This window comes from Frigoribacterium sp. CFBP 8754, assembly GCF_014841815.1.
GTDB classification, from domain to species: domain Bacteria; phylum Actinomycetota; class Actinomycetes; order Actinomycetales; family Microbacteriaceae; genus Frigoribacterium; species Frigoribacterium endophyticum.
The window spans coordinates 1-56,100 of record NZ_JACYUO010000008.1; the positions used below are offsets into that span (position 1 = coordinate 1).

55 protein-coding genes (1 of these 55 only partly in view) are annotated in these 56,100 nt (G+C 72.9%); 27 read left to right on the top strand and 28 right to left on the bottom strand.

The window, feature by feature from the left end:
* Positions 1-185 precede the first annotated feature (185 nt).
* The 3 genes from IFT72_RS14510 to IFT72_RS16755 all read left to right on the top strand — a co-directional run bounded on the left by IFT72_RS14510 (position 186) and on the right by IFT72_RS16755 (position 2,774).
* The gene (locus IFT72_RS14510) at positions 186-1,166 is read left to right on the top strand and encodes a LacI family DNA-binding transcriptional regulator (protein ID WP_192046859.1); all 981 of its coding nucleotides are present in this window, start codon (positions 186-188) and stop codon (positions 1,164-1,166) included.
* An 87-nt stretch (positions 1,167-1,253) separates the two neighbouring features.
* On the top strand, positions 1,254-2,534 hold the full coding sequence (locus IFT72_RS16750) for an MFS transporter (protein ID WP_185230607.1): 1,281 nt from the start codon (positions 1,254-1,256) through the stop codon (positions 2,532-2,534).
* A gap of 3 nt (positions 2,535-2,537) precedes the next feature.
* Positions 2,538-2,774: a helix-turn-helix domain-containing protein gene (locus IFT72_RS16755; protein WP_185230605.1), complete on the top strand. Its 237-nt coding sequence runs from the start codon at positions 2,538-2,540 to the stop codon at positions 2,772-2,774.
* Positions 2,775-3,000: 226 nt separating this feature from the next.
* On the opposite strand, the gene IFT72_RS14525 is transcribed toward IFT72_RS16755, so the two are convergent.
* From IFT72_RS14525 to IFT72_RS14540, 4 genes are read right to left on the bottom strand one after another with little or no spacing between them, the layout of a single operon-like run.
* Positions 3,001-3,651, bottom strand: a complete 651-nt coding sequence (locus IFT72_RS14525) for a thioredoxin domain-containing protein (RefSeq protein WP_185230604.1) — start codon at positions 3,649-3,651, stop codon at positions 3,001-3,003.
* Positions 3,652-3,707: 56 nt separating this feature from the next.
* Entirely contained in the window at positions 3,708-4,388 is a 681-nt protein-coding gene (locus tag IFT72_RS14530; protein WP_185230603.1) for a cation transporter, read from the bottom strand.
* The gene (locus IFT72_RS14535) at positions 4,385-4,738 is read right to left on the bottom strand and encodes a helix-turn-helix transcriptional regulator (protein ID WP_185230602.1); all 354 of its coding nucleotides are present in this window, start codon (positions 4,736-4,738) and stop codon (positions 4,385-4,387) included. Before IFT72_RS14535 ends, IFT72_RS14530 begins: the two co-directional genes overlap by 4 nt.
* Positions 4,739-4,777: 39 nt before the next feature.
* Positions 4,778-5,779 (bottom strand): bile acid:sodium symporter, encoded by a 1,002-nt coding sequence (locus IFT72_RS14540; RefSeq protein ID WP_192046860.1) that lies wholly within the window; start codon positions 5,777-5,779, stop codon positions 4,778-4,780.
* Positions 5,780-5,874: 95 nt separating this feature from the next.
* Here IFT72_RS14540 and IFT72_RS16225 point away from each other — a divergent pair, with 95 nt between their 5' ends.
* Positions 5,875-6,276 (top strand): MerR family transcriptional regulator, encoded by a 402-nt coding sequence (locus tag IFT72_RS16225; RefSeq protein WP_185230600.1) that lies wholly within the window; start codon positions 5,875-5,877, stop codon positions 6,274-6,276.
* A gap of 146 nt (positions 6,277-6,422) precedes the next feature.
* On the opposite strand, the gene IFT72_RS14550 is transcribed toward IFT72_RS16225, so the two are convergent.
* The 4 genes from IFT72_RS14550 to IFT72_RS14565 form a co-directional block, all read right to left on the bottom strand.
* A complete protein-coding gene (locus tag IFT72_RS14550) occupies positions 6,423-7,130 on the bottom strand; it encodes a DUF2625 family protein (RefSeq protein ID WP_192046861.1) in 708 nt (235 codons plus the stop codon).
* Between the two features lie 93 nt (positions 7,131-7,223).
* On the bottom strand, positions 7,224-7,553 hold the full coding sequence (locus IFT72_RS14555; RefSeq protein ID WP_192046862.1) for a hypothetical protein: 330 nt from the start codon (positions 7,551-7,553) through the stop codon (positions 7,224-7,226).
* 92 nt (positions 7,554-7,645) lie between these two features.
* Complete coding sequence (locus tag IFT72_RS14560; protein WP_192046863.1) at positions 7,646-8,167, bottom strand: hypothetical protein; 522 nt, start codon at positions 8,165-8,167, stop codon at positions 7,646-7,648.
* A 109-nt stretch (positions 8,168-8,276) separates the two neighbouring features.
* Positions 8,277-8,702 carry an ADP-ribosylation/crystallin J1 gene (locus tag IFT72_RS14565; RefSeq protein ID WP_192046864.1) on the bottom strand — a complete coding sequence of 142 codons (426 nt, stop codon included), beginning with the start codon at positions 8,700-8,702 and terminating at the stop codon, positions 8,277-8,279.
* 149 nt (positions 8,703-8,851) lie between these two features.
* Between IFT72_RS14565 and IFT72_RS14570 the strand changes: the two genes are divergently transcribed.
* The 5 genes from IFT72_RS14570 to IFT72_RS14590 all read left to right on the top strand — a co-directional run bounded on the left by IFT72_RS14570 (position 8,852) and on the right by IFT72_RS14590 (position 12,952).
* Entirely contained in the window at positions 8,852-9,094 is a 243-nt protein-coding gene (locus IFT72_RS14570; RefSeq protein WP_192046865.1) for a hypothetical protein, read from the top strand.
* Positions 9,095-9,350: 256 nt separating this feature from the next.
* Positions 9,351-11,183, top strand: a complete 1,833-nt coding sequence (locus IFT72_RS14575) for a S9 family peptidase (protein WP_192046866.1) — start codon at positions 9,351-9,353, stop codon at positions 11,181-11,183.
* 123 nt (positions 11,184-11,306) lie between these two features.
* On the top strand, positions 11,307-11,741 hold the full coding sequence (locus IFT72_RS14580; protein WP_192046867.1) for a cytidine deaminase: 435 nt from the start codon (positions 11,307-11,309) through the stop codon (positions 11,739-11,741).
* Entirely contained in the window at positions 11,738-12,469 is a 732-nt protein-coding gene (locus IFT72_RS14585; RefSeq protein WP_192046868.1) for a WYL domain-containing protein, read from the top strand. Before IFT72_RS14580 ends, IFT72_RS14585 begins: the two co-directional genes overlap by 4 nt.
* Positions 12,470-12,565: 96 nt before the next feature.
* Complete coding sequence (locus IFT72_RS14590) at positions 12,566-12,952, top strand: VOC family protein (protein ID WP_192046869.1); 387 nt, start codon at positions 12,566-12,568, stop codon at positions 12,950-12,952.
* A 3-nt stretch (positions 12,953-12,955) separates the two neighbouring features.
* On the opposite strand, the gene IFT72_RS14595 is transcribed toward IFT72_RS14590, so the two are convergent.
* From IFT72_RS14595 to IFT72_RS14605, 3 genes are all read right to left on the bottom strand, one after another.
* Complete coding sequence (locus tag IFT72_RS14595; RefSeq protein WP_371741309.1) at positions 12,956-13,939, bottom strand: alpha/beta hydrolase; 984 nt, start codon at positions 13,937-13,939, stop codon at positions 12,956-12,958.
* Positions 13,932-15,467 (bottom strand): MFS transporter, encoded by a 1,536-nt coding sequence (locus tag IFT72_RS14600; RefSeq protein ID WP_371741310.1) that lies wholly within the window; start codon positions 15,465-15,467, stop codon positions 13,932-13,934. Before IFT72_RS14600 ends, IFT72_RS14595 begins: the two co-directional genes overlap by 8 nt.
* Positions 15,468-15,637: 170 nt before the next feature.
* Complete coding sequence (locus IFT72_RS14605; RefSeq protein WP_192046870.1) at positions 15,638-16,264, bottom strand: TetR/AcrR family transcriptional regulator; 627 nt, start codon at positions 16,262-16,264, stop codon at positions 15,638-15,640.
* Positions 16,265-16,385: 121 nt separating this feature from the next.
* On the opposite strand from IFT72_RS14605, the gene IFT72_RS14610 reads away from it, so the two are divergent.
* From IFT72_RS14610 to IFT72_RS14620, 3 genes are all read left to right on the top strand, one after another.
* A complete protein-coding gene (locus IFT72_RS14610) occupies positions 16,386-17,330 on the top strand; it encodes a chlorophyllase (protein ID WP_192046871.1) in 945 nt (314 codons plus the stop codon).
* Between the two features lie 77 nt (positions 17,331-17,407).
* Positions 17,408-18,322 (top strand): NmrA family NAD(P)-binding protein, encoded by a 915-nt coding sequence (locus IFT72_RS14615; RefSeq protein WP_192046872.1) that lies wholly within the window; start codon positions 17,408-17,410, stop codon positions 18,320-18,322.
* A 144-nt stretch (positions 18,323-18,466) separates the two neighbouring features.
* Positions 18,467-19,348, top strand: a complete 882-nt coding sequence (locus IFT72_RS14620; RefSeq protein WP_192046873.1) for an NAD(P)-dependent oxidoreductase — start codon at positions 18,467-18,469, stop codon at positions 19,346-19,348.
* 300 nt (positions 19,349-19,648) lie between these two features.
* Here IFT72_RS14620 and IFT72_RS14625 read toward each other — a convergent pair whose 3' ends face one another.
* From IFT72_RS14625 to IFT72_RS14635, 3 genes are all read right to left on the bottom strand, one after another.
* On the bottom strand, positions 19,649-20,350 hold the full coding sequence (locus IFT72_RS14625) for a GrpB family protein (protein ID WP_192046874.1): 702 nt from the start codon (positions 20,348-20,350) through the stop codon (positions 19,649-19,651).
* 238 nt (positions 20,351-20,588) lie between these two features.
* Complete coding sequence (locus IFT72_RS14630) at positions 20,589-21,338, bottom strand: UTRA domain-containing protein (protein WP_192046875.1); 750 nt, start codon at positions 21,336-21,338, stop codon at positions 20,589-20,591.
* Between the two features lie 9 nt (positions 21,339-21,347).
* A complete protein-coding gene (locus tag IFT72_RS14635) occupies positions 21,348-22,121 on the bottom strand; it encodes an NUDIX domain-containing protein (protein WP_192046876.1) in 774 nt (257 codons plus the stop codon).
* Positions 22,122-22,181: 60 nt separating this feature from the next.
* Here IFT72_RS14635 and IFT72_RS14640 point away from each other — a divergent pair, with 60 nt between their 5' ends.
* Positions 22,182-22,919, top strand: a complete 738-nt coding sequence (locus IFT72_RS14640; RefSeq protein ID WP_192046877.1) for an SDR family NAD(P)-dependent oxidoreductase — start codon at positions 22,182-22,184, stop codon at positions 22,917-22,919.
* A gap of 213 nt (positions 22,920-23,132) precedes the next feature.
* On the opposite strand, the gene IFT72_RS14645 is transcribed toward IFT72_RS14640, so the two are convergent.
* From IFT72_RS14645 to IFT72_RS14655, 3 genes are all read right to left on the bottom strand, one after another.
* Complete coding sequence (locus IFT72_RS14645) at positions 23,133-23,618, bottom strand: tetratricopeptide repeat protein (RefSeq protein ID WP_192046878.1); 486 nt, start codon at positions 23,616-23,618, stop codon at positions 23,133-23,135.
* Positions 23,619-23,723: 105 nt separating this feature from the next.
* Positions 23,724-23,957: a hypothetical protein gene (locus IFT72_RS14650; protein ID WP_056057798.1), complete on the bottom strand. Its 234-nt coding sequence runs from the start codon at positions 23,955-23,957 to the stop codon at positions 23,724-23,726.
* Positions 23,958-24,134: 177 nt separating this feature from the next.
* A complete protein-coding gene (locus IFT72_RS14655) occupies positions 24,135-24,404 on the bottom strand; it encodes a hypothetical protein (RefSeq protein WP_192046879.1) in 270 nt (89 codons plus the stop codon).
* Between the two features lie 286 nt (positions 24,405-24,690).
* Between IFT72_RS14655 and IFT72_RS14660 the strand changes: the two genes are divergently transcribed.
* A complete protein-coding gene (locus IFT72_RS14660) occupies positions 24,691-24,921 on the top strand; it encodes a DUF2283 domain-containing protein (RefSeq protein WP_056057792.1) in 231 nt (76 codons plus the stop codon).
* Positions 24,922-24,934: 13 nt separating this feature from the next.
* On the opposite strand, the gene IFT72_RS14665 is transcribed toward IFT72_RS14660, so the two are convergent.
* From IFT72_RS14665 to IFT72_RS14685, 5 genes are all read right to left on the bottom strand, one after another.
* Positions 24,935-25,393, bottom strand: a complete 459-nt coding sequence (locus tag IFT72_RS14665) for an RbsD/FucU domain-containing protein (RefSeq protein ID WP_192046880.1) — start codon at positions 25,391-25,393, stop codon at positions 24,935-24,937.
* A gap of 102 nt (positions 25,394-25,495) precedes the next feature.
* The gene (locus tag IFT72_RS14670) at positions 25,496-26,551 is read right to left on the bottom strand and encodes an ABC transporter permease (protein ID WP_056057786.1); all 1,056 of its coding nucleotides are present in this window, start codon (positions 26,549-26,551) and stop codon (positions 25,496-25,498) included.
* Complete coding sequence (locus tag IFT72_RS14675; protein WP_167260625.1) at positions 26,544-28,151, bottom strand: sugar ABC transporter ATP-binding protein; 1,608 nt, start codon at positions 28,149-28,151, stop codon at positions 26,544-26,546. The genes IFT72_RS14670 and IFT72_RS14675 overlap by 8 nt, the downstream gene beginning before the upstream one ends.
* Positions 28,148-29,152, bottom strand: a complete 1,005-nt coding sequence (locus tag IFT72_RS14680) for an ABC transporter substrate-binding protein (RefSeq protein WP_197981568.1) — start codon at positions 29,150-29,152, stop codon at positions 28,148-28,150. Before IFT72_RS14680 ends, IFT72_RS14675 begins: the two co-directional genes overlap by 4 nt.
* Positions 29,153-29,375: 223 nt before the next feature.
* Positions 29,376-30,344 (bottom strand): sugar phosphate isomerase/epimerase, encoded by a 969-nt coding sequence (locus IFT72_RS14685; protein ID WP_197981569.1) that lies wholly within the window; start codon positions 30,342-30,344, stop codon positions 29,376-29,378.
* Between the two features lie 161 nt (positions 30,345-30,505).
* Between IFT72_RS14685 and IFT72_RS14690 the strand changes: the two genes are divergently transcribed.
* The 5 genes from IFT72_RS14690 (at position 30,506) to IFT72_RS14710 (ending at position 36,473) form a co-directional block, all read left to right on the top strand.
* Entirely contained in the window at positions 30,506-31,414 is a 909-nt protein-coding gene (locus tag IFT72_RS14690) for a ribokinase (RefSeq protein WP_192046881.1), read from the top strand.
* The gene (locus IFT72_RS14695; protein ID WP_056057779.1) at positions 31,411-32,157 is read left to right on the top strand and encodes a DeoR/GlpR family DNA-binding transcription regulator; all 747 of its coding nucleotides are present in this window, start codon (positions 31,411-31,413) and stop codon (positions 32,155-32,157) included. The genes IFT72_RS14690 and IFT72_RS14695 overlap by 4 nt, the downstream gene beginning before the upstream one ends.
* 140 nt (positions 32,158-32,297) lie before the next feature.
* Positions 32,298-32,918 (top strand): TetR/AcrR family transcriptional regulator, encoded by a 621-nt coding sequence (locus tag IFT72_RS14700; RefSeq protein ID WP_371741311.1) that lies wholly within the window; start codon positions 32,298-32,300, stop codon positions 32,916-32,918.
* An 81-nt stretch (positions 32,919-32,999) separates the two neighbouring features.
* Positions 33,000-33,737 (top strand): NADPH-dependent F420 reductase, encoded by a 738-nt coding sequence (locus IFT72_RS14705; protein ID WP_192046883.1) that lies wholly within the window; start codon positions 33,000-33,002, stop codon positions 33,735-33,737.
* Positions 33,738-33,983: 246 nt separating this feature from the next.
* Positions 33,984-36,473 carry a glycoside hydrolase family 2 protein gene (locus tag IFT72_RS14710; protein WP_192046884.1) on the top strand — a complete coding sequence of 830 codons (2,490 nt, stop codon included), beginning with the start codon at positions 33,984-33,986 and terminating at the stop codon, positions 36,471-36,473.
* A 21-nt stretch (positions 36,474-36,494) separates the two neighbouring features.
* Here the strand turns inward: IFT72_RS14710 and IFT72_RS14715 are convergent, their stop codons facing one another.
* Positions 36,495-36,965, bottom strand: coding sequence for a MaoC family dehydratase (locus tag IFT72_RS14715; protein ID WP_192046885.1), 471 nt, complete (start codon positions 36,963-36,965; stop codon positions 36,495-36,497).
* A 109-nt stretch (positions 36,966-37,074) separates the two neighbouring features.
* On the bottom strand, positions 37,075-38,490 hold the full coding sequence (locus IFT72_RS14720; protein WP_192046886.1) for an alpha-amylase family glycosyl hydrolase: 1,416 nt from the start codon (positions 38,488-38,490) through the stop codon (positions 37,075-37,077).
* A 276-nt stretch (positions 38,491-38,766) separates the two neighbouring features.
* Between IFT72_RS14720 and IFT72_RS14725 the strand changes: the two genes are divergently transcribed.
* Both IFT72_RS14725 and IFT72_RS14730 read left to right on the top strand, forming a co-directional pair.
* Positions 38,767-39,378: a hypothetical protein gene (locus IFT72_RS14725; RefSeq protein WP_192046887.1), complete on the top strand. Its 612-nt coding sequence runs from the start codon at positions 38,767-38,769 to the stop codon at positions 39,376-39,378.
* 82 nt (positions 39,379-39,460) lie between these two features.
* The gene (locus tag IFT72_RS14730) at positions 39,461-40,621 is read left to right on the top strand and encodes a hypothetical protein (protein ID WP_192046888.1); all 1,161 of its coding nucleotides are present in this window, start codon (positions 39,461-39,463) and stop codon (positions 40,619-40,621) included.
* A 132-nt stretch (positions 40,622-40,753) separates the two neighbouring features.
* On the opposite strand, the gene IFT72_RS14735 is transcribed toward IFT72_RS14730, so the two are convergent.
* Positions 40,754-41,770, bottom strand: a complete 1,017-nt coding sequence (locus IFT72_RS14735) for a YafY family protein (RefSeq protein WP_192046889.1) — start codon at positions 41,768-41,770, stop codon at positions 40,754-40,756.
* Between the two features lie 104 nt (positions 41,771-41,874).
* On the opposite strand from IFT72_RS14735, the gene IFT72_RS14740 reads away from it, so the two are divergent.
* Both IFT72_RS14740 and IFT72_RS16520 read left to right on the top strand, forming a co-directional pair.
* Entirely contained in the window at positions 41,875-42,342 is a 468-nt protein-coding gene (locus IFT72_RS14740) for a VOC family protein (RefSeq protein ID WP_192046890.1), read from the top strand.
* A gap of 43 nt (positions 42,343-42,385) precedes the next feature.
* Positions 42,386-44,053, top strand: a complete 1,668-nt coding sequence (locus IFT72_RS16520; RefSeq protein ID WP_371741312.1) for an AAA family ATPase — start codon at positions 42,386-42,388, stop codon at positions 44,051-44,053.
* Positions 44,054-44,250: 197 nt separating this feature from the next.
* Here the strand turns inward: IFT72_RS16520 and IFT72_RS14750 are convergent, their stop codons facing one another.
* Complete coding sequence (locus IFT72_RS14750) at positions 44,251-44,979, bottom strand: SDR family oxidoreductase (RefSeq protein WP_192046891.1); 729 nt, start codon at positions 44,977-44,979, stop codon at positions 44,251-44,253.
* Between the two features lie 157 nt (positions 44,980-45,136).
* Between IFT72_RS14750 and IFT72_RS16460 the strand changes: the two genes are divergently transcribed.
* Together IFT72_RS16460 and IFT72_RS14760 are read left to right on the top strand one after the other, a co-directional pair.
* Positions 45,137-45,538, top strand: coding sequence for a MerR family transcriptional regulator (locus IFT72_RS16460; RefSeq protein WP_056057755.1), 402 nt, complete (start codon positions 45,137-45,139; stop codon positions 45,536-45,538).
* Entirely contained in the window at positions 45,535-46,359 is an 825-nt protein-coding gene (locus tag IFT72_RS14760) for an alpha/beta fold hydrolase (protein WP_371741313.1), read from the top strand. Before IFT72_RS16460 ends, IFT72_RS14760 begins: the two co-directional genes overlap by 4 nt.
* Before the next feature lie 132 nt (positions 46,360-46,491).
* Here the strand turns inward: IFT72_RS14760 and IFT72_RS14765 are convergent, their stop codons facing one another.
* On the bottom strand, positions 46,492-46,965 hold the full coding sequence (locus IFT72_RS14765; protein ID WP_156370141.1) for a MarR family winged helix-turn-helix transcriptional regulator: 474 nt from the start codon (positions 46,963-46,965) through the stop codon (positions 46,492-46,494).
* A gap of 324 nt (positions 46,966-47,289) precedes the next feature.
* On the opposite strand from IFT72_RS14765, the gene IFT72_RS14770 reads away from it, so the two are divergent.
* Both IFT72_RS14770 and IFT72_RS14775 read left to right on the top strand, forming a co-directional pair.
* Entirely contained in the window at positions 47,290-52,653 is a 5,364-nt protein-coding gene (locus IFT72_RS14770; protein ID WP_192046892.1) for an S-layer family protein, read from the top strand.
* A gap of 211 nt (positions 52,654-52,864) precedes the next feature.
* Positions 52,865-55,075: an NADP-dependent isocitrate dehydrogenase gene (locus IFT72_RS14775; protein WP_056057745.1), complete on the top strand. Its 2,211-nt coding sequence runs from the start codon at positions 52,865-52,867 to the stop codon at positions 55,073-55,075.
* 944 nt (positions 55,076-56,019) lie between these two features.
* On the opposite strand, the gene IFT72_RS14780 is transcribed toward IFT72_RS14775, so the two are convergent.
* A protein-coding gene (locus IFT72_RS14780; protein WP_371741314.1) for an alpha/beta hydrolase fold domain-containing protein crosses the window boundary here: on the bottom strand, positions 56,020-56,100 show its final stretch. The gene runs 831 nt beyond the window's last position; the window shows 81 of its 912 coding nt (coding positions 832-912); the start codon falls outside the window, past its right edge — the gene reads right to left on this strand; it ends in the stop codon at positions 56,020-56,022.

Here is a 56,100-nt window from a genome sequence, read left to right on the forward strand (position 1 = left end):
GGTGACCACGCAGCCTTCTTGGTCGTGACTGACGCGGGTGCCCGATAGGGGATCAGCTATCGAGACGCTTGACCGGGTCAGGCTGTCGGTCCTGGTCGCTTAGTCTCGGTGACCAGTGATCTGCTGCGATGGGCCACTAACCTCGGTCCATGCCGTCACCGTCGCCCCGCGCCACGATCATCGACGTGGCTGAGCTCGCGAAGGTGTCGCGGCAGACAGTGACCCGGGCGTTGAACGACTTGGCGGACATCAGCCCGGCGACGAAGCAGCGCGTGCTCGATGCCGCCCGCACCCTCAACTACCGCCCGAACCGTGCCGCCCAGAGCCTCGTGCAGGGGCGACGGACGACCGTCGGTCTCATCCTCGACGACCTCGGCAACCCGTATTTCGCCGAGTTGGCCTCAGCGTTGTCCCGGGAGGCTGCTGAACGGGGGTGGAGTCTGCTGCTCTGTGACGTCGGGTCTGACCCGGTTCGTGGGCGCGCGCAGGTCGCCTCCATGATCCAAGGCGTCGACGCGGTGTTCCTGACGGGTTGCCGCAGCGACACGATGTCACTCCTGCCCAGCGAGGTCCTCGAGGGCACCGGAGTCCGCATGCCCGTCATCATGCTCGACGGGCCATCTCATCCGCGTCTCGACGCCCGGGTGGTCCTCGACATCGCACCCGCCATCACGACAGCTCTCCACCACCTCGAGGGACTCGGGCGCGCGAGCATCGCGTTCATCGGCTCGACGGAGGGGCCCGGTGACCGACGAGACCTCTTCCGTTCTCATTTCGCCGGCACAGGCACGGCGGGACCCGAGATCGAGGACATCGCTGACGAGGAGTCCATCGACGGAGGAACACGTGCAGCGCGACGTCTGCTGCAGGAACGGCCTGAGACCGACGCCGTCCTCGTCTACAACGACATCATGGCCATCGGTGTGTTGAAGGCCTTGGCCGGAGCCGGGAAGGCCGTTCCCGACGACATCGCCGTGATGGGGATCGACGGCCTCACGATGGGGAGAGCGGTGACGCCGGAGCTGAGCACGCTGAGCATCGACAAGGCCGAGATCGCACGAGCGGCCGTCGAGCTCCTCGACCGAGCTCTCGGTGCCGGCGGTGGAGGAGATGCTCCCGAGGTCGCCCGGGTGCCGCTGACGCTCACCCTCCGTCGGTCGGCGTAGCGACCTCAGTCGCGCCGTCGGCGCACTCGGTCGGTGCTCTCGATCGGCGACTGGACGCCGTCGACACGATGCTGTTACGGTTCTGCCGTGAACGTTCACGGTCAGACGACAACCAAGCTCACTTCCCATCCTGCAGGGGTCTCCTCGTGGCGCAATGCCGTCATGGTGCTCTTCGCCCTCGGGGGCATCGCGCTGTCCACCTGGGGGCCGCGACTGCTCAGCATCCGCGACGCCTTGGGCATCGGCGACGGCATCGTCGGCCTCGCCCTGGCTGGCGTCACGATCGGATCGATCACCGGCGTCGCACTGGCCTCGTACTCGCTGGCGCGATTCGGGCATCGCGGGGCGATCGGGGGTGCCGTCGTCCTGATCGCCGTCGGCATCACGATCCTCGGAGCAGGAGCCGGGCTCGCCAGCTCCGTCCCGGCCACGGTCGTCGCCTTCCTCGTCATCGGACTCGGCGTGGGCAGCTTCGACGTGATGATCAACGTCCAAGGGGCCGCGGTGGAGAAGGCCGCCGGCAAGACGTTGATGCCTCTCCTCCACGCGGCGTGGTCAGCCGGTGCCGTGGTCGGATCCGGGATCGGTGCCGGCGCGGCGGCCTTGGGGGTCGACTTCGTCTGGCAGTTCATCGGGGAGGCTGCCCTGATCGCCCTCGTGGGGCTCGGAGCCCTCCGATGGCTGCAGCTCCCGGCCCCGGAGGAGGCTGCGGCGTCTACGTCCGGCGAAGTCACACCATGGTGGGAGCGTCTGAGGCTCTCGGTCCGGCGCCTCCTCGACCCGCGCCTCCTGCTGATCGGCATCGTCATGCTCGGTGCGGAGCTCGGCGAAGGGACAGCGAACAGCTGGTTGTCGCTGTCGGCCAGCGACGGTCACGGACAGACCGAGACGGTCGCCGCGCTGTTCTTCACCGTCTTCGCCATCTCCGAGACATTGGCGCGGATCGCTGGTGGGCCTGTCGTCGACCGGATCGGCCGTGTCGCGACCATCCGTCTGACCACGGGCATCGGCGTCGTGGGCGTCGTCGTCTTCGTCCTCGGTGGGCCGCTGTGGCTGGTGTTGCTCGGAGTGGTCCTCTGGGCTGTGGGCGTCTCGATGGGGTTCCCCCTGGGCATGTCCGCGGCGGCAGACAGTGGTCCGAACGCCGCGGCGAGAGTCAGTGCCGTGGCCTCGATCGGTTACCTCGCCAACCTGGCCGGGCCGCCCGTCATCGGTGGCCTCTCGGAGGCCGTCGGCCTGCTGAGCTCGTTCTGGCTGGTTGCGGCGCTCCTCGCCGTGGCGTTCCTCGCCGCGGGCTCGTTCGCCACCCGGAGCAAGCCCCAGCCGGTGACCACTGTCCCTGCCTCGCGCAGGCCTGACCGGGAGTGACCCGTGCCGAGCGCACTGTTCACCGACCCACGTCCTGCGGCGCGTCTGGGGAACCTGATCCGAACAGCTCGAGTCGACAGGGGCATGCGTCAGGAAGACCTCGCCCGGCGGAGTGAGATCGCGACAGCTACCCTTCGGCGCATCGAGAGAGGCGAGGGCACCGGGCCGAGCGTCTTCGTCGTGATCAGGCTCCTGGAAGAACTCGATCTCGGTGTCGAGCACCTGAATGCGGTGACATAGGGCAGGGGGAGCCTTTGTCCTGTTGCCCTGATGACGTAACGGCGACGGAATGAGGGACAGCCAAGCGGGGCCGTCAAAAGCAATTGTTCTCAACTGCCCGGTAGACGAAAGTTCATCGAGATCAGTTTCGGACTGACCTATCGAGACGGCCAACGCCCTATAACTGCGGGGGAGTGGCTAGCCTTGGCCGTTGGTCGGTGACCGATCGTCTATCGGACAGCGCGCATCACCTTTCAGCCTCTACGGCGGACGCCACCGCGGCGCGCAACTCGTCCGGGGTCGACAGCTCGATCGGCTCGTCACCGAGGAAGATTGTCGGCGTCGCCTCCACCCCAAGTGCCATGCCGGCGTCGAAGTCCTGCTGCACCCGCGCCTCCGTCGACGGGTCACCAACGGCGTGGTCGTACTGGTCCATGTCGAGGCCCAGGTCCTCGGCGTAGCCGCGGAAAACGCCTGCCTTCGACTCCTGCTGCTCGCCCCACTCGGCCTGGGTCTCGAACATGCGCTGGTACATCGCCTCGAACTGCCCCTGCTCGGCCGCAGCCTCGACGGCGATCGCGGCGTTCATCGAGTTCTTGTGCCCCGGCAGCGGGAAGTACCGCGTGACGAAAGTGACCTCTCCCGCGTGGATGTCGCGCAGCTCCTCGACGACCGGGTGGACCGCAGCGCAGACCTCGCACTCGAAGTCGAGGAATTCGGTGAACACCACCGACCCGTCCGGGGCGGTGTCGAGACGGTGGCTGTTCTCCGCGACGACGGTCACCTCAGCCGGCTCCGCTTGTGGGGCTGCCGGTCTGACCAGGACGACGGCCGCGACCGTCGCTGCGACCACGAGGCCGCCGATCAGGGCGAGGTTGATCTTGGTGGTGCGCTTCATGGTTCTCCTGGCGGTCGCGGCACGCTTGTCGTGCCGTCAGGGGTGGTTAGAGCAGGTCAGCAGCAGTCGCAGGCCTCGACCTGGCGCTCGCCCGTCAGGGCCGATACGGGCGTCTTGCACACGTCGCCGCGCCACGCCTCGAGTCCTTCCCGGACTGCGAACACGACGATCACGAGGCCCGCCACAGGGTCGGCCCACGTCCACCCAAAGGCGAGATTGAGGACCAGGCCGATGAGGACGGCCGCGGACAGGTACGAGCAGATCAGCGTCTGCTTGGAGTCGGCCACGGCTGACGCGGAGCCCAGCTCGGTGCCGGTGCGACGCTCGGCCAGACTGAGGAACGGCATGATCGCGAGGCTCACTGCGGCGAGAACGATGCCCACGGGGGAGTGGTCGGGCTCGCGGATGCCAGTGAGGGCGAGCACCGCGTCGACGGACACGTAGGCGGCCAGGCCGAAGAACGACACGGCGATGACGCGCAGCGCCACCCGTTCCCGCTTCTCCGGGTCGGGGGCGGCGAACTGCCATGCGATCGCGGCTGCCGACAGGACCTCCACGATCGAGTCGAGGCCGAACCCGATCAGGGCGGTCGAGGACGCGACGGTGCCGGCGGCGATCGCGACGATCGCCTCGATCACGTTGTAGGTGATCGTGACGGCGACGATGATCCGGATGCGACGTTGCAGGAGCACCCGGCGGGCCGGCGCGAGTAGGGCGGGGAGCGTGGTCGTGGTCATGCGCCGGTTCCGCAGCAGAAGGGGACGTCGCAGCTGTCGTCGGTGCAGGGCTCTCCGTCGTCGACTGCGAGCACGACGTCGACGAGAGCGGTGAGCGCCTTAGTCAGGTGGGCGTCAGCAATCTCGTAGCGGGTCGACCGGCCCTCGGGGACTGCGACGACGATGCCGCAACCGCGGAGGCACGAGAGGTGGTTCGACACGTTGGACCGCGTGAGTTCGAGCTGCTCAGCCAGGGTTCCGGGGTAGTCGGGCTGGTCGAGAAGGTGGAGCAGGATGCGCGATCGGGTGGGATCGGCCATGGCGCGCCCGAGGCGGTTCATGACGTCGACGCGCGACGAAAGAGTCAGCATGCGCTGACTATACAGTCGTCGCTGACGCGACGCGACTGGCTAATGAGACGCTGGCCTCGCTGTCGCCGCTTCGATTCGCCCATTTGGGCTCGGGGCAAAACGAGGAATGAGACGGACGAAGATCACCATGCCGATGAGCTCGACGAGGGTCTGGGTGACGACGACGACCGGAGCGAGAGACAGCGACGCCGGCAGGGCCAGCGCGAGCGGCAAGACCACGAGCGAATTCCTGGTCGCACCGCTGAACACCAGGGCACGGGTTGCGGGCACGTCGAGTCGGAAGATGCGGCCGGCGCCGATGCCGAGCGCTGCCATGGCGACGAGGAACGCGGCATAGATCGGCACCAGCACGAGCAGCTGCCCCAGGGAGTCTCCGACAGCTCCGGCTTGTGAGGCTACGACGGTGAACAGGGTCGCCATCATCAGCGGCACCATCAGGCCCAGCATCGTCCGCTCGATGACGACACCGGTTCGCTGTCGCCGGGCGAGTGCCTGCACGAGCGCGGCCGCGGTGAGCGGGACGACGATCAGGAGCAGGAACGCCCGGGCGAAGGGGCCGACCTCGACCACGGCGACGCCCTCGGGGCCGATGAACAGCAGCAGGTACAGCGGCAGGAGAAGGATCTGCGCCAGCATCAGCAGCGGTGCCGCAGCGAGGAGCCGTTCTGACGCGCCGCCGGCAAGGCCGGCGAACACGATGACGTAGTCGATGCACGGGGTCAACAGCACCAGCAGCACCCCGAACAGCAGTGCCGGCTCGTCCGCGACGAACCGGGACAGCCCGTACGCGACGAGGGGGACGACGATGAAGTTCAGCACCCCGACCGCGGCGAGGAACCGCCCGTCTCGGAGGGACCTCCCGATCGCCGCGAACGGCACCCCGAGGAACGTCGCGAACAGCAGCAGCGCGAGCACAGGCTCGATCGCTCCCTCTAGGTGATGTGCCCCTGGCACGGTGAGGCCGACCAGGCCGGCAGCCAGGATAGCGACCAGGTAGAGGCCGATCTGCCGGTGTTCGAGCCAGGAGACGACCGCGTTCACGGCTGGACCGGTGTGGAGGAGAAGGGCACGTCAGCGACCGTAGAGGTTCAAGCCGCTTGAAGGTCAAGCGGCAGCGGCGGCTCTAGGGTCGCGGTGTGCGAATCTCCGAGGTCAGTAAACGCAGCGGCGTCTCCGCCACGGCGCTCCGGTACTACGAGTCCATCGGGCTCCTGACCCCTGCCAGGACCTCGAACGGGTACCGGGACTACACCCCGGACGTTCTCAGCCGGCTCGACCTGATTGAAGCCAGCAAGGAACTCGGGTTACCTCTTGATCAGGTCGGCGCGCACCTCAGCGCCATGGAGTCGACGTCCTGCACCGATGTCCGGGAGGCCTTGCGGCCGCTCTTGGCAGAGCAGGTGCGTCAGATCGAGGAGAAGCAGGCCCGGCTCGACCGGCTCCGGTCGCGCCTTGGTCGTGCCGAGCACGACCTGGCCGAGTGTCCTGACGGGTCTGAGCGGTGTTCGACCGAGTGCGTCTTCCGTCGCAGCGCCTAGGTGGCTGCCTGCGCCCGGAGAAGGATCGTTTACTGGCCACCTCAGGCCTTGGGTCGAATTCGTCTGCTCACACGCGCGAGCATGTTCGTCAGCTACGCAGGGGGAAGTAGCTAGCGCAACGCGAACGGCAGCATCCCTCGACCAGTTCAGGCCGCCGCTGTCTCGATAGCCCATCGGCCTCCGGAACGGTACGGACCACTCAGGACCACGGAGCAGGCGGGCCCGTCATCAATTCCGAGCTGGATGGCGACGTCGTTGTGCATGGCGAGTAACTCCGCCATGGGCACGGCCCGCTTGCTGGCGCTGCCGACGTCCTTGCCCTCTGCCGTGAACGGATGAGGGTAGAGCGACAAGCCCCGCCTCGGTTGCAGAGTGGCGATGTCGTCCTGCCACCCCGGCCACCGGAGGGATTCGTAGAAGCTCGCGGTCGCACCAGCGAGCATCCTGGTCACGAAGGCGGCGTGGCCCAGCTCTAGGTCCTCCCAACACAGGGAGTCGACCGAGAAATGGTGGACGGAGCCGTCGCCTGTGCCGAGGGCACCTCCGTCCAGGGCGAAGACGCCGCCCAGTACGTCGTATGCGATGACGAGCAACCCGGTGGTGCCAGAACTGGCCTGGTCGAGACCAGGCAGGCCTTCGGGGGTGGAGCTACCACCGAGGAGGCGCAGCCACCCGTCGTCCATGATGACGCCGGAGGTGTTGCGCGCGACCGCGCCGAGGTACGAACCCGTGCCGAGTCCCAGCGTCGCCGCGGTGGATGAGTCTTCGTGTGGTGGGCACGCCACGACATTCAGAGACGAGGCTGCGATGAGTTCCGTCAACTCTGACCATGCGTCACGTTGAGCGTCGACCATGCGTTGATTCTGGCCCACAGTCGTGTCTAGCTGCGAACGAAGAGCAAGCGCCTGTCCGATGGGGGCTCGGCTAGCGGCTCCGGGGCTGCCTGGCTAGGAAGTAGCGAGGTCGAGGCGTCGGCCCTCGCCCATGTCGCCGTCAGGTGTGTTCAGCGTTACGTAGACCCCCGAAGGGACCCCGGGAAGGTGCGAGACATGACGTGCCACTGAGATGAGGTCCTGCTCCGAGGTGTTGCTGAGGAAGAAGAGGTATTCGGGCTGGCCTTCTTTAGTGTGCCATTCCTCGCTGTCGTCGAGTGCTTCGGCGGGGCCGGCCAGGCTCGCGAGGTGATCGTCCACAGTGTCGATCCACGACAGGTCCTCCGGATCGTCCTGCGGTGACGCCGAGAGGGGAACATGGATCTCCAAGATGATGTCGCTCACGACGGCAACTCTGTCGTGTGCGCTGTCCTCGAGCAAGCCTCCCGCTCGAGAGCCCATTCACGCCCGACAGGGGAGCCTGGCACGGGCTTTGGCTAGTCGGCCGCCTTCGTGCGGTACGGCTCGTACTGCCTCGTGCGTCCCCACGTCGTCCAGCCGGGAAGCGGGATGAGGATAGTCAGGCAGCCGTCGTACCCGGCCTCGGTGACGATGGTCCCGTCCGTCAACGTCACGTCGACCTTGGACCTCCCCAGTGCCGTGGTCTCCGTGACGCGGCCGGCGACAGCAGCGCCGAGGAGTGCCTTGGCGCGGCCCAGGTCGCCGCTGTCGTAGCCCAGTTCCCATCGACCGCCGATCCGGCCCAGCTCGATGACGATCCATTGTTCGCATGTGACGTCCATGGGCAGGGCTGCTGCGTTGTGGGTCCTGATGTAGACGGAGCGGATGGACGGCGGCTCGTCGTAGTCCACGCTGCCGTCGCGCTCGGATGACCAGTAGTCCTCGGTCGTGATCTCTGCGGTACCGCCGACGAGGTCGTACAGGTACGGCAGGAGTTCCTGCATGGCTCGTGTCTGTTCCGAGGGGTCCGGGGCGAAGGCCTCTTCCTCAGAGCTCATGCATCACCTTCTCACTGCTGCGTTCGGGGTTGTGGCGCGGCCGACGGCACCTCGGTGCAGAAGGGTGTGATCAGGAGCCTCAGTAGGAGATCGACTACCGGCCCCAGCCTCACGGGGCACTAGGGGCGGGCCGCTCCTCGCGGAACTGCGTGATCCGGCCGCTGGCGTCGTCGCGACGGAACGTGCTGACGAGCGTGATGGGCCCCACGAGATTGGCGTTGAGTTCGTCGAGGCGTTCCGCTGGGATCCAGTACTCCAGGATGCTCCGACCACCCACCTGTTGGACATCGAAGCGCTCGAGGAAGCTCCGCCGCACCGAGAACCGGGTGACATGGCCAACGCCCGATGCCTTCACGTTCCAGTCGCGGGCGATGCGCACGGCGTAGTCCTCGTTCAGTACCGGGTAGAAGATCGGCTGGTCCGGCAGTCTCGGCGGCCATGCTGACCAGCCACTCGCCTCTACGAGCTCGAGCTCCTCCGGGCCGGTGGGCCGCCAGAGCACGACGCTGCTGTCAGCGTCCGGTGTTGTGGTCATGGGACCAGGATGCTGGGTGCAGCGCTCGTTTCCAATCTTTTCCATCCGTCGAAAAAGGCGAGCGTCGACCAGGTCCCTCCGGGGCGTCCGGTAGCCGCTCGACCAGCGGGCATCGGCCACTGTTCCCCCTGGTCTGAGACGCTGGAAGCATGACCGAAGATGGCGCCGGAGACAGGCGAGTCCCGAAGCGATTCCAGAAGCTGAAGTTCAACCCGCTGCGAGACGTCCTGCCCATCGTCGCTGTCATCGTCGGGGTGTTCCTGGCCGTACGTGCCGTCGCGGGGCTCGCGGGTGGTGGCGATCCCCTGCTCATCTACGTTGGTTCGGGTCTTGCTGTTCTCGGGGTGGCCGTGTTCTTCATCAATCGCTGGCAGCGCAGACGCGGTCTCTAGGTCTCGACGAGCAACGCCCCGGGGGGTGATCGCTTCCCGACCGAGGAGGCACCGCGCGACGACAGGCGCTACTGGATGTCCATGCAAGACGGGCAATGCACATCTGCGCGCCGCTACCGCATTTCATCGGCGACATTAACGCCTGCCTCTGCACATGTGTGCATACGTGCACTGACTGCAGTTCAGCGCTATCGCTGTGCTTACGCTCTTAGATCGACCGCAGTAACTGGGCTTGCGTTCTCACGAAGGAGTGAAGATGAAACCGACACTGATCAGGCGCAATGGCTTCTGGCTAGCTTTGTCGCTCGTACTGATGGCGATGTCGTCGATCGTGTCGTCTGCGGTGCAGACGTCCGGCTACGCCGTGTCCGTCAAGGACATGAACTGGGAGACGGCGTCCGGCCAGTCGATGAGCGCCCTGTTGTACAAGCCGAACGGCGTCTCCGCGGACGACCAGGCGCCGGCCATCGTCGTCTCCCACGGCTGGTGGAACAACAAGGAGATGCAGGACGCCAACTACGTCGAACTGGCCCGTCGCGGCTACGTCGTTGTGTCGATCGACATGTACGGTCACGGCGACTCCGACTACCTGCCGGCTACGAACCTCGAGCTCGGCGGCACCGGCATGTACGACGCCGTGAAGCTCGTCGCCGACCTGCCCTACGTCGACCCCGACAAGATCGGCGTCTCGGGCCACTCCAACGGTGCACGCGCGGCCAACTTCTCGGTCGCCCTCGACAACGAGGCCGACGAGCAGCTCATCGACGCCGTCTTCCTCGTCGACAACGACCCCGTCTACGCCGACGCGGACGGCGCGTACACGAACATCTACGGCGACCGCGACACCGGCCTCGTGGCCGACCAGTACGACGAGTTCTTCTTCCGCAGCTACGACGCGGACGGTGTCGCCCTGACGGCGCCTCGCGACTACATCGGCACGCCCAACGCTCAGTCGTTCCTCAACCACGGGGTCGACCCCGCCGAGGACGGCGACGTGCGGGAGGCGAACACCCTCTACGACGACGACTCCCTCCGCGTGGTCTACACCCCCGCGCAGACCCACCCGTGGGGCACGATCTCGAAGCAGACGGTGTCTGACCAGCTCGAGTTCTGGGAGGCGTCGTTCGGTGCTCCTGAGCCCACCGACTCCGGCTCGCAGATCTGGCAGGTCAAGGAGGCCTTCACCGCTCTCGGCCTGATCGGGTTCATGATCTTCCTGCTCGCGTTCGCGCGAGCACTGCTCACCACGCGGGCGTTCGCGGAGCTGCGCACCGACGCCGTGCCCGTCGCCGCGAACACCCGCAGGGGCCTCGGATGGTTCTGGGGCGGCATGATCGTCTCCGCCGTCGTCTCGGGCGTCAGCTACGTCGCCCTCAGCCAGGCGCCGTGGATCAACAGCATCGCGTTCAACGCCGCACCCACCCCGTTCACGCAAGGCGCCACCTTCTTCATCGCCTTCTGGGCGGCGGTCAACGGTGTCGCGGCGATCGTGATCATGGTGATCTCCTACCTGCTCTTCGGTCGGAAGAACGGGGTGAAGGTGCGCGAGCTCGGGCTGCTCCCCGGCGGGAAGAAGCTCCTGAAGAGCGTCGGCCTCGCCGCGGTCACTGTCGCCGCGGCGTTCGGGCTGGTCTTCCTGTCCGACTGGCTGCTGCACACCGACTACCGCTTCTGGGTGGTCGCGGTGAAGGACTTCGAGCCCGACAAGCTGTGGGTGGCTCTGCTCTACCTGCCCTTCTTCCTGGTGTACTTCGTCGCGAACTCGGTGGCGATCAACGTCTTCAACCGGTTCACGTTCCGAGGTCGGGAGTGGGTCAACACGGCGGTGCTGGCACTCGTGAACGCGTCGGCACCGATCGTGCTGGTCGTGGCTCAGTACACGACGTTCTTCATCACGGGCGAGACGATCCCCGGTTTCGGCGGCATCTTCAGCATCTGGCTGTTCCCGGTCATCGTCATCCTCGCGGCCACGGCCGTCCTGTCGCGCAAGCTCTACCGCGTGACGGGGAACCCGTACGTCGGCGGCTTCATCAGCGCCGCGGTGGTGACGCTCGTGTCCGTGACCAACACCCTCACCGTCACCTACTGACGCGGACGCCGTCGTCACAGCCGGAGCCCCGGGCCGATCGGTCCGGGGCTCCGGCCGTCTCCGCGCTGACGGCGAACTGCGTCCGCGGACGACGGCGCGCGCGCGTCTGCCTATCCTTGGCCGATGAGCGAACACGCCGATCTCATCGAGGCCGCCCGAGCTGTCGTCAACCCGCACCGCGTGGGCGATCGTCTCTTCGGTGACGTCGGCGCTGCTCTCGAGACGACCACCGGAACGATCCACACGGGTGTCTGCATCGACACCGGTTCCGGGACCGGTTTCTGCGCCGAGCACGCTGCCATCGCCTCCATGGTGACCAGCGGCCAGTACGAGATCGCACGCATCGTGGCTGTCTGGCTGGACGACGACGACCGCGTGACCGTCCTCCCACCGTGCGGTCGCTGCCGCGAGTTCATCAGGCAGATCGACGACTCCAACCTCGGGGCGACCGTCGTGCTCGGCCACGGCCGGGCCGCGCCGCTCCGCGATCTGCTGCCGGAGTGGGGATGGCCCCGACCGGAAGAGCCGACCTCGCCCCGGGGCATGATGGGTCGGTGAACCGGACCGATCGTCTCTACGGTCTCGTGGAGGAGCTGCGAGCTGCGTCACCGCGTCCACGGAGCGCGCGCCGCCTCGCCGCGCGCTTCGAGGTGTCGATGCGGACCATCGAGCGGGATCTCGCAGCGCTGCAGCAGTCGGGGCTGCCGATCTGGGCGGAGCCCGGCCGGGCCGGCGGGTACGTCATCGACGCGTCGGCGACGCTCGGCCCGGCGGGGTTCACCCTCGACGAGGCCCTCGCGGTGCTGATCGGGCTCGGCGGGCTCCGCCGCAGCCCGTTCCGGCAGCCAGCCCAGACCGCCGAGCGGAAGCTGCTCGCGGTCATGCCCGAGCGGGACGCCGCCCGGGCCAGCGCCTTCGCGTCCCGCGTGCACTTCCTCGAGAGCGACGAGAGCGAGGGAGGCGCGAAGGGCGACGAGAGCACCGCTCGCGTGCCCGCCCCGGTCGACTTCGCCGAGGCCCTGCGGGCGGACCGCGTCGTGCAGCTGCGCTACCAGGACGCCGGCGGCGCGGAGTCCGTGCGGGACGTCGAGCCGCTGGGGTCGATCGAGAACGGAGGCCAGTGGTACCTGATCGCGTGGTGCCGCCTCCGACAGGGGGTGCGGGCGTTCCGCGCCGACCGGATGCTCGCGGTCAGGGTCACCGACGAACGGCCCCCGCGACGCGTGCTCCGCGCCGAGGACCTCGCGATCCCGTACGGGCGACTCCGGTCCGTCGTCGATGACTGATCGGCGGCGACGTCTTCGTCGAACACCGACAGGACGTCGTCGCGACGACCAGCGACGCTGGTGCTCCAGCCTCACCAGCGCCCCTGAAGGAGCCCCATGTCGTTCGCATCCGTCCGCATCGTCACCGACGACCTCGAAGGCCTCGTCGCGTTCTACGAGCAGGTCACCGGCCAGCAGGCCGAGCGCCCCGCCCCGGTCTTCGCGCAGTTCACCGGCCCCGGCGCGACCCTCGCGATCGCCAGCACCGCGACCGTCGCGATGCTCGGCGGCGCCCTCGCCCCCGCGACGAACCGCTCCGTGGTGATCGAGTTCGAGGTCGCCGACGTCGACCACGAGTTCGCCGAGCTCGTGCGCACGCTCGCGCTCCGCGGCGAGGACGTCGTCCTCGAGCCGACCACGATGCCCTGGGGCAACCGCTCCGCACTCGTCCGTGACCCCGACGGCAACGTCGTCAACCTCTTCAGCACACCGATCACCGACTAGCCGTCAGGGCGTGGAGCCGAGGAGGCGCCCGGTCCAGTCCCGCAGGGCGGTGACGGCCCGCCGCGACAGCGTCGCCCCCGGCACCATGCTCGTCGACCCGTGGAACGCCCCCGGCCACACGTGCAGCTCCGCCTGCACGCCCGCCGCCCAGAGCGCGCTCGCGTAGGCGACGGTCTCGTCGCGGAACACCTCGGTGCTGCCACAGTCGACGTAGGCCGGCGGCAGGCCGGTCAGGTCGGTCGCCCGGCCGGGGGCCGCGTAGATCGACACGTCGTCGCCGCCGCGACGGTCGCCGAGGTAGGCGTCCCAGCCGAACCGGGTCATCTCGCGGTCGGCGACGCCCACCCCGTCGAACTGCCGCGCGGAGTGCGTCGCGTCACGGTCGTCGAGCATGGGGCTGACGAGCACCTGCCCGATGACGGCCGGCCCCTGCCGGTCCCGGGCGAGGAGCGCCGTGCCCGCCGCGAGCCCGGCCCCGGCGCTCTGGCCGACGAGCACGATGCGCCCGGGGTCGACGCCGAGCTCGTCGGCGTGCTCCGCGACCCAGGCCAGGCCGGCCCAGCAGTCCTCGACCGGGTACGGGTCGGGGTGCTCGGGGGCGAGACGGTAGTCGGGGCTGACCAGGACGACGTCGTGCACGAGCAGCCAGTCGTCGTACGCGTCGAGGTTGCCGAGGTGGTGGCCGAACATCATCCCGCCGCCATGGATCGCGTACGCGCAGGCCGCCGTCCCGGTGCGGCCGACGCGCTGCACGACCGCGAGCGTGATCGGGTCGCCGAGGTGCCCGGGGACGGTGATGCTGCGCCTCTCGAGGCCGCGGGCGCGCAGCCCTTCGTCGAGCCGCGCCTCCGTCGTGTCCAGCTGTCGCATCTGCGGCAGCATCGCGGTCTCGAGGCGGAAGCGGCCGCGGGCGTCCATCGCCTCCAGGAAGGGCACGAACTCGGGGTCGAACGGGGGGCGGGGCAGGGCGGTGGTGGGGTCAGGCACGGGAGGGCTCCTGGGTGGTGGGGGCGGTGGGGGTGAGGGGGGTCGAGGGGGCGGGTGCCGTGGTGGCGTCGGGGGCCGGGCCGGCGGCTCGCGCCCGGAGCATCCCGACCACGACGAGCGCGGCGGCGACGGCGGCGAGGCCGAGCCCGGCGACGGTGAGGGCGTCCTCGAAGCCCGCGAGCCGCGGGGGCGTCCACGGGGTGGTGGTGATGCTGCCGGTGACGAAGGCCGCGACGATCGTGCCCGCGGCGGCGACCGCGGCTCCTCCCGCGAGCTCGCTCGACGTGTCGACGAGGGCCGCGCCGACCGAGGTGCGGTCGGCCGGGAGGCCCGTCAGCACGGAGGCTCCGGCGACGACGCCGACGACGCGCATGCCGGCGGCCACGAGCACGAGGGCGACGAGCACCCAGACGTACCCGTGGCGGCTCAGGGCTCCGAAGACCGCGAGGCCCGACACGACCGCGGCCGCGCTGACCCACGCCGCCCGGCCCAGGCCGACCCGCTGCACGAACGGCCCCACGAGGCGGCCACCGGCCAGGAGCACGACGACCTGCGGCAGCGTGCCCACGGCGGCGAGGGCGGGCGGCCAGCCCCAGGCGAACTGCAGCTGCAGCGTCACGAGGTACGACAGCCCGGCGACGGCGAGGCCCGACGCGGCCTTGAACGCCAGGCCGCTCGACACCAGGGGGCGGGCGAGCAGGTGCAGGTCGACCACCGGGTGCCGCGCCGTCCGCAGGCGAACGACGAACCCGGCGCCGCACGCGACGGTCAGGGCGACGGCGGCCCACCCCCACGAGGAGGCGGTGGCCGGCCCGACGAGGACGGTCGGCGTCACGAGCAGCCCCGCCACGGTCGCGGTGCCGAGCAGCGCTCCGCCCACGTCGACCGGGTCGCGTCGCAGCCCCGCCGCGTCGTCGCGGCCGACGCCGACGAGGACGCCGACGAACGCCAGCGCCGCGATCGGCACGTCGGCCAGCAGCAGCACCTGCCACGGGGCGACGGCGAGCACGAACCCGCCGACGGTCGGGCCGACGGCCAGGCCGACGAGCCCCGCGGTCGAGATGACCGTGAGGGCCCGGACGCGCAGGCCCTCGTCGTCGAACAGCCGGAACGCCAGCGCCATCGACCCGGGCGTGGTCATCGCCGCGGCGACGCCCGTCAGCACCCGGACGGCGATGAGCTGCTCGGTCGTCGTGACCGCGACGGTGGCGAGGCTCGCCACGGCCAGCAGCACGAGGCCCGCGAGCATGACGCGCCGACGACCCACGCGGTCGGCGACGGCGCCGAAGAGCAGCATGAGCCCGCCGAAGGCGACCGCGTAGGCGCCGGACACCCACGGCAGCCCCGTCGTCGACGAGCCCAGCTCGCGACCGATCGTCGGCAGGGCGACGTTCAGCACCGAGGTGTCGAGCATCTCGAACAGGAAGACCGCGGAGAGCCCGGCCAGGGCGATCCACGCGTCGGCGAGCCGGGGAGGCGCGTCGCCGGCACGCAGCCGACCGCGGGTGAGAGAGGGACTGGGTAGCACGAGGGGCGCACTCCTTCTGGGAAGAAGTGGCGACTCGTTCGATGCCGCGTGCGGGTGCGTCGCAGGGCGCGACGCCTTTTACCTCAGTGGACGACACCGTACACGGATCGCCGCCCCGGACGGAAGCCCGGGAGCGCTGCCGCCGCGGCGGTCGTCCGGTCGGGGACGAACTACCCCGGGCTCGTGCCCGGGGACCGGCCGGGGGCGAGCGCACCGGAGACGAGGGCCTGCACCAGCCGCTCGGCGTCGTAGCCCGGGTCGCTCGCGGCGCCGATGCAGAGGTTGCCGACGCCCTTCAGGAGGCTGTACCCGTCCAGGGCCGCCTCCTCGCCCGAGGGGCCGAGATCGGCGCGGGCCGCGGCGAGGAGCGACCCGCAGACCGGCACGAGCCGGCCCACGAAGTACGCGTGGAGTGCGTCCGAGCCGGCGGCGTCACCCTGGAGGGCGGTGGCGAGGCCGTGCTTCGTCACGAGGAAGTCCACGAACAGCGCCACCCACGCGCGGAGGGCTCCTTCCGGGGTCGCGCTCTCGGCGAGGAGTCGCGGCCCGGCCTCGGCGCAGGCCTCGACCTGGTGGCGGTAGACGGCGACGACCAGCTCGGGCCGCGTCGGGAAGTGCCGGTAGACGGTCCCGACTCCCACGCCCGCCCTCGCCGCGATCTCGCGCACGGGGGCGTCGACGCCGGACTCCACGAACACCTCCGCCGCCGCGTCCAGGAGAGCCTGCTGGCTGCGGCGGGGGCGGCCCACCGGCCGTGACGGCTCGGCTGGGGCGTCGCTTCCCTGCGTGTCGGGCATGGCGCCTCCTCGATCGGGTCGGACTGGTGCTTGCTTAACGGAACAACGTTCCGTAACGTTGCGGAGCGGCGCTCCGATAAGAAGCATCGCAGAGCGCGAGCCCAGAAGGAAGGAACCCTCCATGCCCTCATCACTCGTCACCGCACTGGACGACATCGTCGGCGACGGCGACCCGGTCGTCTCCGTCGCGCCGGTGACCCTGTCGGCCCCGGGGCGTGCCGTCCCGCTCGAGGTCCGCGTGTCGGCACCCGCCACGGGAGGCGACCTGCCTGTCGTCGTGTTCTCGCACGGCAACGGCTGGAACCTCGACGGGTACGCGCCCCTGGCGGCGTTCTGGGCCTCGCGCGGCTTCGTCGTCGTCCAGCCCACGCACCTCGACTCGAGGCGGAACGGGTTCGGGTTCGACCACCCGGTCTTCCCCTCGATCTGGACCGAGCGCATCGCCGACCTCACCCGCGTGCTCGACCAGCTCGACACCGTCGAGGCGGCCGTCCCCGGTCTCGCCGGCCGGGTCGACCGCGACCGGATCGCCGCGACGGGCCACTCCTGGGGCGGCCAGACGGCGCAGGCGCTGCTCGGCGCGCGCATCGTCGGCGAGGAAGGCCACGTCGGAGACGACATGTCCGACAGCCGCGTCACCGCGGGCGTCCTCCTCGCCGCCACCGGCCTCGGCGGTGACGACCTGCACCCCTTCGCGCAGGCGAACTTCCCCTTCATGCGCCCGGCGTTCGGCGAGCTCGCCACCCCGACCCTCGTCGTCGCCGGCGACCACGACCAGTCGAGGATGTCCAGCCGCGGCCCGGACTGGTTCACCGACGCCTACACGCACGGCCCCGGCGCCACCGACCTCCTCACCCTGCACGGCGCGGAGCACTCCCTGGGCGGGATCGTCGGCTACGAGGTCGCCGAGACGACCGACGAGGACCCGGAGCGGGTCGCCGTCGTCCAGCGCCTGAGCACCGCCTACCTCCGCACCGCCCTCCGCGTCGACGGGGGCGCCTGGCCCGCGGCCCGGGACGCCCTCCGCCGAGCCGCCGACCCGATCGGGCACGTCGACAGCAAGTGACGGCACCACCCCCTCACCGCCCCTGACCGGCCGCGGCGAGTGCGCGGCCGCGCCGCGACAGGGAGAGACTCGAGGTCATGACCACCACCGTCCTCCTCGCCGGCGCCACCGGCGACCTCGGCCAGCGCATCCTCCGTGAACTCCTGACGCACGACGCCCGCGTGCGGGTGCTGACCCGCCCGGGCAGCCGGAGCGCTGCGGCGCTCGGCACCGACGACCGGGTCGACGTCGTCGTCGCGGCGTACGGCGACCACGCCGCCCTCACCGAGGCGGCCCGCGGCGTCGACGTCGTCGTCTCGGCGGTGAGCGGCACCCGGTCGGTGATCGTCGACGCGCAGCGTGCCCTGCTCGCCGCGACCGTGGCGGCCGGCGTGCCGCGCTTCGTGCCCTCGGACTGGTCGGCCGACTACCGCTCGATCGACGTGGGCAGCAACCGCAACTTCGAGCTCCGCCGCGAGTTCGCCGCCGACGTCGACGCGGCGCCCGTGCGGGCGACGTCGGTGCTGAACGGCATGTTCACCGAGCTGCTCACCGGTGACGCGCCGCTCATCCTGTTCGGGCGCCACAAGGTCCTGTACTGGTCGAGCCCCGACCAGGTGCTCGACTTCACCACCAAGGACGACGTCGCCCGCGTCGCCGCCCTCGTGGCGCTCGACCCCGACGCCCCGCGGGTGGTCGAGGTCGCGGGGTCGCGCATGACGGCCCGCGAGATCGCCAGCGCGATGACCGAGCTGACCGGCGAGCCCTTCGGCCTGCAGTGGGCCGGCACGACGGCGACCCTGTCGGCGATGAGCAAGGTCGGCCGGCGCCTCTCGAGGGACCCGGACGAGGCCTTCCCCGCGTGGCAGGGCATGCAGTACTTCGTCAACATGTTCAGCGGCCAGGCGCAGCTGCGGCACGTCGACAACGACCGCTTCGGGGCCCACGAGTGGACCACCGTGCGCGACGTGCTCGCCGCTCACCTCGGCACGGCGGCTCGCACGGAGGGCTAGCGGGCGGCCTCGGTCGTCCGCCCGCCTGACCCACGGCGCCGCCCGGGCCACGGCGAGCATGCCCACAGGTCCGCGGCGGCGTAGCGTCGCGCTGGTCGGCCTGACGGCCGGTGGCGACACCGTCGCCCGTCGAGGGAGCACTGCATGAAGGTCGTCATCACCGGGTCACGCGGCAAGGTCGGCCGCGCCGCCGTACGTCGCTTCGTCGACGCGGGGCACGACGTGCTCGGCGTCGACCTCGTGCGGCCCGTCTTCGACGCCGGCTCCGTCGCGCCCGGCCGGTACATGATGGCCGACCTCACCGACGCGGGCTCCGCGTACGCCGCCGTGGCCGGGGCCGACGCCGTGGTGCACGTGGCGGCCATCCCGCAGCCGACCGCGAACCCCGCGCACGTCGTCTTCCAGACGAACCTGATGTCGACGTTCAACCTGGTGGAGGCGGCGGTCCGGTTCGGCGTGCCCCGCTTCGTCAACGTGTCGAGCGAGAGCATCGTCGGCAACTTCTTCCCCGAACGGCCCTTCCTGCCCGACTACGTCCCCGTCGACGAGGAGCACCCGCTGCACCCGCAGGACCCGTACGCCCTCTCGAAGGCCTTCGGCGAGCAGCTGATGGACGCGGCCGTCCGCCGCTCCGACCTGCGGGCGATCTCGATCCGGCCGAGCACGGTGCACGACGAGAGCAACTACGAGGAGAACCTCGGGCCGCACGTGCGCGAGGCGTCGCCGACGAGCGCGAACTTCGGCAGCTACATCGACTCCGACGACCTCGCCGACGCTCTCCTGCTCGCCGCCGAGAGCGACCTGCCCGGCCACGAGGTGTTCTACATCGCCGCCGCCGACAACGCCGGCGGCCACGACTTCGCGGCGACGCTGCGCGAGCACCACGGCGACCAGGTCGAGCTGCGGGCGATCGACCGCGTCGACGCCTCCGGCATCTCGACCGAGAAGGCCCGGCGCCTGCTGGGCTGGACGGCCACGCGCTCGTGGCGCGACCACCTCGACGCCGAGGGGCACCGGCTGCGCTGAGCCGCGCCTCCCGGGCTCTCCGCGCCGGTCGGCGGGTCGGCCTGGCGGCGGGTCAGCCCGGCGGTGCGTCAGCCGGGCGTCGGTCAGTCGCGCTCGGCGAGCAGCGGCGCCATGTCGACCTTCTCGGTCGCGGGCAGCGGGAGGCGCGTCTCAGGACGGATCGGAGCGGTCAGGGCGACGTTCGGGTCGTGCAGGGCCATGCGGGTGCCTCTCGGGTGGCGGTCGTGCGGTGCGGGTGACGTCGACGGTAGACGCGTCGCGTCACGTCGTGCCCGGGGTCGCCCCGAGGTGGGGTACGAGCTACTCGGCGCCCCCGGGGTGCGGGGCCGGTGCGGACGACCCGGCCCGCGCCTCCCGCGCCTCTCGCGCTCGCGCCTTGATGGCCTCGACGACGGCGGTCTTGGCGTCGGCGTAGTCGTTCATGTCGCTCCAGTCGCGGTCGAGCAGCTCGCGCTTCGTGCTCTCGTAGAGGGCCCGGTCGGCGTCGTCGGAGCGGAGCCGGTCGCGCAGCAGCAGGTAGTCGTCGACCGCGGGGTGGCCGCGCTCGTAGAGGTGCACGTGCACGTCGCGCTCGGGGGTGCGCACGAGCCGGTGACCGGGCTCGCGGACGCGCAGCTCGTAGCCGGCGGCGATCAGGCGCTCGACGTGGTCCTCCTCGGCGGTGATGTCGTCGACCGCGACGACGACGTCGACGATCGGCTTCGCCGCGAGCCCGGGCACCGAGGTCGAGCCGATGTGCTCGACGTCGACGGACGGGGCGGTGCCGTCGTTCTCGTCGCCGCCGTCGTCGTCGGAGCCGGCAGCCGGGGAGGCGCGGATCGCGTCGAGGATGCGCGCCCGGTGCTCGAGGTAGGTCGCCGCCCAGGCCTCGTCGGGCTCGTGCAGCGTGACGGTGACGCGTTCGGGGCCGCCGACCAGCTCGAGGGCGGTCACGTCGGGGCGGCGGGGGGTGCGGGTGCGGGGGCGAGGGCTGGGGGCGTCGGGCGAGGTGGGGTCGGGCACGGCGCGAGCCTACCGAGGGGCACCGGGCCGGACGTCGACCGGCCGGGAAGAGCACGCCGTCATCGCTGATCCACTCCGGAGTGGATCAGCGATCCTGGACCGCGCCTCCCGCGCTGCACCCGCCGAGCCTCCGGTGGTGCGCTCTCCGCGCCTCCCCGCCTCCCCGCCTCCCCGCCTCCGCGCCTCCCGCGCCTCCCGCGCTCGTCCGCTGCGGGACGTCGACGCTCGGCGCGGCGACTCAGGCGCCGAGCGCCCGGATGAAGTGCCCGCCCTCGCGGGCCCGCCCCGACGCGGCGACCGTGAAGCGCACGATGTCGCTGCGGTAGCGGTCGTCGGAGGCCTCGAAGGTGCGTCCGTCGGCCCCGCGCGTCACGCGGTGCAGGCGCAGGATCGGGGTGCCGGGCTCGACGTCGAGCAGCTCGGCGTCGAGGTCGTCGGCGGCGACGGCGTCGATCTCGTGGTCGACGTCGGCGTAGCCGAAGCCGCGCGAGTCGAGGTACTCGGTGATCGACACGGTGTCGAGGTCGACGTCGAAGAGCACGCGGCCGACCTCCTCGATGAAGGTGAGCCGCTCGAGCATCGTCGGGCGCCCGTCGACCAGGCGCAGCCGCACGACGTCGACCACGAGGTCGCCGGGCTCGATGCCGAGCGACCGCGCCTTCTCCTCGCCGGCCCGTCGCAGCGAGACCTCCTGCGTGCGGGCACCGGGCTCGCCGCCGACGTCGTGCACCCACTTCGTGAACGGGATCGACACGTCGACCGGGTGGTGCGCCTTGCGCGCCACGACGCGGGCGGGCCGGCCGCGCCGCGTCTCGACGAGGCCCTCCGACCGGAGGGCGGCGAGGGCGTTGCGGACGGGGCCCCGCGAGGTGCGCCACTGCTCGGCGAGCTCGCCCTCGCTCGGCACGTCGTCGCCCACCGAGAGCTCGCCGCCGAGGATCCGCCGGCGCAGGTCGTCGGCGATCTGCTCGTAGAGGGAGGTGGGCACGGCGCGATCCTACCCAGCGGGCGTGTCGCGCTCGGGGCCGCGCGGCGCGAACGGGCCGTCGAGGGCCGCCCACTGCAGCAGCATGATCGTCTTGCCGTCGACGACGCGACCGTCACGGATCATCTGGCGCGCCTCCTCGTGGTCGACCTCGAGCACCTCGATGTCCTCGCCCTCCTCCTCGAGGCCGCCGCCCGGGCCGACACGGTCGTCGACCGTGTACGGCGCGGCGAAGAAGTGCACCCGCTCGGTCACCGAGCCGGGGCTCATGTAGACGGCGAAGACGGGGGTGACCTCGCCGACGCGGACGCCGAGCTCCTCCTCGGCCTCGCGACGGATCGCCGCCGTCGCGTCGCCCGCGTCGTCGGGGTCGAGCAGGCCGCCGCCCGTCTCGACGAGCATGCCGTCGGGGTGCCCGTTGACGTAGGCGGGGAAGCGGAACTGCCGCGTCAGCAGCACCGTGCCGCGGTCGGCGTCGTAGAGCAGGATCGTCGCGCCGTCGCCGCGGTCGTAGGTCTCGCGCTGCTGGGTCGTCCAGCGCCCGTCGCGGCCCCGCAGGTCGAAGGTCGTGCGCCGCAGCACGTGCCAGCCGGTGCTCGTGAGCTCGACGTCGCGCACGACGACGTCCGGGTTGCGCGCCAGGTCGCGGCCCACCTGGTCGAGCCCGGTGCGGCCGCGGTGGTCGGGGACGTCGACGCCGGGCTGGGAGGAGCGGTCGGGGTGGGCGGGGCGCGCGGGGTCGGCGGGGTGCTCGGGTCGGGCGGGAGTCGCGGGCGAGGTGGTCATGCCCTCCACGCTAGGGGGGCGGTGCGGTCGGTCACAGGCCCTCGGGGCCAGGATCGGGGCATGGCACACATCCTCGTCACCGGCTCGACCGACGGCCTCGGCCGCGGCGCCGCCGAAGCCCTGCTCGAGCAGGGGCACCACGTCGTCGTCCACGCCCGCAGCGACTCGCGCGGGGAGGTGCTGCAGCCGCTCGTCGACCGCGGTGCCCGGCTCGTCGTCGCCGACCTCGGCGACCGCGACGCGGTGACGGCGCTCGCCGACGAGCTGAACGGGCTCGACGCCCCGCTCGACGCGGTGATCCACAACGCGGGCCTGATCCGCGGCGCGGCGATGATGCCCGTCAACGTCGTCGCCCCGTACCTGCTCACCGCCCTCGTGACGGCGCCGACGCGGCACGTGTACCTCAGCAGCGGCATGCACAAGAGCGGCACGGCCTCGGTGCTGGGCGACGTCGACTGGTCGGGCTCGCGGGAGACCGGGTCGTACTCCGACAGCAAGCTGTTCGTGACGGCGTTCTCGGCGGCCGTCGCGCGACTCCGGCCCGACCTGCGGAGCAACGCGGTCGACCCGGGCTGGGTCGCCACGAAGATGGGAGGCGCGGGCGCGCCCGACGACTTCGAGCTCGGCCACCGCACGCAGCGGCTGCTCGCCCTCGGCGAGCTGGGCGACGTCAGCGGGGCCTACTGGTTCCACGAGGAGCAGCAGCAGCCGAACGCCTCCGTCGGCGACGAGGGCTTCCAGGGCGAGGTGCTCGCGGCGCTCGAGCGCGAGACGGGAGTGGGGCTGCCGCGCGGCTGAGGGTCGCCGGCGCGGCGCTCGCGGTCGCGCTCGCCGCGGGGCTCGTCGCTCGTCGTCGCTGAGGAGACGGTCGCTGAGGAGCTCGATCCACTCTGTAGTGGATCAGCGATCCGCCAAGGTCGTTCTCCGCCTCCTCCGCCGGCCGACCGAGTCGTCGAGCCCGGGGCGGGCAGGAGTCGCGGTGCGGGCCCGCGAGGGAGGTCGCGCCCGCGCTCAGTCGCCGGTGAGGGCCGCTGCGTAGGCGCGGACGGAGCGGTGGTACCGCGGCAGCGTCGGCTCGACGGCCTCGATCACGACGCGCAGCGCCTCGTCGACACGGCCGGCGCTGTGGAGTGCGAGCGCGAGGAACACCCTCGGTGCCGCACCGGTCGCGGGGTGCGGAGGGGCGTCGCGGAGCATCGTGATCGCCTCGTCGACGCGGCCGAGGTTGCGGAGGGTCGAGGCGTGCTGCACGACCATGCGCGCCGCTCGGTCGGGGTCGACCGCGTCGAGCCCGGCGGCGGTCGCGGCCGCGTACGAGACGTCGGCGTCGGCCTCCCGGCCGCCGGAGTCGTGCGCCCCGCCGAGCTCGAACGCGCCGAGGGCGGGGTGCGGCGCGTCGGCGGCGAGGTCGCGCATCAGCGCGATCCGCCGCGCGTCGTCGACGGTCTCGTCGGCCCAGAGGGCGGCGACGCGGTCTTCCCACTCGTCGGTGCTCATCCGGGCAGGCTAGCGACCGGGACGGCGACCGTGCCACCCGCGACGCTCACGGCAGGCGTCGGGCTCGCGTGCCGGTGCAGGCTCAGCCTCGTGCGGGTCGGGGCCTCAGCGGTCCCGACGGCGGGCGAGTTCGCGGCGGAGCACCGAGATGAAGAAGACGAGCATGCCGACGCCGACGAGGGCGACGCCTCCGCCGATGAGGCGGTCGGAGAGGACGTCCGGGCCGGTCACCGTGTAGACGATGGCGCCGACCACGATCGCGGTGCAGACGGCGACGTTGAACCACGCCCCGAGGAGGCCGCCGGGTGCTCCGCGCTTCGTCGTGTCTCGGGCGTCCATGTCGTGCTCCTCGTGTCGGGTCAGGTCAGGTCATGTCAGGTCGGGTCAGGTCGGTCGCGACGTGAGCCCGCGGCGGGCGGCTCCGGGAGTGCGCCCCCGCATCGCTCCTCCACTCTGGAGTGGATCAGCGTTCCTGGACCGTACTTCCCGACGGTCCCGTGCTCCGCACGATGCCGGTCAGGCCTGCTCACCGGGCCCGCGCCTCCGTCGGTCCCGGCGCACGAGCCAGAGGCCGATGCCAGCTCGGATCACGAAGACAGCCCCGAGACCGCCGATGACGCGCGCGGCGGACGACGTGTCGCCCAGCACGGGCAGCTCGTCCTGGGGCTGCAACAGCAGCACGATCGCGACGACCACGCACACGGCCCCGGCGACCATCAGCCGACGGGCGTCCCGCGCCGGGCCGCTCAACGAATCGAGACCTCCGTGGGTCGTCGTGTTCCCCATGGCGCTTCCCCCTCGGGCACGGCAATGAGCTCGTCCTCGCCGCGAGCCTCCGCAGCGCCGCGGTCGGCGGGTCGGAGGGCTCGCGTCGGTGCGGCAGGGGCGGGAGTCGTGGTCCAGCATCGCTGATCCACTCCGGAGTGGATCAGCGATGCTGGACCGTACTTCCGGGGTGGCACCGAGGGCGCTCGGGGAGTGCGGCGGGTTCCTGTCCTCGGCGGCGTGCCGGCGCCCGCCCGCCGGGAAGGACACGGACCCGCCTGAGTCAGCCGCGCGCTAGCGTGGCGCGATGGACCTCCCCGTGACCTACGACGCGTCCGCCGACTGCGCCTACATCCAGCTCGTGCCGCGCGTCGGCCGCGGCGCCGCCGTCGCCCAGGAGGTCGTCGAGGCCCCCGGTGACCGCGCCACCGTCGTGCTCGACTTCGACGCCGAGGGGCGCCTGCTCGGGATCGAGGTCGTCGGAGCCCGCGCCGCGCTCGCCGAGTCGGTGCTGGAGCACGCCACCCGCATCGGGTGACGAGCCCGGAGGCTCACGCCTCAGCCCCGCCCTCCACCACGCCCTTCCGCAGCAGGAAGCACCCGTACGGCCCCCAGTCGCTGGTCCGCACGACCGCGAACGCCCCGCGGGCCGCGGCGTAGAAGTCGAACCGCTCCAGCGCCTCCACCGGCACGGCCCCGCCGACGGCGGCGTCGACCGCGGCCTGCACGGCGTGGTGCACCGGCACGAGCCGGTCGGGGTCGCCCACCACCGCCATCCGCGTCACGGGTGCCTCGACGAACGTGTCGAGCGGCATCAGCGACAGGACGGCGCCCACGGCCCGCGGCAGGTCGCAGCCCGCGAGGTCGACGACGGTGCCGTGGGTGGTGTGGGCCGCGATCGACGCGGCCGGGTGGTTCACGTCGCAGAGCAGCAGCTGGTCGCCGTGCCCCATCGACATGAGCACCGACAGCAGCTCGGCGGTGAGGACGGGGTCGATGCCCTTGAGCACGAGGGGCTCCTTCAGGAAGGGAGGGGACGGGGGGAGTCTCGGTGCACGACGACCGGGCCGGCCACCTCCCGCAGGAGGCACCGGCCCGGCCGTCGCCGTGCCTCACTCCCGGGCGGCGGCCCGGGTGTTCAGCTGGTCGAACGCGACGGCCACGAGGATCAGCAGGCCGATCGCGATCTGGAGGTAGAACGAGTTCACGGCCAGCAGGTTGCCGCCGTTGTTCAGCACGCCGATCAGCAGCGCCCCGCAGGCCGCGCCGATCGCGCTGCCCCGTGCCCCGGAGAGGCTCGCGCCGCCGATCACGCACGCCGCGATCGCCTGCAGCTCGAAGCCGGTGCCCGCCGTGGGCACGCCGGCCCCGAGCCGCGAGGTCAGCAGCACGCCGCCGACCGCCGACAGCAGCCCCGCGATGCCGTAGACCGTGATGGTCACCAGCCGCACCGGCACTCCGGCCAGGCGCGCCGCCTCCGGGTTCGAGCCGACGGCGTAGACGTACCGGCCGAAGACGGTGCGCTTCAGCACGAAGGCCGCGATCGCCGCGATGACGACGAACAGGATCAGCAGGTTCGGCACGCCGACCACCGAGCCGTTGGCGATCGTCTGGAAGCCCTCGGGCAGGCCCTGGATCGTGTTCGCGTCGGTGATCACGAGCACCACGCCCCGGGCGATGCCGAGCATGCCGAGCGTCGCGATGAACGGGGGGAGCTTGAACCTCGTCACCAGCAGCCCCGTGATGATGCCCAGCACCGCCCCGACGAGCGCGCCCAGGATCAGCGCGAGCGGGATCGGCACCCCCGCGACGAGCAGCTGCGCGGTGACCGCCCCGGCGAGGCCGAGGATCGACCCGACCGAGAGGTCGATGCCCCCGGTGAGGATGACCATCAGCTGCCCGATGGCGAGGATCCCGAAGATCGACACCTGGCGGGCCAGGTTCGCGAGGTTGTTGCCGGTCAGGAAGTCGTCGCTCGCGAGCGTCAGCGCTCCGAACACGACGAGCAGGACGATCAGCACCCCGCTCTCGCGGCCGGCGATGCTGCCGAGGGTCGTGACCCGCGGCTTGGTCGACGCCCGGGCGGCCGCGGCCGCGGCGTCGTCGCCGTTCCGCACCACCCGGATGGTCGTCGTCTCGATGGGTTCGCGCCACATCAACTTAGGCATGGGGGACTTCCTCGATGTTCTGTCGGGTGACCGGGTCGGTGCGGGGGTCGTGCCTGAGCGGCGGGACGCCGTGCAGGTGGTCGGCGGGGTCGTCGACCCCGCCGCTGGCGAGGCGGAGCACGTCCTCCTCGGAGGCGCCGCCCGGCAGCTCGCCCGCGACGGCGCCCTCGCGGAGCACCACCACGCGATCGGCGAGGCCGAGCAGCTCGGGCAGGTACGACGAGACGACGACGACCGCGAGGCCGCGGCGGGCCAGGTCGTTGATCACGTCGTAGAGCTCGCCCTTGGCGCCGACGTCGATGCCCTTCGTCGGCTCGTCGAACATGATGACCCCGGGCTTCGTCAGCAGCCAGCGGGCGAGCAGCACCTTCTGCTGGTTGCCCCCGGAGAGCGTCGAGACCGGCTGGTCGTACGAGCCGGCGCGGATGCGGAGGCTGTCGAGCAGGGCGTCGGCCTCGTCGGACTGTGCCCGGCCGGGCAGCAGCCCCCGCCGGGAGCCGACGCGCAGGCTCGCGATCGTCACGTTCTCGCGGATGGACAGCTCCGGCAGCAGGCCGAGCACCTTGCGGTCCTCGGTGAGCAGGGCCACGCCCGCGTCCATCATCGTGCGCGGCCCGTCGGGCCGGACCACGACGCCGTCGACGAGGATCTCGCCCTCCGCGACCGGCTCCGAGCCGAAGACGCTGAGCAGCAGCTCGCTGCGCCCCGAGCCGAGCAGGCCCCCGATGCCGAGGATCTCGCCGCCCCGGGCCTCGAGGTCGATGGTCGGGCTGTCCGGCGTGCGCCGCAGGCCCCGGAGGCTGAGGCGCGCCGGGTGGACCTCGCGCGCCTCGTCCGGGTACAGGCTCGACACCTCACGGCCGACCATGGCGTTGATCAGCGTGTCCTCCGTGTAGTCGCTCATCGGCCCGCTCTGCGACAGCTCGCCGTCGCGGAGCACCGTGACCCAGTCGCCGACGGCGAACATCTCCTCCAGGCGGTGGGTGACGTAGAGGATCGCGACGCCCTCCGCCTTGAACTTCCGGATCTGGTCGAGCAGCCGGTCGGACTCGGCCTCGGTCAGCGCCGTCGTCGGCTCGTCGAAGACGATCACCTTGACGGAGTCGGCGGTGACGACCTTCGCGACCTCGACGAGCTGCTTCGTCGCGGCGGGCAGCCGCTCGACGACGACGTCGGGGTCGACGTCGGCGAGGCCGAGCGAGTCGAGCACGAACCGGCAGCGGTCGTGCAGGTCTCGGGAGCGGATCACGCCCGAGCGCGCCGGCAGGCGGCCCATGAACATGTTCTCGCCCACCGAGAGGTGCGGCAGGAGGCTGAGCTCCTGGTAGACGGCCTGCACGCCCGCGCCGCGGAGGGCGGCCGGGGTGGCCGTCGTGACCGTGCGGCCGTCGATGTCGTAGTCGCCCGAGTCGCGGGGCAGCGCCCCCGTGAGCACCTTGATCAGCGTCGACTTGCCGGCGCCGTTCTCGCCGGCGAGGCAGTGCACCTGCCCCGCCACGAGCTTGAGCGAGACGCCGCTGAGGGCCTGGACGGCGCCGAACGCCTTCGAGACGTCGGTGAGCTGCAGCACGGCAGCGCCCTCGGGCTCGCGGACGGTCATCCGTTGGTCTCGGCAGTCTGCGGCTCGAGGAGCGACTTGATCTCGGGGCTCTCCATGTTGTCGCGGTCGGCCACGGCGACGCCGGGGTCGAGGCTCGCGGGCGGGATGCGCCCCTGCGTCGCCATCGCGGCCTCGACGACGCCCTGGTAGCCGAGGAACCAGGGGTTCTGCACGACCAGTGCGTCGATGCTGCCGTCGGCCAGGGCGGCGTTCTCCGCCGGGTCGGAGTCGAAGGCGACGACGACGATGTCGTCGGACGCGTCGTTGTCCTTGATGGCGGTGGCCGCGCCGACGCCGGAGCTGTTGTTGTCGGCGAAGACGCCCACGAGGTCGGAGTTCGCCGAGATGGCGTCGTTCACCTGCGAGGCCGCCGTGCCGATGTCGTTGTTGTTGTAGCTCTGCAGGCTGGAGTCGATGTCGGGGCAGCCTGCCGCGAGCCCGGCCCGGAAGCCCGCGTCGCGGTCCTGGTTGGCCTCGATGCCCGCGATCGGGGCCTCGACGAGCACCTTGCCGGTGGTCGTGCCCGCGTCGGTGAGCAGCTGGCACATGCGCTCGCCGGCGGCCGTGCCGGCGAGGACGTTGTTCGTGCCGATGTGGCCCTCGATGTCGGCGGTGACCTTCGTGTCGGCCGTGATGACCTTGATGCCGGCCGCCCGCGCCTGGTCGATGGAGGCGTTCAGGGCCTCGCTCGAGCTGGGCGCGATGAGGATGGCGTCGGCGCCGCGCGAGACGGAGTTCTCGACGAGCTGCACCTGCCCGGCGATGTCGGTCTCGGAGGTCGGTCCGAAGGTCGCGACCTCGATGCCGTAGTCGGCCGCGGCGGCCTCGGAGCCGGCGAGCAGGGTCTGCCAGTAGGCGGAGTCGCTGGCCCGGATGATGACGTCGACCTTGACTCCGGACGCCGCGCCTCCCTCACCCCCTCCGCTCGATGCCGCCTCGGAGACCGTGGCCCTGCCGCCGACGACGCCGCCGACGAGGGCGACGAGGGCGATGGTCGCCACGAGGGAGAGGGAGAAGACTGTTCTAGATCGCGCCATTGCGTGTCCACCTGTGTGTGAGAAGGGGTCGGGGGGTGTTCGTCGTGCGGGGTGGTGCGGGTCGGTCGGGTCGTGCGGGGTCGGGCGGGGGCCCGGGGGAGTCGCGGGCCGGGTGCCTCCGCACGCGCGGGTCGCGGGGAGGCACCGGCCGGGGCCCGAGGAGTCTCGGGACGCCCTCGACGAGGGGTCAGGCGCCGGGAGCGGGGACGGCGACGCTCATCAGCTCGTTGCGGAGGCGCTGCGAGGCGATGCCGTCGGCCTGGTCGATGACCGAGGTGATGTGGTCGACGCCGACCGCCTCGATCTTCGCGATGAGCAGCTCGACGGTGGCCCGGTTGGTCTCCGCCTCCTCCTGTGCGTCCTCCCGGATGGGGAACGTGTCGAAGTAGATGACGCCGTCGTAGTCGTGGCGGAGCAGGTAGTAGAGGAACTCGATCGTCTCGAAGGGGTGGATCGAGCCGATCATGAGCCCGTCGTCGTGGTCGTTGTTGCCGTCGTTGAGGTGGACGCCCCACAGCTTGCCCTCGGCGAGCAGCAGCGCGGCGCCGAAGCCGGGTGCGTCGCCGGCCATCAGCATGTGCGCGAAGTCGAGCGTCGCGCCGACGTTGGGCCGGTCGATCAGCTGGAGGACGTGCAGGGTCTGCCCGACGCTGCGGATGACCGAGTGCACGCGCTCCTCGTAGGGCTTGTACTCGATGCTGATGCGGACGTCGGGGCGGTGGTCGGCGAGCTCCTGGAAGGCCTCGACGATGCGGCCGAGGTCACGCGCGTAGTCCTTCTGGAACGTGTAGTCGAAGCCGTCGTAGCCGAGCCAGACCGTCACGAGGTCGCTGCCGCCGAGGGCCGCGGCGTCGATGCCGGCCTTCGTCAGCTCGATGGCCTCGCGGCGGACCGCCTCGTCGCGGTTGCTGTACTCGCCGTGGACGAAGTCCTTGCGGAAGCGCATGGCGACGCTGTTGAGCGAGAGCCCGAGCTCGTCGAGGAGGGGCTTCATGTCGGCGGGCTCGATGCCGACGAAGTGCTCGGGGTAGTTGAGGTCGACGTGGTCGATGCCCTTCGTCGCGCTGATGCGGCGGAGGGCTGCGGCGGTGTCTCCACCGGCGATGAACGAGTTGAGGCGCGTGGCGAACTTCATGGTGGCGACCGTACGGAGCATGACCGGGATTGTCAAGTAGTGTCATTCCTAGTCACGCTCAGCAGCCGGATGAGCGCGTTCGCCGCACCAGCATGCCGATCGTCTTTGACAACCGTCGTCATCGCCGCCTACTGTCGGCCCTGGCGGCGGCACGTCGTCGACACGACGAAGTGGAGGACCGCATGACGGCGCACGCCATCCTGGTGGTCGGCAGCATCAACTACGACCTGATCGTCAGCCAGGAGCGGCTGCCGCGGCGGGGCGAGACGCTCGTCTCCACCGGGTTCCGCGCCGACCCCGGCGGCAAGGGCGCGAACCAGGCCGTCCAGGCAGCCCGCCTCGGCGCCTCCGTCCGCTTCGTCGGCGCCGCGGGGGCGGACCAGCACGGCGAGATCTGCCGCGCCGCCCTCGAGCGCGAGGGTGTCGAGTGCCGGCTGCGGCCCACCGGCGCGGCGGCCGGCCTCGGCATCGTGCACGTCGTCGGCGACGGCGAGGTGCACGCGACGATCGTCGAGGGGGCGAACGCCGTCGTGACCGGCGAGTGGGTCGACGAGAACGCCGACCTCGTCGCGTCGTCGGCCGTCGTCGTGCTGCAGAACGAGGTGCCCGCGTCGGCGAACGAGCGGGCGGTGGCGCTCGCCGCGGCCGCGGGCGTCCCGGTCGTCTACAACGCCGCGCCCGCCCGGCCCGTGCCGCTCGAGGTGACCCGCGCCTGCGCCTGGTTCGTCGTCAACGAGGACGAGGCGGCCGAGTACCTCGGGCGCCCCCTCGGCGACGTCGCCGACGACGCGGCGATGCGGGCCGCGGTCGCCGAGCTGGCGGCGTTCTGCGACTCCGTCGTCCTGACCCTCGGCAGTCGCGGCTGCTATGTTCTCGAGGGCCGACGGGTGGAGTTCGTGGGGGCGGTGCCCGCCCACGCGGTCGACACGACCGGCGCCGGCGACTCGTTCATCGGGGCCTTCGCCGTCGCGCTGGCCGACGGGGTCGACCCGTTCTCGGCCGCCCGCACCGCCGCGCTCGTCGCCTCGATCACCGTCGCGGGGATGGGGGCACAGTCCAGCATGCCGACCCGGGAGGACCTCGAGGCGTGAGATCGTTCGCCAGGCACCAGCTGATCCTCGACCGTGTCGCCTCGGGCGACTCGATCCTGATCGACGACCTCGTCACGGCCACGGGGGCGTCGCCCTCGACCGTGCGCCGCGACATCCGCGAGCTGGAGCAGTCCGGGCACGTCGTGAGCCTGCGCGGAGGGGCGATCCGTGCCGAGGAGCGCTCGGCCGAGCTGCCGGCGGCGATGAAGTCGCAGATCAACCGCGACGAGAAGGTCGCGATCGCCCGCGCCGCCGCCGCCATGGTGGTCGAGGGGGAGACGATCTACGTCGACTCGGGCACGTCGCTGACCGAGTTCATGGTGGCTCTGCCGAACATCGACGTGCACGTCATCACCTCGAACACGCAGGTGCTCGGCATGGTGCCCCGGCCCCGGGTGACCGTCACGGCGCTCGGCGGCGACTACCTGCCCGACATCGGCTCCGTCGCCGGCACGATGACCGACCGGCAGCTCGAGGACCTCTACTTCGACCGGGCGTTCATCGGCGTCACCGGCATCGACGCCGAGGCCGGCGTCACCACCTTCGACATCCGCGAGGCCAACAAGAAGCGCCTCGTGCAGGCGCACAGCCGCGAGACCGTCGTGCTCGCCGACAGCAGCAAGTTCGGCGTCGTCTCGCTCTGCCGCTCGTTCGGCCTCGGCGTCTGCACGGTCGTGAGCGACCGCGCCGACCCGGTGCTCGACGCCGCGGCGGCCTTCGTCGTCGCGCCGCGCCTGCGCTGAGCCGCACGAGCGCTGAGCCGCGCCGGCGGTGAGACACGCCAAGGCGCTGGCCGTGCTCGGGGGTGCGCTCCCGCGCGAACGGAGATAGTCTCCTCTTCGCGATGCGGAGAGGTCCTCCGCATCGCGACGAGGAGGACGCCGTGCCCGGTACGACCACCCGCGGAGCTCGGGCTCCCCGCGCCGACGCGCTCCGCAACCGCGAGCACCTCCTCGCCACCGCCGAGCAGCACTTCGCCGAGCACGGCGTCGGCGGCTCCCTCGACGCGATCGCGAAGCGGGCAGGCGTCGGCGCCGGCACCCTGTACCGCCACTTCCCGACGCGCGAGGCCCTGCTCGCGGCCCTGCTGACGGCCCGCGACGACGCGCTCGTCGCACGCCGCGACTCCCTCCGGGCCGGCCGCGACGACGGCACCGTCGACGCGGGCGACGCCCTGCACGGCTGGCTCGACGCGGTGATCGACTGGGCGGGGGCGTTCGACGGCCTGCCCGGGCCCCTGCGCGCCGCCACGCTCACGAGCGACTCGCCCCTCGCGACGACCTGCCAGGGCTTCGTCACCGTGACCGAGGAGTTCCTCGACGCCGCCCGCCGCGACGGCACCGCCCGGAGCGACGTGCGCGCCCGCGACCTCTTCCTCGCCGCCCTCGCCACGAGCTGGGTGCGGGGCGCCGCGCTCGCCGACGACGACTCGGCCGACGGGCTCGCAGCGCTCGCCCGCCGGGGGTGGCAGGCACGTCCGGCCGCCGCGGGCGACGACGCCTGACGGCGGCCCCGAGCCCCCAGCCCCGAAGCCCGAACACGACCCCGAACACGACCCCGACCCCGACCCCGACCAGGAGGCACCATGACCGACACCACCAGCATCCCCACACCCCTCACCCGCATCGGCGTCATCGGCAGCGGTGACATCGGCAGCGGCCTCGCCCGCCTCGCTGTGGCGGCCGGCCTCGACGTCGTCGTCGCGAACTCGCGCGGGCCGGAGTCGCTCGCAGGCCTCGTCGCGGAGCTCGGCCCCCGCGCCCGCGCCGCCGCTCCCCGCGAGGCGGCGGAGGCCGGCGACCTCGTCGTGCTCGCCGTCCCGCTCGGCGCCTACCCGGCGCTGCCCGTCGACGCCCTCGCCGACCGCGTCGTGCTCTCCACCGGCAACTACTACCCGCACCGCGACGGGCGCATCCCCGAGCTCGACAGCCTCGAGCTCGCCACCGCCGAGCTCGAGCAGCGGCTGCTGCCCGGCGCGCTCGTCGTGAAGGCGTTCAACGGGATCCTCGCCCACCACATCCCGGCGCTCACGGGCTCGACCCCGCGCACGGCGCTCGCCGTCCAGGGCGACGACGCGACGGCCAAGGCCCGGGTCATGGAGCTCGTCGACCTGCTCGGCTTCGAGCCGGTCGACGCGGGCTCGCTCGCCGAGTCGTGGCGCACCGAGCCCGAGTCGGGCGCGTACACCCCGATCTACGCGGCCGACGCCGCGGCCCTCACCGTCGACCACCTCGCCGACCCGGGCGCGCCCGTGACGGCGGAGCGCCTCCGCGAGCTGGTCGCCGCGTCGCACCGCGCGGACGTCGCCGCCCGCCAGTTCTGAGGGCCCGGGGAGGCGCGGGTCGGCCCGCCGGGGGAGGTCACGCCGGTGCGGCGGGTCCGTGTCCTCCTGGGCGGGCCCGCGCCGACCCGCCCAGGAGGACGGGAACCCGCCGCACCCGGTCGGCGAGCACCGGCGACCACCGCGGAGGACGGGAACCCGCCGCACCCGCCGGGCGCCCGCGGCCCCGCGCCTCCCGCTAGCGTGGTGCGAGGCCCACCCGCATCTCGACGACGAGGACACGCACGCATGGCTCTCCGACCCCTCCACGACGACTGGACCCTCGAGGCCGTGAGCGGCCCGGTGCCCGCCGAGGTCGCGGGCCGGCTCGTCCCGGCCACCGTGCCCGGCGTCGCCCACACCGACCTGCTCGCCGCGGGGATGGTCACCGACCCGTTCGACGGCGACGCCGAGGCCGCTCAGCAGTGGATCGGCGACACCGTCTGGCGCTGGCGGACGACGTTCGAGTGGCACGATGACGGCTCCGACCGCCACGACCTCGTCGCCGAGGGGCTCGACACCGTCGCCCGCGTCGAGCTCAACGGCGTCGTCGTCGCCGAGACCGAGAACCAGCACCGCTCGTACCGCGTCGACGTGCGCCACGCGCTGACCGACGGCGACAACCACCTGGTCGTGACGTTCGCCGCGCCCGTGCCCGAGGTGGAGTCGCGGGTCGAGCGCCACGGAGCGCTCCCGCACGTCAACCACCACCCCTTCACGATGCTGCGGAAGTCCGCCAGCAACTTCGGCTGGGACTGGGGCGTCGACGTCGCCACCAGCGGCATCTGGCGACCGATCGGGCTCGACAGCTGGTCGGGCGTGCGCATCGCGTCCGTCCGGCCGCTCGTCGACGTCACCGACGAGGGCGGGGTGCTCGACGCCCACGTCGAGCTCGAGTGGGCGACCCCCGTCGCCCCGGCCGACGGCGGCGCCGACACCACCACCGCCGCCGAGACCGAGGTGACCGTCCTCGTCGACGGGCACAGCGCCTCCTCGGCGGTCGCCGCCGGCACGACGCAGGTGCGGCTCACGGTCGTCGTTCCCGACGCCGAGCTCTGGTGGCCCCGCGGCCACGGCGCCCAGCCGCTCTACCCCGTCACCGTCACGGTCGGCAGCAGCAGCGAGACCGAGCCGTGGGAGGCGCGGGTCGGCTTCCGCACCGTCGCCCTCGACACGGCCCCCGACGAGCGCGGAGCGCCCTTCGTGCTGAGCGTCAACGGCCAGCCGGTGCAGGTGCGGGGCGCGAACTGGATCCCCGACCACGCCTTCCTCACCGAGATGACGCCCGAGCGCTACCGCCTCCGCGTCGCCGACGCGACCGACGCGAACATGAACCTCCTGCGCGTGTGGGGCGGCGGCGTCTACGAGTCGCACGATCTCTACGACGCGTGCGACGAGGCCGGCGTGCTCGTCTGGCAGGACTTCCTCTTCGCCTGCGGCGCCTACGCCGAGGAGCCCTGGCTCGCCGACGAGGTCGAGGCCGAGGCCCGGGAGGCCGTCACCCGCCTCAGCCGCCACGCGAGCCTCGTGATCTGGAACGGGAACAACGAGGCCATCTGGGGCTACGTCGACTGGGACTGGCGTCGCCAGCTCGCCGGCCGCACCTGGGGCGAGGGCTACTACTTCGACCTGCTGCCGCGCGTCGTCGCCGAGCTGGACGGCACCCGGCCGTACTCGCCGGGCAGCCCGTGGTCGTTCGGCGAGTACCTGCACCCGAACGACGCCGCGAACGGCACCATGCACATCTGGGACGTCTGGAACCGCCTCGACTACACGGCCTACCGCGACCACGAGCCGCGCTTCGTCTCCGAGTTCGGCTTCCAGGGGCCGCCCGCCTGGTCGACGCTGACCTCGGTCGTGCACGACGAGCCGCTCGACCCGTACGGCCACGAGATGCTCGTGCACCAGAAGGCGGAGGACGGCAACCTCAAACTAGAGCGGGGCCTCGACGGCCACCTGCCCGCGCCCTCGACGATCGAGGACTGGCACTGGGCGACCCAGCTCAACCAGGCCGCGGCGATCCGCTTCGGCGTCGAGCACTTCCGCTCGCTGGCGCCGCGGAACACCGGCGTCGTCGTCTGGCAGCTGAACGACGACTGGCCCGTCGTGTCGTGGGCGGCGGTCGACTTCGCGGGGCACCGCAAGCCGCTCTGGCACGTGCTCCGGGCCGTCTACGAGGCGCGGCTGGCGACGATCCAGCCCCGCGCCTCCGGCCTGGCCCTGGTGCTGCTCAACGACACCGACGAGGCGTGGAGCGGCACCGCCACGGTCGCCGCCGTCGCGTTCGACGGCGGGCGCCGCGACGAGGTCGCGATGCCGGTCACGGTCGAGGCGCGGGGCAGCACCACGGTCTCGCTGCCGGCCGCGCTCGTCGACGGCCTCGACCCCGCCGCCGAGCTGCTCGTCGCCGACCTGCCCGGCTTCGGCGCCGGCCGCGCCCGGTGGGACGCCGCCGAGGTCGTCGACCAGCAGCTCGACCCCGGTGCGGTGGAGGCGGTGGTCGCCCTCGCCGAGACCGCTCCCGGCGTCGCGCTGGTCACCGTCACCGCCCGCAGCTACGCCCGCGACGTGACCCTGCTCGTCGACCGGGTCGACCCCGGGGCCGTGGTCGACACGGGCATGGTGACGCTGCTCGCGGGGGAGTCGGCGACGTTCCGGGTGACCGGGGTCGCCGAGTCGGACGCCGAGCGGCTCACCGCCGACGACGTCGTGCGGCACGCGGGCGACCTGCAGGGCTGACGCCCGGGCTCGCGGCGCGCGCTACGGGCGACGCAGGACGAAGTTCGTCATCACCTGCGACATGACGAGCTGCTCGTCGGCGTCGACCAGCTCGATGCGCGTGCGGAGGATGCCCCGGTCGGGCCGCGAGGCCGACGGCCGCGCCTCGAGCACCGTGAACCGGGCGGTCAGCTGGTCGCCGGGGCGCACCGGTCGGTGCCAGCGCAGCTCGTCGACGCCGGGCGACGACAGGCTCGTCTCGCCGTTCAGCCAGTGGTCGACGAGCAGCCGCATCATGATCGCGGTCGTGTGCCAGCCGCTGGCGATGAGCCCGCCGAACGGGCCGGCGGCGGCCCACTCGGCGTCGACGTGCATCGGCTGCGGGTCGAAGGCGGTCGCGAAGGCGACGATCTCGTCGGCCGTGACCGTGGTCGGGCCGTACTCGGCGTGGAGGCCGGGCGGGTAGTCCTCGAAGTGCCGGTCGGGCAGGGGCGTGGTGAAGGGGTCGAGCACGGAGCCAGTCCACCACGCGCGCGCCTCCCGCGCGCAGTGGTCGAGTGGTCACGAACTGCTGCTCCCGGGGCGGGGGACGAACAGATCGTGACCACTCGGCCCGCCGCACCTACCGTCGCGCGACGACCGCCCAGCCGTGGGCGCCGACGACGAGCTCGTCGCCGTCGAGCCCCGCGTCGCGCCCGGCGAGGAACTCGCCCGGCGCCGGGTCGGCCACCCGCAGCGGCTCGTCGCCGAGCGAGAGGGCCACGACCAGCGCGACGTCGCCCGCGCCCGCACCCGAGCCCGCACCCGCGTCCCCGCCCGCCCCGGGCCGCAGCTCGAGCACGAGCGACTCGTTCGTCACCGACACCGTCCGCGACCGGGCCGTGTACAGCCACGGGTGACGGCGACGGAGCCCGATCATCTGCTGGTGCAGCGCCAGGGCGGCGGGGTCGGCGTCGGGCACGAGCGACACGACGTCGTCGCCCGACCAGCGGGGGAAGGCCGGGCGCACCGCGTCGTCGCCGCCGACCCGCTCCTCCTTCACGGCCCGCAGCCCGAGCTCGTCGCCGTAGTAGACCGACGGCACCCCGCCGAGGGTGAACAGCAGCACGGTCGCGTGCGCGTGGTGGCGCTCGTCGTCGACCTGGCTGGCGATGCGGGTGACGTCGTGGTTGCCGACGAAGGTCAGCGGCACGAACGCGTCGAGGAACTCGTCGTGCCGGGTGAGGGCCCACGCCAGCTCGTGCAGGTTGACGCTCTGCAGCGCGTGCCAGACGCCCTGCCAGAGCTCGTACTGGGTGACCGCGTCGAGCCCCGCCTCGCGCACGATCGCGGCGTAGTCGCCGTGCAGCACCTCGCCGACCACCCACACGTCGGGGTGGCGCTCGCGGACGGCGGGCAGCACCGTCGCCCAGAACGAGGTCGGCACCGAGTAGGCGGCGTCGAGGCGCCAGGCGTCGGCGCCGCGGTCGCTCCAGTGCACCATCACGTCGGTGACGAGGCGTGCCACCTCGGGCGACGAGTGGTCGAGGGCGATCAGCCCGCCGTGCCCCTCGAAGGTCGCCAGGTCGCCCGACTCGTCGCGGCGGAACAGCGCGGCCGCCGGCGACGACGGGTCGGCGCGGGCCTCGACCAGCGGCGGGAACTCGGGGCCGACGTGGTTGAAGACGCCGTCGAGCATCACGCGGACGCCCTTCTCGTGCGCCGCGTCGATCAGCGTGACGAGGTCGTCGTCGCTGCCGAGCCGCGGGTCGACGTGCATCCAGTCGATGGTGTCGTAGCCGTGCGTCGACGACGCGAACACGGGCCCGAGCGCGAGCCCGTTGGCGCCGAGCGCGACGAGGTGGTCGAGCCACGGCACGAGGTCGAGGAGGCGCGGTGCCGGCGTGCGGTCCGCCCCGGTCGTGTCGGCCCCCACGAACCCGAGGGGGTACACGTGCCACCACACGACGTGCTCCGTCCAGGCCGGGGCGCCGCTCGACGTGGGGGCCACGCCCGGGCTCGGGGCGTCGGACGGGGCGGGGGCGTCGGGCTGCTGCATGCCCGCCACGGTACCGACGCGGGCGCTGCCGACGCCCAGGCACGCGCCTCCCCGGGGCCCTGGCCGATGCGCGAGCCCCCCTCCCTCGGGGGTCGCCCGCGACCTTGCTGAGGAGGGCTCACAGGTTTATCTTGGTGACCGTAACAACCGGACGACGTCGGGCCCTCACCACGCCCGTGCGGTCGGCGCACCGCGGTCTCACCAGCCGCCTCCCGCGCCCCTCCGTGGCACTCCGTCGACCGGACATGCTGCACCCAAGGATCAGGACACCCCGTCATGCGCACCGCCACGCCCCGTGCTGCCCGCCTCGCCGCCGTCATCGGCGTCCCGCTCGCCCTCGTCGCCTCCGGGCTCGTCGTCTCGAACGCGTCGTACTCGGCGTTCAGCGCGCAGACGAGCAACCCCACGAGCAACTGGACCACCGGCTCGGTGAAGCTCACCGACAACGACGCCGACGTCGCCCTGTTCAGCGCCGTCAACCTCAAGCCCGGCTCGACCGGCACGAACTGCATCACCGTCACCTCGACCGGCAGCCTGCCCTCGACCGTGAAGCTCTACGGCACCGGTGCCGTCAACGTCAGCAGCGACCTCGGCCTCAAGACCACGCTCAAGATCGAGCAGGGCACCGGCACCTGCCAGGCGTTCGTCGCCGCGGGCACGGGCGGCACCGTCTACGACGGCACGCTCGCCGCGTTCCAGACGGCGCGCTCCAGCTACGCGAACGGCGCCGACGCGTGGGTGACGACGGGCAACCCGACGGGGGCCGACTCCCCCGCCGAGAACCGCCTGTACAAGTTCACCTACACCGTCGCGTCGGACCTGCTCAACACGTCACAGGGCGTGAACGTCAAGCAGGGCTTCACCTGGGAAGTCCAGAACAACAACTAGCCGTCCCCGGGCGACGGCGCGGCTCGTGCCGCGCCGCCGCCCGCCCCGCGTCACGGACCCCACGTCGAGAGGGGAGGCCGCCATGTCGGCGACGGCACAGCACGTCGCGAGCCCGCTACGGGGCTCGACCCGCGCCTCCTCGCCGACCCTGTCGACCCTGCCGACGGCGCGGACCGGCGTCGAGGACTGGTCGCGGATCGTCGTCGCCACGGTCGCCCGCGGCGTGATCGTCGCGCTGCTGGGGCTCGCCTTCTGGGCCGCGGCGCCCGCGGTGCTCGGCTGGCACCCGACGACGGTCGTGACCGGATCGATGGAGCCGCGCATCCGCGTCGGCGACGTCGTCGTCTCGCGCCCCGTGCCGATGGACCTGGTCCAGACCGGGCACGTGCTGCTCGCCGACGACCCCGACCAGCCGGGGCACCTGCGCCTGCACCGCTACGCGGAGGCGCTGGCCGGCGGCCTGATGGTGACCAAGGGCGACGCCAACGCCGCCGCCGACTCGACGCCGATCGGGGCGTCGGCGGTGCACGGGGTCGGGTTCCTCCGCGTGCCGTCGATCGGCATGCCCGTCGTCTGGGCCCGCGAGGGCAGGTGGGTGCCGCTCGCGATGGTCGCCCTCGGGGTGCTCGTGCTGCTGGCGCTGACGACGGTCGACCGCGAGCAGCGGCGGATCTGCGCCCAGGTGGAGGCCGAGGCCGCGGCCGCGGCAGGTGCCGGGGAGTCGCGGGTCGGCCCGGGTCTGCCCGCCCTCGTCGCCTGGCCGAGCCGGCGGTCGATCCGCCACCGGGCGCGGAGGCTGCGGCGCCTGCGCACCGCGTCGTCCGCCCTCGCGCTCGCGATGCTCGTCACGGCCCCGCTCGCGACGCTGCCCACGGAGGCGGCGGCCGCGCCGTTCTTCGCGCGGACGGCGACGTCGGCGTCGCTGACGGCGGGGACGGTGGACGCGCCGACCGCTCCGACCTGCACCAACATCAGCGGCGGTGTCCGCATCGGCTGGGCCTACGCGGGCGAGACGCCGTCGACGTTGCGCTTCAGCGTGTCGTCGGGGACGACGACCGCGACGACCACGGCGTCGACGGACCGCGCCGTCGACTTCAAGCCGGGCGGCGTGCTCGTGCTCGGGTCGCAGCAGCTCACGGTCACGACCCAGCTCGTGGGGCAGTGGACGAAGCCCGTCCCGAACGCGGTGCGCATCAGCGTGGTCTCCGTCGTGGGGCTCGGGCTGGTCGTCACCTGCGGCTGACCCGGGGCTCCGGTCTCGGGCTGAGGCCTGGTGCGGCGGGTCGGTGTCCTCCTGGGCGGGTCGGCGCCGACCCGCCCAGGAGGACGGGGACCCGCCGCACCCCGGGCCCGCCCGCGCACCACTTGGCGGCCCTCACGCGGAGCCGCCGCGCAGCCGCGCCGCCGCGACCTCGGCCGCCGACCGCAGCTCCGGCGGGCCCACCACCGTGAACGGCGCGTCGAAGCGCAGCGCCGCGGCGAGCACCCCCGCCCACGACCACGAGCCGATCGTGAGGCGGCTGCGGTGCTCGCCCCGCGCCTCCAGCAGGCCGTCCGCGACCCAGGGGGCGACCTCGCGGGGCGGCAGCTCGAGGTCGACGACGCCCTCGCAGGGCCAGCGGTCGGCGTCGGCCGAGCCCTTGGCGCGCGCGGCGACGACCGCGGCCGCGTCGGGGCCCGGCAGCGGTCTGCGGGCGAAGGGGGCGCCTCCCGGGCTCCGGGGGTGCACGCGGTCGAGGCGGAAGACGCGCCAGTCGTCGCGGTCGAGGTCCCAGGCGAGCAGGTACCAGCGTCCGCCGCGCAGCACGACGCCGTGCGGCTCGACCCGGCGGGGCGGGGCGGGCAGGTCGCCGGCTGACGGGACGGCCGTCGTGCCGGCCGTCTCGTCGCCCGGCGCCCGGTCGGCCCCGGGCACCGCGACCCGGTCGTAGCGGAAGCGCAGCACCCGGGCGTCGCGCGTCGCGGCGCTGACGACCTCGAGCACGGCCGGGTCGGCCGGGTCGACGGGGGGAGGCGCGGTGAAGCGGATCCCGTCGACCCGGTGCCGCAGACGCGACGGCATCACCTGCCGCACCGTCGCGAGCGCGCGCGAGGCGGCCTCGTCGAGGTCGACGCCGCTCGCCGTCACGCCCTGCAGGGCGACCGCGATCGCGACCGCCTGCTCGTCGTCGACGAGGAGCGGCGGCAGGTCGGTGCCGGGGGCGAGGCGGTAGCCGCCCTCGGGCCCGCGCGTGGCGACGACGGAGTAGCCGAGCTCGCGGAGCCGGTCGACGTCGCGCCGGACGGTGCGCGCGGTGACCCCGAGCCGGTCGGCGAGCAGCGGCCCCGGCCAGTCGCGCCGCGTCTGCAGCAGCGAGAGGAGCGACAGCATCCGCGACGAGTTCCCGACCATGCCCCGAGTCTGCCGTGAGGAGCGGACCGTAACTGTCCGCATCGTGCGGGACGGTGAGCGTGCGGCAGGTCGCCGCGCACCACCACGACCGGGAGGACCCTTCCATGACCGTCAGCACGACCACCCACCTGAACTTCCCCGGCACGGCCCGGGCCGCCCTCGACTTCTACGCCTCGGTCTTCGACGGCGAGGTGACCGCGGCCGCCACCTACGGCGACGTCGGCATGCCCCGCGACCTGCCGGGCGCCGACAAGGTCGTCTTCGGCCGGGTCGACGCGGCCGACGGCTTCCGGCTGCTCGCCTACGACGTGCCGGGGCTGGACACGACCGACCCCGCCGCCGTCGCGGGCACCACCCGCCGCGTCGACGGGACGACCGTCACCGACCGCACCTTCTTCCAGTCGCTCCAGGGCGAGACGCTGGAGGAGGTCGAGGCCCTCTGGCAGCGTCTCGCCGAGGGCGCCGACGTGGTCGAGCCCCTCGCCGCGTCGGCCTGGAGCCCCGGCTTCGGCATGCTCACCGACCGCTTCGGGGTGACCTGGGTCGTCGACGTGCAGGCCGCGCACCGCTAGCGTCTGGCGAGCGGCAGGTCGCCGCGCGAGCTGAGGAGGCGCCGTGTCGCTGGACGAGACCGACCACGAGCTGATGAGGGCCGTCGCCCGTTACCTGCGCCGGGTCGAGGAGCTCTCCAGCTCCGAGCACGCGAGGCGGCGCACCCCGCTCGGCGACCTGATGACCGACCACCTCGAGGTCGACGCGACCACGCTCGCGACGATCACCGAGGAGGTCGCGCCGCACCGGCTGGTCGACGCCGACATCGCGCTCGACGTGCTCGCGGGCCTCGACGCTCCCGCCGCCGGCCGCGTTGTCGGCGTCAGCGGCGGCGAGCAGCGCTTCCACTCGTCGGTCAGCGAGCTGATGGCGAACCCGCACACCCCCTTCGCGGCCGGGCCGGTCTCGTACGCGAGCCGGGCCACGGGGCCCGACACGAGTCGTCGGGTCGTCGCGTTCGGGGTGCGCCTCCTGCAGGTCGACGGGGTGCCCTTCGTCGTCCTGCAGCGCGACGCCGCGCCGCAGTTCGGGCGCTCGTCGGCGAGCCTCGACGTGCTCGCCGCCGACGAGTCGGCCGTGCCCGCCTTCCTCGATCGCCTCAGGGCCCTCATGGTCGAGCACAGCGTGCTGCGCGGCCACGTGCTCTCGTTCACCGCGACCGAGTACGGGCAGGAGGCGGGTGCCGCCTTCCTGCCCCGCCCCTCCGTCTCCGCCGACGACGTGGTGCTCGAGGAGGGCGTGCTCGAGGCCGTCGTCGACCACGTGGTCGGCATCGGCGAGCACCGCGACGAGCTGCTCGCGGCCGGGCAGCACCTCAAGCGCGGGCTGCTGCTCTACGGCCCTCCCGGCACGGGCAAGACGCTGACCGTGCGGCACCTGCTCTCGCAGACGCCGGGCGTGACGACGGTGCTGCTGACCGGGTCGAGCATCCAGTTCGTCCGGGCCGCGGCGGAGGTCGCGCGCACCTTCCAGCCCTCGCTCGTCGTGCTCGAGGACATCGACCTGGTCGCGATGGAGCGCAGCTACAGCCCCCAGCCGCTGCTCTTCGAGGTGCTCGACGCCCTCGACGGGCTCGACGGCGACGCCGACGTGGCGTTCGTCATGACGACCAACCGGGTGCAGGTGCTCGAGCGGGCCCTCGCCGCGCGGCCCGGCCGGGTCGACCTCGGGGTCGAGATCCCGCTGCCGGGACTCGAGGCGCGCCGCCGTCTCTTCCGGCGCTACGCGGCCGCGCTGCCTTTCAGCGACGAGGCGCTCGACGCGGCCGCCGACCAGGCCGAGGGCACCACGGGCTCCTTCGCCAAGGAGCTGATGCGCCGCAGCGTGCTCGGTGCCGCCCTCCGCGGCACGGCCCCCGACGACGACGACCTCGCGGCGGCCCTGGAGACGCTGCTCTCGTCGGGCGAGGCGCTGACCCGCCTGCTGCTCGGCGGTCGCGGTGCCGGAGGCGCGGGCGAGGAGGGCGAGGACGGCGACGGCTTCGACGGAGGCGGCTTCGGCGACGACGGCGACGGCGGCTTCGACGGCGACGGGACCGGCGGGTTCGGCGACGGCGGCTTCGACGAGCACCACGAGCACGACCACGGCGGGGACGTCGTCATGACGAAGGGGATGTGGTCGACGAGCGGCTCGGCCGCGATGGGCAGCTCGCTCAGCGTCACCTGGGACGAGGAGCCCGACGAGCCCGACGACGCCGAGCCCGGGCAGGCCGGCCCCCGCCGCGGCGTCTGAGCGGCCCGGCGCCGTCGCCGGACGGGAGCCCGCAGGGTGCGGCGGGTCGGTGTCCTCCTGGGTGGGTCGGCGCCGACCCGCCCAGGAGGACGGGGACCCGCCGCACCCAGGGCTCGGGCAGCCCAGGAGGACCCGGACCCGCCGGGCCCGGGCAGCCCAGGAGGACACGGACCCGCCGGACCCGGCCCGCACCGGCCTCAGCTCGCGGGGCTGATCTGCGCGTAGAGCAGCGCGGGGTCGTGGGCCAGCGAGGCCTTGACCATCGCGCTCCAATCGTCGACGACGACCTCGATCGCTCCGGCGGCGAGGCCGTCGAAGGAGGCGCGGGGCACGTCCGCCGGGTCGATCATGGGGCCGTCGTAGCCGGCCATGATGTCGGTGTCGGCGGCGCCGAGGTGGACGCCCTGCACGAGGGTGCCCTGCGAGGCGAGGTCCTGGCGGACGCCGTTGGTCATGTTCCACTCGGCCGCCTTCGCGGCCCCGTAGCCGCCGTTGCCGGGGTACGCGAACCACGACAGCGCGCTGAGCACGTTCACGATGGCCCCGCCGCCGTTCGCGGCGAGGGCCGGCGCGAACTCGCGGATCACGTCGAGCGTGCCCCAGTAGTGCGTGTCCATCTCGCGGCGCAGCTCGGCGAGGTCGCCCGTGACGAGCGGCGTCGAGGTGGCGATGCCGGCGTTGTTGACCAGCAGGGTGACGTCAGTGGCGACGCCGGCCGCGGCGCCGACCGACGCGTGGTCGGTGATGTCGACGGCGAGCACCTCGACGCGGTCGAGGGCGGCCAGCTCGAGGGCCTCGGGGGAGTCGACGCGACGGGCGGTCGCGTAGACCTTCCGGGCCCCGCGGGCGAGCAGCTCGTCGACGAAGCGGCGGCCGATGCCGCGGTTGGCGCCGGTGACGAGGGCGACCTGGTCGGTGATGTCCATGGTGTTCGTTCTTCCTTCTCGGGGCGGCCGGGCGGTGCGTCCGGGCCTGCGCGGCTACGCTAGGACCTCTCGTCGACGTCAAGGGCAAGTCCTGCCCGAGATCGACCACCAGACCCGCGCCGTGCACCCGCCCGACGCCCCACCGGGAGGAGCGCTCGTGCGCATCGGAGACGTCGCTGCCCGCGCCGGGGTCAGCCCCCGCGCCCTGCGCTACTACGAGGAGCAGGGCCTGCTGCCCGCCGCCCGCACCGGCAGCGGCCAGCGCGTCTACGACGAGGCCGCGGTCGAGCGGGTCCAGCTCATCCAGCAGCTCTTCGCCGCCGGCCTGGCGAGCCGCACCATCGTCGAGCTGCTGCCCTGCGTCGACGCGGGCGTCGCCACCCACGAGTCGCTCGCGCTGCTGCGCCGCGAGCGCGACCGCATCACGGCGAGCATCGCCGAGCTCACCGCCGCCCGTGCCGAGCTCGACCGCGTCATCGACGTCTCGCTGCACCCGACGCCCGAGCACTGCCCCGCGCTCCGTGACGGCGGCCCCGCGTCCGTCGCCTCGGCGGCGTGACCACCGCCTCCGCGGAGCCCGGGGGGCACAGCGAGCTTCGGGAGGCGGCCGTGACGGCCGTCGACGGCACCCGCGTCGCGTACGCGGTGCAGGAGGGCGCCGAGCCGACCGTCGTGCTCCTGCACGGCCTCGCCGGCAGCGGCCGCGAGCTGCTGCCGACCGCCCGGGCGCTCGTCGGGCGCCGCGTGGTGCTCGTCGACCAGCGCGGGCACGGCCGCAGCACGCGGCGCCCCGTCGACCTCTCCCGGCGGGCCTTCGTGGCCGACGTCGTCAGCGTCGTCGAGGCGGAGGCCACCGGCCCGGTCGACCTCGTGGGCCAGTCGATGGGCGCCCACACGGCGATGCTCGTCGCGGCGGCACGCCCCGACCTCGTGCGCCGGCTGGTGCTGCTCGAGGGCGACCAGGGCGGAGGGACGCCGGAGTCGCACCGGGCGCTCGGCGACTTCTTCCGGTCGTGGGCGGTCCCGTTCGCCGACCGGGCGGCCGCGCTCGCCGCGCTCGGCGACGGCCCGCTCGAGCGGGCCTGGGTCGACGACCTCGAGGAGGGGCCCGACGGGCTGCGCCCGCGATTCGACGCCGACGTGCTCCAGGCCACGATCGAGGCGGTCGGGGTGCCGCGCTGGGCGGAGTGGGAGAGCGTCACGGCGCCCACGCTCGTCGTGTGGGCGGAGGGCGGCATGTTCACCGCCGAGCAGCAGGATGCCTTCGTCGCCCACGGCCGGACCGTGACCAGGGTCGACCTCGACGGGGGCTCGCACGACGCTCACCTCGACGCTCACGACGCCTGGATCGCGGCGCTCGCCCCCTTCGTCGCGCCCTGAGTCGGGGCGCGTCGCGCCCCGTGCCTCCTCGGCGTCCCTGCTGTGCGCATCGAAGTGACTCGTTCTGTGGCCTGCCGAGCCGGGAGGGCCCAGGAAGGGGCACCTCGATGACGACGAGGCGACGAGGGCGGCTCAGCCCACGGCCTCGCTCGCGACGGCGTCGAGCGCCTCGGTGATGCCGTCGAGCTGGGGCAGCGCCCCCGCGATGGTCTCGTCGGTGCCGGTGGTCGACAGCACGTACCAGTAGGCCTCGTCGAGCGCGGAGGCGATCTGGGTGCCCTGCTCGGTGAGCTGCAGGTGGAGGCTGCGCCGGTCGCCCGGGTGGGCCACCCGGGCCACACGGCCGGACGCCTCGAGGCGGTCGACGACGGCGGTCACCGTGCCGGTGCTGAGCACGAGCTCCTTCGCGAGGGCGCCGGGGGTGATGCCGGGGTTCTCGCTCACGACGAGCAGGGCGGAGAGGTCGGTCGGGGCCATGCCGACCACCTTCGCGGCGTGCACCCGGTAGCGACGGTGCGCCTCGTCGAGCCGCCGGAGCGTCGCTGCGAGCTTCTTGATCGAGTCGGGGTGGTTGGCGGGGGTCGGCGGCAGGAGGTCGTCGGTCACGGTCGTCTCCCTGCTCGCGCCCTCCGTCGGCGCGTCGGCCACCAGTGGACCACAGACCGGCCGTCGGGGCGAGTCGCCCTGCCGAGGGTGCGCCGAGAGGACAGCTCGTGCCGTGACACCCTAGCGGGGGATGCCCGTTGTGGGGCATGTGGGGGACCCCTCCCTGTCAATAACCTGAGCCCGACCGCAGGGCGCCCGACACCCCTGCGACCCGACCGTGCAGCCCGCCCCCCCCCGACAGCACCACCTGCGCGACCGGACCGGCTCCCTCCCACCCGCTCCGCGCCTCCTGACCCGCGCCCACCCCACCCGAAGGCCCCCACCATGCCCTCCTCCCTGTCTGCCCGCTCGCTCGGGCGCCGCACCGTCGCCGTCGGGCTCACCGCCCTGCTCGCGGCGGGCGTGCTCACCACCGTCACGCCTGCGGCCCCGGCGCTCGCCGCCAGCCCGCTCGCCTGCGACCAGAACACCGTGTACTCGATCACCAACACCGGGCAGGTCCGCTCGGTCGACCTGGCCACGGGCACCGTCGCCTCGGTCGCGACGCTCACCGGCGCGACGAACGGCCTCGGCATCGGCGCCGGCGGGCTCCGCGCCTACGCCACGGGCGTCTCGAACGGCGTGCCGCAGATCATCACCTACGACCGCGAGGGCGAGACCTCGACGCCGACCACCCGGCCGGAGGCGGCGAACCTCAACATCATCCGCGGCGGCGTGAACCCGCAGAGCGGCAGCTACTACTACGCGGCCGCCCAGGCGCAGCCGCAGCTCAGCGCCTACGTGCCGCCGAAGCCCCCCGAGCCCGGCGTCGCCCTCGGCCGCGTCGGCACCATCGGCATCACGGGCAACACCACCGTGGGCAACGGCGACCTCGCCTTCAGCCGCAGCGGCACGATGTTCGTCGTCTCGAACGCGCTCGTGCAGCGCGCCGACGTGCCCGTGCCGACGACCTCGGGCGACACCCCCATCCCGACCACGAACATCGCGACCCTCGGCGGCACCAACGCGGCCTACAACGGCATCGCGTTCTCGCACGACGGCACGCTGTTCCTCTCCCGCAGCACCGGCACGGCCCAGGCCCCGCAGACGACGCTGACCGAGGTCGACCCGGCCTCCGGCGCGACGATCAAGGAGACGGTGTTGCCCGGCTTCGCGACCGTCGACCTCGCGACCTGCAACTACCCCAACACGACCTCGGCCAGCACGACCATCGTCGACCGCGCCAAGCCCTCCGACCAGTTCGGCGTCACGCTCACCGGCGGCGGCATCCCCGACGGCAGCCCCAGCGCGACCGCGACGACGGCGCCCGGCTCCGACACCGCGACGGCGGGCCCGATCCTCGCGGTCGGCGGCACGCAGTACACGGTCGAGCAGCGGCCCGGCAACTCGACGACCCTCCCCGCCGACTACGCGACGAGCTACACCTGCGCCGACGGCAGCACGGTCGTCTCGGAGGGCACGGGCACCAAGGCCACGTACACCCAGCCGACGTCGAAGAGCGAGGCCTCCTCCGAGGTCACCTGCTCCTTCGTCAACGTGCTCGCGGCCGCGGCGAAGGACGACGCCGAGGAGGCCGTCTCCGGAGTCGCCACCACCTTCACCGACCTGCGCGCGAACGACGCGGGCACCGGCCTGAAGATCACCGGCGTCACCCAGGGCAGCGCCCGCGGCGTCGTCGAGCTGCGCGCCGACGGCACCGTCGGCTACACCGCCGACCGCGGCTTCTCGGGCACCGAGACCTTCACCTACACGGTCACCGACGCGAGCGGCGCCTCCTCCACGGCGACCGTCACCGTCACCGTGGCCCCGCACGCCGTCGACGACGACGCCACCGTGCCCGCGCAGCCGAGCGGCAGCTCGACCACCGTCCCGGCCGCCGACCTGCTCGGCAACGACGCCGGCTCGGGCCTCACGATCGTCGACGCCACCGTCGTCTCCGGCGGCGGCAGCGTCACCGTCGCCCCCGGCGGCGACCTCGTCTACTCGCCCGAGCCCGGCACCTCCGGCCCCGCGAGCATCACCTACACGGTCGCCGACGCCGCCGGCGTGCGCTCGACCGCCACGGTCTCGCTGACGGTCGCCCCGACCCCCGGCGACGACGCGCGCAGCGCCCCCGCCGGCCAGACCACCACCTTCACCGACCTGCTGGCCAACGACCTCGGCACGGGCCTCACGGTCGTCGGCGCGAAGGTCGTCTCCGGCGGCGGGGAGGTCTCCGTCGACCGCGACGGGGGCGTCGTGCTCGACCCGGCCACCGCCTCCTCGGGGGGCACGATCGTGGTGACGTACACCGTCCGCGACGCCTCGGGCACCGAGCGCACCGCGACGCTGACCGTCACGGTCGACCCGGCCGCCGCCGCCGACGCTAAGACCGTCGTCGCGGGCACGCCGACCACCTTCACCGACCTCGCCGGAAACGACGTGGGCACCGACGTGACCGTCACCGGCGTGAGCCAGGGCTCGGCCGGCGGGAAGGTCGAGCTGGGCCGCGACGGCTCGGTCACCTACACGAGCCGCGACGACTTCTCGGGCACCGAGACCTTCACCTACACGGCGAAGGACGCCTCGGGCCGCACCTCGACCGCGACCGTCACGGTCACCGTCACGCCCCAGGCCCGCGACGACCGGGCGACGGCGACGCCGGGCGAGTCGACCACGCTGCGCGACCTCCGGGCGAACGACCTCGGTCGCGGCCTCGCCGTCACCGCCGTCACGGCGGGCAGTGCAGGAGGCGCGGTGCGCCTCGAGCAGGACGGCACCGTCACGTACACCCCCGCCGCCCGCTTCAGCGGGGCCGAGACCTTCGGCTACACGGTCACCGACGCCGCGGGGCGCACGAGCTCCGCGACCGTGACGATGACCGTCGCGCCGACCGCCGTCGACGACGCCCGCACCGTCCCGACCGGGGCCGCGACGACGCTCGCCGACCTGCTCGCGAACGACCGCGGCAGCGACCTGACCGTCACGGCCGTGACCGCCAGCACGGGCGGCCGGGTCGACGTGGCCCTCGACGCCTCGGGCGCCGTCGTCGTGACCCCCGCCGTCGGCTTCTCGGGCACCGAGCAGTTCGACTACACCGTCACCGACGTCGACGGGCAGGAGAGCACCGCGACCGTCACCCTCACGGTCACGCCCCGCGCCGCGCCCGACGCCTACGAGGTGCCGGCCGAGACCGCGACGACCCTCGTCGACGTCACGGCCAACGACCGCGGCCAGCGCCTCGTCGTGACCTCCGTCACCGCGGGCGACCAGGGCGGCACGACCTCCGTCGACCAGCGCGGCCGCGTCACCCACACCGGTGCGCCCGGCTTCTCGGGGACCGAGACCTTCGGGTACACGGCGACCGACGCCTCCGGCCAGGTCGTCTCGTCGGTCGTCACCATGACGATCCGCCCGACCGCTGCCGACGACGCCCGCAGCACGCCGGCCGACACGGCGCTGTCGCTCACCGACCTCGTCGCCGACGACCACGGGACGGCCCTCGTCGTCACCGCCGTCGGGTCGACCACCGCGGGAGGCGCGGCGTCGGTCGACCGGGCCGGCCAGGTCACGTACGTGCCCGCCGCCGGCTTCTCGGGCACCGACTCCTTCGGGTACACCGCGACCGACGCGGCCGGCCGCACGGCCGACGCCGTCGTCACCGTCACCGTCGTGCCGACCGCCGTCGCCGACGTGCGGAGCACCCCCGCCGACACGGCCCTGACCATCGCCGACCTCCTGGCGAACGACCACGGGAAGGCCCTGCGCATCCAGTCCGTCACCGCCGGCGACCAGGGCGGAACCACGCGCCTCGGCACCGACGGCCGGGTCGTCTACACGCCGGCCGTCGGCTTCTCGGGCGTCGAGACCTTCGGCTACACGGTCGTCGACGCGGCCGGGCAGACCAGCAGCACGACCGTCTCGGTCACCGTCACGCCGACCGCGTCGCCCGACGCGCGCCGCACCGTCTCGGGCCAGCAGACCGTGTTCAGCCTGATGGCCGACGTCCGAGGCCGTGGCCTGCGACTGCTCTCGGTCTCGGCCCCGGCGCACGGCACCGCCACGTCGACGACCGACGGCTGGGTCACCTACGTGCCCGACGCCGGGTTCTCGGGCGTCGACACGTTCAGCTACCGCGTGGCCGACGACTCGGGCCAGGAGCGCGAGTCGACCGTCACCGTCACCGTCTCGCCCGTCGCGACGGTCGACTCCGCCAGCACCCCCGCCGGCACCCCGCTCGTGCTGCGCGCCGCCCAGCTGACCGGCAACGACCGGGGCTCGCGCCTCGCCGTGACCCGGGTCGGCACGCCCTCGTCGGGCACGGCCACGCTGCTGCCGGACGGCTCGGTGCGCTTCGTGCCGGCCCCCGGCACCTCGGGCGCCGCGACCTTCGACTACACGGTGACCGACGCCGACGGCCTGACCGCCGACTCCGTCGTGACCGTGCTCGTCGGCCCCACCGCGACGCCCGACACCGCGACGGTCTCCGCCGGCGGACGCCTCGAGGTCGCCGCCGCCCAGGGCGTGCTCGCGAACGACGCCGGCACGGGCCTCACCGCCCGCCTCGACGTCGAGCCGGGCCACGGCACGGTGGCCCTCGCCGCCGACGGGTCATACACGTACGAGCCCGCCGAGGGGTTCTCGGGCACCGACACGTTCACCTACACGGCCACCGACGACCGCGGCAGCGTCACCACCGGGCTCGTGACCGTCACCGTCACGCCGACCGCGGCCCCCGACCGGGCGCACGTCGCCGCGGGCACGACGCTCACGGTCGCCGCGCCCGCGGTGCTCGGCAACGACCTCGGCCGCGACCTGGTCGTCGTCGGCCACGCCGCCGCGGCCCACGGCACCCTGTCGATCGGCTCGGACGGCGCCGTCGTCTACACGCCGGCCCCGGGCTGGTCGGGCAGCGACGAGGTGACCTACGACGTCGTCGACGCCGAGGGGCTGCCGGCGAGCAGCACGCTCACGATCGTGACCGACCCGGTCGCCGTCGACGACGCGGCGAGCACCGTCGCGGGCCGCGCCCTGCGCGTCCCGGCCGACGCGGGCCTGCTGGCGAACGACCTCGGCACCGGCCTGGTCGCGTCGATCGCGACGCAGCCGGCGCACGGCACCGCCACGGTCGCGGCCGACGGCTCGTGGACCTACAAGCCCGCCGAGGGCTTCACCGGCACCGACTCGTTCACGTACCTCGTGACGTCGGTCGACGGAGCCACGAGCACGGCGACGGTCACCATCGCCGTGCGCAGCGCCGCGGTCGCCGCCGACGACACGCAGCTCGCGACGCCGGGCCGCCCGGTCACGATCGACCCGCTCGCCAACGACGTCGCGAGCGGCGGCCAGACCTTCGACCGCGGCACGCTCGTGCTCGTCGACCCGGCCACCGGCGTCGCGGCCAGCACGGTCACGGTGCCCGGCCAGGGCACTTGGACGGTCGGCGCCGACGGCGTCCGGTTCACCCCGGTCGACGGCTTCACCGGTGTCGCGTCGATCGCGTACCGCGTCGCCGACACCTCGGCCGAGACCCTAGAGGGCCTGATCACGCTGCGCTTCCCGGCCGTCCTCGGCCTGGCGTTCACGGGGGCGGGCCACGTGGCCGCCGACCTCGGCGTCGCGCTGCTGGTCATGCTCGCCGGGCTCGGGCTGGTGCTGTTCGGCCGTCGTCGCCGGCCGGTGACGGGGCCGGTGCGCGGGCTCCGGTAGGCGGGGTTCGCCGCTGCGGGAGGCGCGGTGCAGGGAGGCGCGGTGTGCGGTCGACGCGCACCGCGCCTCCGTCGTCCGGCCTGCCGCACGGTTCCCTCCGTCGTGCGACGGGCGCGGCCCGTCGGTCGTCGCCTGTATCTTCATGTCGAGAGACCTGCGCGAGTAGCGTGGGGCCCACGAACGCAGAGCCACACGAGGGAGTACCAGCGGCATGGCCAAGATCATCTACACGCTCACCGACGAGGCGCCGATGCTGGCGACCTACTCGTTCCTTCCCGTCATCGAGGCGTACGCGAGCACCGCGGGGGTCGACGTCGAGACCCGCGACATCTCGCTCGCCGGCCGCATCATCAGCCAGTTCCCCGAGCGGCTCACCGAGGCGCAGCGCGTCGACGACGCCCTCGCCGAGCTCGGCGCCCTGGCGACGACGCCCGAGGCGAACATCATCAAGCTGCCGAACATCTCGGCCTCGATCCCGCAGATCAAGGCCGCCGTGCGCGAGCTGCAGTCGCAGGGCTACGACCTGCCCGACTACCCCGACGACCCCTCGACCGACGCCGAGAAGGAGGCGCGGGCCCGCTACGACAAGGTCAAGGGCAGCGCCGTCAACCCCGTGCTGCGCCAGGGCAACTCCGACCGCCGCGCGCCGGCGAGCGTCAAGCAGTACGCGCGCAACCACCCGCACCGCATGGGCGAGTGGAGCAGCGACTCGGCGACGAACGTCGCCACGATGGGCGTCGACGACTTCCGCAGCAACGAGAAGTCGGTCGTCATGCCCGCCGACGACACCCTCACCATCGAGTTCGTCGGCGCGGACGGCAGCACGCGGGTGCTCCGTCAGTCGATCCCCGTGCTCGCGGGCGAGGTCGTCGACGGCACGGTGCTGCACGTCGCCGCGCTCCGCGAGTTCCTCGCCGCGCAGATCGCACGAGCCGAGGCCGAGGGCGTCCTGTTCTCGGTGCACCTCAAGGCGACGATGATGAAGGTCTCCGACCCGCTGATCTTCGGCCACGTCATCCGCGCCTTCTTCCCCGAGGTCTTCGAGCAGCACGGCGAGGCGCTGGCCGCCGCCGGGCTCGACCCCGCCGACGGGCTGAACGCGATCCTGCAGGGTCTCGACCGCCTCCCCCAGGGCGCCGAGATCAGGGCGGCGTTCGAGGCCGGCATCGCCTCCGGCCCCGACCTGGCCATGGTCGACTCCGACAAGGGCATCACGAACCTGCACGTGCCGAGCGACGTCATCGTCGACGCCTCGATGCCGGCGATGATCCGCAGCTCGGGCCACATGTGGGGGCCCGACGGCGCCGAGCACGACACCCTCGCGGTGATCCCCGACTCGAGCTACGCGGGCATCTACCAGGCCGTGCTCGACGACTGCCGCGCCCACGGCGCCTTCGACCCGGCGACCATGGGCACCGTGCCGAACGTCGGCCTGATGGCCATGGCGGCGGAGGAGTACGGCTCGCACGACAAGACCTTCCAGGCCCCGGCCGAGGGCACGATCCGCGTGGTGAACGCTGCTGGCGAGTCGCTGATCGAGCACGAGGTCGCCGAGGGCGACATCTGGCGGGCCTGCCAGACGAAGGACGTCGCGATCCGCGACTGGGTCAAGCTCGCCGTGACCCGCGCCCGCGCCAGTGCGACGCCCGCCGTGTTCTGGCTCGACGAGAGCCGCGCCCACGACGCCACGCTGATCGGCCTCGTGCGCTCGTACCTGGCGGAGCTCGACACCGACGGGCTGCAGATCGAGGTGCTGTCGCCGGTCGAGGCCATGGCGTTCTCGCTCGAGCGCATCCGTCGCGGTGCCGACACCATCTCGGTGACCGGCAACGTGCTGCGTGACTACCTCACCGACCTCTTCCCGATCATGGAGCTCGGCACCTCGGCCAAGATGCTGTCGGTCGTGCCCCTGATCAACGGCGGCGGCCTGTTCGAGACGGGCGCCGGGGGCTCGGCGCCGAAGCACGTGCAGCAGCTCGTCGACCAGGACTACCTCCGCTGGGACAGCCTCGGCGAGTTCCTCGCCCTCGCGGTCAGCTTCGAGCACCTCGCGACGGCGACCGACAACCCGCGCGCGCAGATCCTCGCCGACACCCTCGACCGTGCGACCGGCACCTTCCTCGCCGAGAACAAGTCGCCCGGCCGCAAGCTCGGCTCGATCGACAACCGGGGCAGCCACTTCTACCTGGCCAAGTACTGGGCCGACGAGCTGGCCGCGCAGACCGTCGACGCGGAGCTGGCGGAGGCGTTCGCCGCCCTCGCCGCCTCGCTCGGCGAGCAGGAGCAGACGATCGTCGACGAGCTGATCGCGCCCCAGGGCACGGCGGTCGACATCGGCGGCTACTTCCACCCCGACCCCGAGAAGACGGCGGCCGTGATGCGCCCGTCGGCGACGTTCAACGCGGCGCTCGCGACGCTGTAGCTGTAGCTGCGCCGCGCTGCACGAGCCGCGCCCCGCACGCGGGCCCCGCTTCGGCGGGGTCCGTGTGCGGGGCGTCGTTCGTCGTCGTCGCCGCGGGCGTGCTCGCCGAGACGACTCGTCGTGGGCCCTGCGGGCGGGCTGGGGCCCAGGTCGGGTCACCTCGAACGGGGCGCACTCGCGAGTTGCCGTTTTGAGGGGTTGAGCGGCGTCGTGGGGCCCCCAAAGTGGCAACTGACAGGGGCGGGTGGCTCGTGGGGGGAGTGGTCGGCGCGCAGCGCCGGGCCCTCGTCGAGACGACTCATCGTGGGCCCTGCGGGCGGGTGACGGTCCAGATCGGGTCACCTCGATCGGTGCGCGCTCGTGAGTTGCCAATTTGAGGGGTTGAGCGGCCCTGTGGGGCCCCCAAATCGGCAACTGACTGAGGGGGGTTGCTCGTGGGGGGAGTGGTCGGCGCGCAGCGCCGGGCCCTCATCGAGACGACTCGTCGTGGGCCCTGCGGGCGGGCGACGGCCCAGATCGAGTCACCTCGATCGGTGCGCGCTCGTGAGTTGCCGTTTTGAGGGGTTGAGCGGCGTCGTGGGGCCCCCAAATCGGCAACTGACCGAGGCGGGTTGCTCGTGGGGGGAGTGGTCGGCGCGCAGCGCCGGGCCCTCATCGAGACGACTCGTCGTGGGCCCTGCGGGCGGGTGAGGGCCCAGGTCGGGTCACCTCGATCGGTGCGCGCTCGTGAGTTGCCAATTTGAGGGGTTGAGCGGCCCTGTGGGGCCCCCAAATCGGCAACTGACCGAGGTGGGTTGCTCGTGGGGGGAGTGGTCGGCGCGCAGCGCCGGGCCTCTCATCGAGACGACTCGTCGTGGGCCCTGCGGGCGGGTGAGGGCCCAGGTCGGGTCACCTCGATCGGGCCGCGCCGCGCGCCGCGCGCCGCGCGCCGCGCCGCGCCGCGCTCAACCGCGCAGCGCCTCACGCAGCGTGCGCACGATCTGCGCCCGCGCGGCGCGCCCGGCGCGCGTCGGCAGCAGCGGGAA

Excerpts from the sequence above, each read along its gene's own strand:
- IFT72_RS14525 (WP_185230604.1), bottom strand. The coding sequence starts at position 3,651 with ATGAAGCGCACCACCAAGATCAACCTCGCCCTGATCGGCGGCCTCGTG.
- IFT72_RS14530 (WP_185230603.1), bottom strand. The coding sequence starts at position 4,388 with ATGACCACGACCACGCTCCCCGCCCTACTCGCGCCGGCCCGCCGGGTG.
- IFT72_RS14535 (WP_185230602.1), bottom strand. The coding sequence starts at position 4,738 with ATGCTGACTCTTTCGTCGCGCGTCGACGTCATGAACCGCCTCGGGCGC.
- IFT72_RS14550 (WP_192046861.1), bottom strand. The coding sequence starts at position 7,130 with ATGGTCGACGCTCAACGTGACGCATGGTCAGAGTTGACGGAACTCATC.
- IFT72_RS14560 (WP_192046863.1), bottom strand. The coding sequence starts at position 8,167 with ATGAGCTCTGAGGAAGAGGCCTTCGCCCCGGACCCCTCGGAACAGACA.
- IFT72_RS14565 (WP_192046864.1), bottom strand. The coding sequence starts at position 8,702 with ATGACCACAACACCGGACGCTGACAGCAGCGTCGTGCTCTGGCGGCCC.
- IFT72_RS14570 (WP_192046865.1), top strand. The coding sequence starts at position 8,852 with ATGACCGAAGATGGCGCCGGAGACAGGCGAGTCCCGAAGCGATTCCAG.
- IFT72_RS14575 (WP_192046866.1), top strand. The coding sequence starts at position 9,351 with ATGAAACCGACACTGATCAGGCGCAATGGCTTCTGGCTAGCTTTGTCG.
- IFT72_RS14580 (WP_192046867.1), top strand. The coding sequence starts at position 11,307 with ATGAGCGAACACGCCGATCTCATCGAGGCCGCCCGAGCTGTCGTCAAC.
- IFT72_RS14590 (WP_192046869.1), top strand. The coding sequence starts at position 12,566 with ATGTCGTTCGCATCCGTCCGCATCGTCACCGACGACCTCGAAGGCCTC.
- IFT72_RS14605 (WP_192046870.1), bottom strand. The coding sequence starts at position 16,264 with ATGCCCGACACGCAGGGAAGCGACGCCCCAGCCGAGCCGTCACGGCCG.
- IFT72_RS14610 (WP_192046871.1), top strand. The coding sequence starts at position 16,386 with ATGCCCTCATCACTCGTCACCGCACTGGACGACATCGTCGGCGACGGC.
- IFT72_RS14615 (WP_192046872.1), top strand. The coding sequence starts at position 17,408 with ATGACCACCACCGTCCTCCTCGCCGGCGCCACCGGCGACCTCGGCCAG.
- IFT72_RS14620 (WP_192046873.1), top strand. The coding sequence starts at position 18,467 with ATGAAGGTCGTCATCACCGGGTCACGCGGCAAGGTCGGCCGCGCCGCC.
- IFT72_RS14635 (WP_192046876.1), bottom strand. The coding sequence starts at position 22,121 with ATGACCACCTCGCCCGCGACTCCCGCCCGACCCGAGCACCCCGCCGAC.
- IFT72_RS14640 (WP_192046877.1), top strand. The coding sequence starts at position 22,182 with ATGGCACACATCCTCGTCACCGGCTCGACCGACGGCCTCGGCCGCGGC.
- IFT72_RS14645 (WP_192046878.1), bottom strand. The coding sequence starts at position 23,618 with ATGAGCACCGACGAGTGGGAAGACCGCGTCGCCGCCCTCTGGGCCGAC.
- IFT72_RS14650 (WP_056057798.1), bottom strand. The coding sequence starts at position 23,957 with ATGGACGCCCGAGACACGACGAAGCGCGGAGCACCCGGCGGCCTCCTC.
- IFT72_RS14655 (WP_192046879.1), bottom strand. The coding sequence starts at position 24,404 with ATGGGGAACACGACGACCCACGGAGGTCTCGATTCGTTGAGCGGCCCG.
- IFT72_RS14660 (WP_056057792.1), top strand. The coding sequence starts at position 24,691 with ATGGACCTCCCCGTGACCTACGACGCGTCCGCCGACTGCGCCTACATC.
- IFT72_RS14670 (WP_056057786.1), bottom strand. The coding sequence starts at position 26,551 with ATGCCTAAGTTGATGTGGCGCGAACCCATCGAGACGACGACCATCCGG.
- IFT72_RS14675 (WP_167260625.1), bottom strand. The coding sequence starts at position 28,151 with ATGACCGTCCGCGAGCCCGAGGGCGCTGCCGTGCTGCAGCTCACCGAC.
- IFT72_RS14685 (WP_197981569.1), bottom strand. The coding sequence starts at position 30,344 with ATGCTCCGTACGGTCGCCACCATGAAGTTCGCCACGCGCCTCAACTCG.
- IFT72_RS14690 (WP_192046881.1), top strand. The coding sequence starts at position 30,506 with ATGACGGCGCACGCCATCCTGGTGGTCGGCAGCATCAACTACGACCTG.
- IFT72_RS14705 (WP_192046883.1), top strand. The coding sequence starts at position 33,000 with ATGACCGACACCACCAGCATCCCCACACCCCTCACCCGCATCGGCGTC.
- IFT72_RS14710 (WP_192046884.1), top strand. The coding sequence starts at position 33,984 with ATGGCTCTCCGACCCCTCCACGACGACTGGACCCTCGAGGCCGTGAGC.
- IFT72_RS14720 (WP_192046886.1), bottom strand. The coding sequence starts at position 38,490 with ATGCAGCAGCCCGACGCCCCCGCCCCGTCCGACGCCCCGAGCCCGGGC.
- IFT72_RS14725 (WP_192046887.1), top strand. The coding sequence starts at position 38,767 with ATGCGCACCGCCACGCCCCGTGCTGCCCGCCTCGCCGCCGTCATCGGC.
- IFT72_RS14730 (WP_192046888.1), top strand. The coding sequence starts at position 39,461 with ATGTCGGCGACGGCACAGCACGTCGCGAGCCCGCTACGGGGCTCGACC.
- IFT72_RS14735 (WP_192046889.1), bottom strand. The coding sequence starts at position 41,770 with ATGGTCGGGAACTCGTCGCGGATGCTGTCGCTCCTCTCGCTGCTGCAG.
- IFT72_RS14740 (WP_192046890.1), top strand. The coding sequence starts at position 41,875 with ATGACCGTCAGCACGACCACCCACCTGAACTTCCCCGGCACGGCCCGG.
- IFT72_RS14750 (WP_192046891.1), bottom strand. The coding sequence starts at position 44,979 with ATGGACATCACCGACCAGGTCGCCCTCGTCACCGGCGCCAACCGCGGC.
- IFT72_RS14770 (WP_192046892.1), top strand. The coding sequence starts at position 47,290 with ATGCCCTCCTCCCTGTCTGCCCGCTCGCTCGGGCGCCGCACCGTCGCC.
- IFT72_RS14775 (WP_056057745.1), top strand. The coding sequence starts at position 52,865 with ATGGCCAAGATCATCTACACGCTCACCGACGAGGCGCCGATGCTGGCG.